We start from the raw sequence: 57,671 nt of genomic DNA, 5'->3' as shown, positions 1-57,671 counted from the left end.
TATGTCGACCGGTTGGCGGCGGAACATGGCGCGGACTGCACCGTATTGCGGCACGGCTCCGCCGCGCTGGTCCAGCTTGCCGAAGCGAAGCTGCGCGGCGAAACGCTCGACCCGGCGATCGCCCGCGATGCGCTGGCCGGCCTGATCGACCAGCCGGGTGGCGACCGGATGGACATGGTCGTCCTGGCCTGCACCCATTTTCCGCTGGTGGAGCAGGAGCTTGCCGCCGCCGCGCCGCATGCCATCGGCTTCGTCCATGGCGGCGAAGGCATTGCCCGGCGCATCCTCCATCTGACGCAGGGCCAGCTCTGGCCCGATGCGCCAGCACCCGGCGCCGCCGTCTTCACTCGCGTTGACGAGAAGGTGGAAGCGCTTCACCCTGCGCTCGCGACCTATGGGCTGGATCGGATCGAAACGCTTTGAATGGCATGGGCCATTTGTCCAATGGCCAATCCTTTCTATCAGTCTGATAGGTATTTCTCCCTAAAGTTGCGAGCGGTTATCGCTGGTAATGACGGGGCCGCGCAGGTAAATGCCGCCTTGGGCAAGAGGATGGCGCAGCGAAGAAAATCAGCGCGCGAGGAAACGGGAAGACAGGCGTAGTGAACTACAAACATATCTTTTCGCAGGCGATCGACCGGCTCCACAGCGAAGGTCGCTATCGTGTTTTCATCGACATCCTGCGCAACAAGGGTGCGTTCCCCAACGCGCGCTGTTTCCACGGCCATAACGGGCCCAAGCCGATCACCGTCTGGTGCTCCAACGACTATCTCGCCATGGGCCAGCATCCCAAGGTCGTCGCCGCCATGGAGGAAGCGCTCCATGATGTCGGCGCCGGATCGGGCGGCACCCGCAACATTGGCGGCAACACTCATTATCATGTCGATCTGGAAGGCGAACTGGCCGACCTGCACGGCAAGGAAGGCGCTTTGCTCTTCACCTCGGGCTATGTCTCGAACGAAGCGACGCTCTCGACCCTCGCCAAGCTGCTGCCGGGCTGCATCATCTTTTCCGACGAGCTGAACCATGCTTCGATGATCGCGGGCATCCGCAATTCGGGCTGCGAAAAGCGCGTCTTCCGCCATAATGACGTCGACCATCTGCGCGAACTGCTGGCCGCCGAAGACCCCGAAGCGCCCAAACTGATCGCGTTCGAAAGCGTCTATTCGATGGACGGCGACATCGCGCCGATCGCGGACATCTGCGATCTGGCGGACGAGTTCAACGCCCTCACCTATCTGGACGAAGTCCATGCGGTGGGCATGTACGGCGCGCGCGGCGGCGGGATTTCCGAACGGGACGATGTCGCCGGTCGCCTGACCATCATCGAAGGCACGCTGGGCAAGGCATTCGGCGTGATGGGCGGCTATATCGCGGCCGATCAGATGATCATCGACGTGATCCGCAGCTATGCGCCCGGCTTCATCTTCACCACGTCGCTGTCACCCGTGCTGGTCGCCGGCGTGCTGGCGAGCGTGCGCCACCTCAAGGGATCGAGCGAGGAACGCGAAGGCCAGCAGGCGTCGGCCGCGCTCCTGAAGCACCTGATGGCCGAAGCCGGCCTGCCGGTCATGCCGTCGGTCACGCATATCGTGCCGCTGATGGTCGGCGATCCTGTCAAGGCCAAGCGGATCAGCGATATCCTGCTCGCCGAATATGGCGCCTATGTGCAGCCGATCAATTATCCCACCGTCCCGCGTGGCACCGAGCGGCTGCGCTTCACCCCCGGCCCGGCGCATACCGAAGCGATGATGCGCGATCTGGTGTCGGCGCTGGTGGAAATCTGGGACCGGCTGGAACTGGAACTGCTGGAGCGGCAGGCGGCCTGAACGGGCCAACTGGCCCTTCCGCCTGACCGTCAGGATGGTTAGGGCGTCGGCATGAGCAAGATCCTTGTTGGCGCCCTGCAAATCGGGTCCGATTATGCGGGCAAGGCGGCTACGTTAGATAATATACTCGCTTTCGAGGATCGCATCGCATCCTCCGGCGCTACGTTGATCGTCATGCCGGAAGCCTTGCTGGGCGGCTATCCCAAGGGCGAGGATTTCGGCACGCGGCTGGGCTATCGTCTTCCCGCGGGGCGCGATGCCTTCGCCCGCTATCATGACAATGCGGTCGATCTGGACGGTCCGGAACTGGCGGAACTTGCGGCGCTCTCCACTCGCACCGGCGCGACATTGGTGCTGGGCGTCATCGAACGTGCCGGGGCATCTCTCTTTTGCACGGCGCTGTTCATCGAGCCGGAACGCGGCATCGTCGCCAAGCATCGCAAGCTGATGCCGACCGGGACCGAGCGGTTGATCTGGGCGCAGGGTGACGGATCGACCATGCCGGTGGTCGACAGCCAGGCCGGCAGGCTGGGCGCCGCCATCTGCTGGGAAAATCACATGCCGCTGTTCCGAGCCGCCATGTATGCCAAGGGCGTGGACATCTGGTGTGCGCCCACGGTGGACGAACGCGACGTCTGGCGCAGTTCGATGCGCCATATCGCCCATGAAGGCCGCTGCTTCGTGATCAGCGCCTGTCAGGTCCAGCCTTCGCCCGCCGATCTGGGGACGACGGTGCCCGACTGGGAGGATGCCCGCCCCCTGATCGGCGGCGGCAGCATGATCGTGGGGCCGCTCGGCGATGTGCTCGCCGGACCGCTGGAGCGAGAGACGGGCTTGCTGACGGCGGAGATCGATACGAGCGACATCATCCGGGCGCGCTACGATCTGGACGTCGTCGGCCATTATGCCCGCCCGGACATTTTCAGCCTGCATGTCGACGAACGGCCGCGTCCGGGCACGGTGTTTAGCGGGGATTGAGGGGCCTAACGATCGGAAGGCGGCTTGCCCGATGCAGGGAAGAACCCACATCCGTTCGTCCTGAGCCTGTCGAAGGACGCGCGACAACGCCAGCCTCATCCCCCTTGCCTGCTACGCGCGAGCAATTTCAACCGCTCCCAATCACCATCGATCAGGGCCTGTTTCTTGGCCCGGCTCCACCCCTTGATCCGGCGCTCGGCGGCCAGCGCCTCTTCCCGCGTGACGAAATTATCCGTCCAGACCAAGACCACCGGCCTGCGCACGGCTGTATATCCACCGATCAAGCCTTGCTGATGCTGGGCGATACGGATTTCCAGATCCTCCGCATGACCCGCGTAGAAAGACCCATCGCTGCACCGGAGGAGATATGCATGGAAAGCCATATCCCGTTTTACCATCAGCGCGCGTCCTTCGACAGGCTCAGGACGAACGGAGGTGGGTTATTTGCACGCGACGGATCGGCCGTTATATTCGTTCCGCCCTAAGCCAAGCCGGCGGATCCGACTTGGCAAGGGGATAAGCCAGGGCCTTGAAAGAGGCAGAAGCGTTTTCGCCGCTGTCCTGGCACCAGCCATAGATCATCAAACCCGGATCAACCCGCCCCGCACCGCATAGCCGCGATAGAGCGTGCGGCTATGCGGGAAGCCGCCCATATCCTGCGCCAGCCGTTCGATCGCTCCGCTCAGTTCGCGCCGAGGCGACACGTGGAACTGGCCCAGCCAGCCGAACAGCGCGCGTTTCCACAGCGTCGGCAATTGCTCCTGCTGGCCGAAGTCGACAATCTCCAGCCGGCCGCCCGGCGCGACGCAGCGGGCCGCCTGATGCAACGCCATTTCCCATTCCGGGATCATCGACAACGCATAGCTGATGAACACCCGTTCGAACTTCTCCCGCCCGAACAGCGCCGCCGCGTCGAAGCCGCAGGCGTCCCCCTGCGCCAGCGTCACCCGATCGCCCATGCCTGCTTTCGTCACGCAGGCGCGCGCCGTCTCCAGCATCGCCTCGCTGATGTCGACGCCATAGAGGCGTGCCTTTGGCCAGGCCTTGCCCACTGCGATCAGGTTGCGCCCGGTGCCGCAGCCAATCTCCAGCACCGCGCCGCCCTTCGGCACGTCCAGATCCGCGATCAGCCCGTCGCGCCCCAGCAGATAATATTTGCGGGTGAGGTCATAGATATGGCGCTGATAGCGATAGACGCCATCCATCATCTGGCGATGGCTCATCAGGCGCCCTTCAGCACATAGAGATGGACGCCGCCATAAATGGCCGATCGGTCGCGCGCGGTATAATCCAGCGATGCCTCGGCCTGATAGTTCCAGCGATCCAGCACGGCATCGGCCACCCGCCCCGGCAGGATGCTCGGCTCCCCGGCGGTACGGAACAGCACCCGCGCGCCGGGCTTTGCCGTCCGCGTGATCTGCGCCCAGAGTGCGTTCAACTGATCGTCATCCATCCAGTCCTGCGCATCCAGCAGGATATAGCGGTCGCAGGACGCCATCTTCTGGCTGGCGAGGAAGTCGGTGAAATTGATGTGCCGCACATCCACCCGCTCGGCCCGCGCGCGCACAGCCTGATGGTTCGCCGCTTGCAGATAGGGCGGCAAAGGTCCCTCGGCCTCTCCGTTTTTGGCTGCATAACCACGCCCGAACGCCTGCATCGCGAAATAATTGTCCTTAAGGTCGAAGTCGCAGGCCAGTTTCTTCAGCCGCGCCTTCAGCACATTATCCATGCGGTCGTCCCCAGCCAGCGCCTCGAACTGGGCGGGCGGAATGCCTAGGCCAAAGAGCGAGGCCGGCTGGCTGGTCAGCCAGCGGACGAAGCCCTTGTCGAAGATCGGCGCCAGTTCCCGCTCGAAGATTTCGCGCTGTTCCTCGCGGCTCTGCGCATCCAGCATCCGCTTGGGGTTGATGCCATGCAGTCGCGCCAGCAGATGCGCCGCGCCGATGAAGCGGCCGAGCAGGCCATGCTTATAGATGCCCCGCGCGAAACCGCCGATCCGGCGGCGGCCGATCAGGTCGCGCCCTTCCCAGTAACGCCGCGTCGCCTCGTCCAGATGCGGGGCGACATGGTTGCGATAGGCGGCGATATTCGCCTTGTCGTCGGCGCGGGCGAAGAAGCGGTGGAAAGCCGCATGATCGGGCAAGGTTTGCGCCGCCGTGCGCTTCAGCTTGTTGAGCGCGATATGCGCGGTGTTGAGGTCGACCGCCGTGATCTTCGCCGGATCGGCGGTCAGATAGGACAGGACATTGCAACCGCCCGACGCGATCGTCACCACATGGCAATCCGGCGTGATCGCCAGCGCCTCCATATCCACCGCCGGGTCTTCCCATATCTGGGCATAGACCAGCCCCCGGAACGCGAAGGTAAAGGCGCGCTCCAGCAGGCCTTGTTTGGACAGATGGCGATGACGATGCACCGCATTGGTGATTTTCATATGGGCTGCTGCGGTCATGGGCGCACTCCTCGCTGCCGGGTCGTTGGCGCGCCGATAGGGCAATGGCATGTCACCGCCATGACCGGGCGATGACGGGGCGATGACTCCCCTTGCGGAACCGCGACCGCCTCTCCCATCTTCTGCACCTATGGCCCATTGGATCGAACCGCACCCCACCGGCATCTATGTCCGCCCCGCCGATGCGTGGATCGACCCGTCGCTGCCGCAGGAGCGCGCGCTGGTGACGCATGGCCATGCCGATCATGCGCGTGGCGGCCATGGCCATGTGTGGGCCACGCGGGAGACGCTGGCGATCATGGGCCTGCGCTATGGCACGGCCAGCGGTACGGCGGTCGGCTATGGGGAGGAAATCAGGCTGGGCGGGGTCACGATCCGCTATGTCCCCGCCGGCCATGTTTTGGGATCGGCGCAGATCGTTCTGGAGCATGCTGACGAGCGGGTCGTCGTGACGGGCGATTACAAGCGTCGGTCCGATCCGACCTGCCTGCCGTTCGAACCGGTGCCGTGCGATATCTTCGTGACGGAGGCGACGTTCGGCCTGCCGGTCTTCCGCCACCCCGATACCCGCAGCGAAATGGATCGCCTTCTGACCGCGCTGCACGCCAATCCCGATCGCTGTATTTTGGTGGGCGCCTATGCGCTGGGCAAGGCGCAGCGGGTGATCTGCGAATTGCGGGCGCGGGGGCATCAGGCGCCCATCTATATCCATGGCGCGCTGGAACGCATGTGCGCCCTCTATCAGGATTTCGGCATCGACATGGGCGAGTTGCGCCCCGCGACCGGTGTGGCGGCAAAGGAGATGCGGGGCCATATCGTCGTCTCGCCGCCCTCTGCGCTCAACGACCGCTGGAGCCGCCGTCTGCCCGATCCGATCACCGCGATGGCGTCCGGCTGGATGCGGGTGCGGCAACGCGCGCGGCAGAAGAATGTGGAACTGCCGCTGGTGATATCCGACCATGCCGACTGGGACGAACTGACCGACACCATCCGGGAGGTCGCGCCCAACGAAACATGGATCACCCATGGGCGGGAGGAGGCCCTGCTCCACTGGTGCATGACCCACCAGATCCGCGCCCGCGCGCTGGCGCTGGTGGGGCGTGAAGAGGAGGATGAGGGGTGATGCACTTTATTGTCCACGCACTCCGTGCTCCTGCGAAGGCAGGAGCCCAGGGCGACAAACGCAGCGTCCGGAACTCTGGGCTCCTGCCTTCGCAGGAGCACGGTGGGGGCGGATCATGAGGCAATTCTCCCAACTGCTCGACGGCCTGGTCTACACTCGCTCGCGCAACGGCAAGCTGGCGCTGATCGCTGCCTATATGCGCGAAGCGCCCGATCCGGATCGCGGCTGGGCGCTCGCAGCCTTGACCGGCAATCTCGACCTCAAGGCCGTCAAAGCCTCCGCCATCGGCGAGATGATCCGCGCTCGCACCGATCCTATCCTCTATGAAATGAGCCGCGACTATGTCGGCGACCTTGCCGAAACCGTCGCGCTGCTCTGGCCCAAGCCCGAAGAACAGCCCGCCGAACTGGACGACGGCTCGCTCAGCCTCTCCGCCGTTATCGACCGGCTTCACAATGTCAGCCGCGCCGCCGCGCCTGATGCACTGGCGCAGATGATGGACCATCTCGACGCCTCGGGCCGCTTTGCCCTGCTGAAGCTCGCCACCGGCGGCCTGCGCGTCGGCATTTCCGCCCGGCTCGCCAAGACCGGCTTCGCGCAGGCCTTCGGCCTCGATGTCGACGACGTGGAGCAGGTCTGGCACGCGCTCGCCCCGCCTTACGCTGCCCTGTTCGACTGGGCGGAGGGCCGCAGCGCCCGCCCCGATCCCGAAGGCACACCCTATTTCCGCCCCTTCATGCTCGCCCATCCGCTGGAGTCGGACAGCGTCGACCTCACCGATTATGCCGCAGAATGGAAATGGGACGGCATCCGCATCCAGATCGTCGGCACGGGCAAGGAAACCCGCCTCTACAGCCGCGCGGGCGATGACATATCGGGCAGCTTCCCCGAAATCGCGCAGGCCTTCACCGGCCATGCCGTTCTGGACGGCGAACTGCTGGTGAAGGGCGATGCGCAAGGGGGAGAGGCCGCCAGCTTCAACGCCCTGCAACAGCGTCTCGGCCGCAAGGCCGTCAGCGCGAAGATGATGGCCGACTATCCCGCCTTCGTCCGCCTCTACGATCTGCTGATCGAGGGCGACGAAGACCTGCGCGCCCTCCCTTGGGAGCAGCGCCGCATCCGGCTGGAAGCCTATATGACACAGCTATCACCCGATCGCTTCGACCTGTCAGCCCTGATCGACGCCCCCGATTTCGAGACACTGGCCGACATCCGCGCCGGCGCCCGCGACGCCGCGATCGAGGGGGTGATGCTGAAGCGCCGCGACAGCCCCTATGTCGCCGGGCGCAAGGCCGCGCTCTGGTATAAATGGAAACGCGATCCGCTGACCGCCGATTGCATCATGATGTACGCTCAGCGCGGCCATGGCAAACGCTCCTCCTTCTATTCGGACTATACGTTTGGCTGCTGGACGGAGGATGGCGAACTGCTGCCGGTGGGCAAGGCCTATAGCGGCTTTACCGACGAAGAGTTAAAATGGCTCGACCGCTTCGTCCGCCAGAACACGGTCGCCCGTTTCGGCCCGGTGCGCGAGGTCGAAAAGACGCTGGTGCTGGAAGTCGCCTTCGACAGCATCCACGACAGCAAGCGCCACAAATCCGCCCTCGCCATGCGCTTCCCAAGGATCGCCCGCATTCGCAAGGACAAGCCCGCGGCGGAAGCCGACACGGTCGAGGGATTGAAGCGGCTGGTGAGTTGATCCATAAGGATCAAAAGGAGAACGAACATGGCCTATGAAGGAAGCTGCCATTGCGGCGCGGTGACATTCAGCGTCGCCGCCGACGCGCCGACTGAAGGCATGGCCTGCAACTGCTCCCATTGCAGCCGCAAGGGCTTCGTCCTGACCTTCGTCCCCGTGGACCAGTTCGCGCTGGACAGCGGCGCGGATCAACTCACCGACTATCTCTTCTACAAGCACAATATCACGCATCAATTCTGCAAGACCTGCGGGACGGAGCCTTTCGCGCTCGGCAAGTCGCCGCAGGGCGAGATGCGCGCGATCAACCTGCGCTGCGTGCCCTCGGTCGATATCGATACGCTGGCCATCACGAAGGTCGACGGGGCCAGCTTCTGAGCCTGATCGTTGGAAGCAGAAGCGCATTGCGCTTCTGCTGAAAGCGTGAATCAGGCTCAGCAACAGAGACAACTCTGACTTTGCGCTGTCACGAGACGTCCCTATATGGGCGCTTTCGCGCGTCTGGCGCGACCATAGATATGGAGCAGTTGAATTGAGCAAGGTTCTGGTCATCGGCGCAGGCGGCGTCGGTTCCGTCGCGGTCCACAAGATGGCGATGAATCCCGATATTTTCAGCCATATCACGCTGGCCAGCCGTCGAATCGTGAGCTGCGAAAAGGTTGCCGAATCGGTCAAGGCGCTGGTCGGCGTGGACATCGACGTGGCGCAGGTCGACGCCGACAATGTCGAGGAGACAATCGCGCTCATCCAGAAGGTGCAGCCCAAGCTGGTCGTGAACCTCGCTTTGCCCTATCAGGATCTGGCGATCATGGACGCCTGCCTCGCGACCAAAACCGACTATCTCGACACCGCGAACTACGAACCGCGCGACACGCCCAAGTTCGAATATAGCTGGCAGTGGGCCTATCAGGAACGCTTCAAGGAAGCCGGCATCATGGCACTGCTGGGCTCGGGCTTCGACCCCGGCGTGACCAGCGTGTTCGCCTCCTATATCAAGAAGCATCTGCTCGACACGATCGACACGCTCGACATTCTCGATTGCAATGGTGGCGACCATGGCCAGCATTTCGCCACCAACTTCAACCCGGAAATCAACATCCGCGAAGTGACCGCTCCGTCGCGTCACTGGGCCGATGGCGAATGGGTCGAAGGACCGGCCCTCAGCCACAAACAGAGCTTCGACTTCGATCAGGTTGGCCCCAAGAATATGTACCTCATGTATCATGAGGAACTGGAATCGCTCGCGAAATTCTATCCCGAAATCAAACGCATCCGCTTCTGGATGACGTTCGGCGACGCATATCTGAAGCATCTCGAAGTGCTCCAGAATGTCGGCATGACCCGGATTGACCCAGTCATCTATAATGGCCAGGAAATCATCCCGCTTCAGTTCCTGAAGGCCGTACTGCCCGAACCGTCGAGCCTGGGTTCGACCACCAAGGGCAAGACCAATATCGGCGACATTGCCACTGGCCAGAAGGATGGCCAGCAAAAGACCGTCTATGTCTACCAGATCTGCGACCATGAGGAAGCCTATGCCGAAACCGGCAATCAGGCGGTCAGCTACACCACCGGCGTCCCGGCGATGATCGGTGCGGCGATGATGCTGACCGGCGCGTGGAAAGGGGAAGGCGTGTTCAACATCGAGCAGTTCGATCCCGATCCCTTCATGGACATGCTCAATAAGCATGGCCTGCCCTGGCAGGTGAAGGAACTGGACGCGCCGCTGGCGTTCTAAAATCAATGTGCTCCTGCGAAAGCAGGAGCCCAGGGTTCCGGGCGCTGCGTTTGGCGCCCTAGGCTCCTGCGTCCGCAGGAGCACGGAGTATATTTTCATGGAAACCCGCGCCGGCGATCCCGCCGCTTTCGCTCATTTCGATCTGTACCGCGTCCCTTCACCCGCCTTCGTGGTGGATGAGGCTGCGGTGCGGCGGAACCTCGCCGTCCTGCGCGACATTGGCGACCGCGCCGGGATCAAGGTGCTGGGGGCGCTCAAGGCTTTCTCGATGTGGTCGCTCGGCCCCGTGCTGGGCGAATATCTGGACGGCGTCTGCGCCTCCGGCATCTATGAAGCGCGCCTTGGCCGGGAGGAATATCAGGGCGAAGTGGCGACCTATTGCGCCGCTTACAAGCCTGCCGATCTGGCTGAAATCCTCAAGATTTCCGATCATGTCATCTTCAACAGCCCCGGCCAGATCGCCCGCATGAAGCCAGTGATCGACGCCGCCCGCGCCGACGGCCGCCTGTTCGACATCGGCCTGCGCCTCAATCCCCTCCACCCGGAGGGTGAGGTGCCCAAATATGATCCGTCGCAGCCGCATAGCCGCCTCGGCTTCCCGGTGAACCAGCTTCGCCCCGAACATCTGGACGGCGTCGACGGCCTGCATGTCCATAATCTGTGCGAACAGGATTTCCTGCCGCTCGAACGCACCTGGGCGGCGATCGAACCCTTTGTCATACCCCATGTCGGCGGCCTCAAATGGCTGAATTTCGGCGGCGGCCATCATGTCACCCGCGCCGATTACCAGATTGACGACCTCATCGCCTTCCTTCAGCGGATCAAGGCGCAGACCGATCTTGAACTCTATATCGAACCGGGCGAGGCGATGGCGCTCGATGCGGGCATCCTGATCGGCGAAATCCTCGACGTGATCGACAATGGCATGCCCGTCGCCATCACCGACATCAGCGCCACCTGCCACATGCCCGACGTGATCGAGGCGCCCTATCGCCCGGCGATGCTGCATGAGCCGGAGGAAGGCCCCGTCACGCGCCTTGGCGGTCCCTCCTGCCTCGCGGGCGACATCATCGGCGATTATCGCATCCCCGGCGGGGCGGAACCCGGCGCGCGTATCGCCTTCCTGGATCAGGCCCATTATTCGATGGTGAAGACCAACACTTTCAACGGCGTGCCCCTGCCCGCCATCTGGCTCTGGAATTCCGAATCTGACCAACTCACGGAAATCCGATCCTTTTCATATGACGATTTTAAGACTCGGCTATCCTGAGTTTGATCGCGCAGGCGCATGATTGCCTGCGTTAATCGGGCGGAAAGCATCTTCCGCCCGGCCGAAATCTCGTTTCTTTTCAACACCCCACCCAGGCTCACGCACGTTTCGTAGCAGGGTGCGCAACAAATTTCAGATGCGTGCTTTACAGGGGGGACCCCTCCGCATATATCGACCGTCCGCTGCCCCATGGGACTTCCACCGCAAGGCAGCTTTTTCGCCCTGAACTACACTGGAGGTCCCTTGAATTGCACAAGCATCCTAGCGCGCTGGGGGTAGCGACCACCCTCACACCGGCAGCACCGGTAACGCTGATTCGCCCCGAAGCCGCCGCTCGGGCCGCCCGCTTCTTTACGGAGAAGTTTCCGGGTCGCTCGCTCTATGCGGTCAAGGCGAACCCATCTCCTGATCTGATCCGCACGCTGTACGCATCGGGCATCACGCATTTCGACGTGGCCTCGATCGCGGAAGTGCGCCTGGTCGCCGAGACGCTGGCTGGTGAAGATGATGTCAAGCTGTGCTTCATGCACCCGGTCAAGGCCGAGGAAGCGATTGCGCTGGCTTATCATGATTATGGCGTGCGCACCTTCTCGCTCGACACGATCGAGGAGCTGGAAAAGATCATGCGCGCCACAGGCGATGCGACCGATCTGGAGCTGTGCGTGCGTCTGCGCGTGTCGTCCGAACATTCGGAACTCAGCCTCGCGTCGAAATTCGGCGCGGAACTGGGCGAAACCCGCGAACTGCTGATGGCTACTCGTCAGGCCGCCGATGCGCTGGGCATCTGCTTCCATGTCGGCAGCCAGGCGATGAGCCCGCAGGCCTATAGCGATGCGATCGAGCGCGTGCGCGCCGCCATCGTGGACGCGGCCGTCACGGTCGACATCATCGATGTCGGCGGCGGCTTCCCGTCCATCTATCCGGGCATGGAGCCGGTCGCGCTCGAAAATTATTTCGAAGCGATCCATCGTGGTTTCGAAAGCCTGCCGGTCAGCTATTCGTCGGAACTGTGGTGCGAACCCGGCCGTGCGCTGTCGGCGGAATATAGTTCAATCATCGTGCGCGTCGAACGCCGCCGCGGGACCGAACTTTATATCAACGACGGCGCTTATGGCGCATTGTTCGATGCCGCGCATATCGGCTGGCGCTTCCCCGTGGCTTTGCTGCGTGAGGATGAGAGCGAGGAGGAGATGACGGCTTTCTCCTTTTATGGCCCGACCTGCGACGATATGGACCATATGGTCGGCCCCTTCATGCTCCCTGACGACGTGAAGGTCGGCGACTATATCGAAATCGGCATGCTCGGCGCATATGGCGCGGCGATGCGCACCGGCTTCAACGGCTTCACGTCGGAATCGACGATCGAAGTGTCGGATGAGCCGATGGCCAGCCTCTACGCCGAAACCGTCGCGCCGCGCCGTCGCGCAACTGTCATCAAGCTGGGCTAACCGCCCCGCAGGAGAGAATGCTATCCCTCGCCGCTCCCCCTTGGCGGCGAGGGATTTTCTTTTGGCAGAATTTTCATTCCGTTCGGGCTGAGCGAAATCGAAGCCCTTCACCGAGCGGAGCGAAGTCCCCCCATGGTCGGGCAAGCCCTTCGACTTCGCTCAGGGCGAACGGATGATAGGTTATTTCCGGAAGATACCCACCAACTCGACATGGGTGGTCCAGCGGAATTGCCCCACGGGCTTCACGCTTTCCAGCACATAGCCCGCCGCCACCAGATGCGCCGCGTCGCGCGCGAAGCTGGCGGGATTGCAGGACACATAAGCGACCAGCGGCACCGCCGATGCGGCGATCTGCAATATCTGTTCCTTGGCGCCGGCGCGGGGCGGGTCCAGCACGATCGCAGCAAAGCGGTTCAGTTCCTCCGGGTTCAGTGGCCGGCGAAACAGATCACGATGATCCGCCGCCAGCCGCCGCTGTGCGCGTGCTGCACCCAGCTTGAGCGACAGGATGACGTCACGCGCGCCCTCCGCCGCATAGATCGGCCGCTTCGCGCCCAGCGCCAGCGCAAAGGTGCCCAGCCCGCAGAACAGGTCCGCGATCGCGCCCGTTTCCGGCAGCGCATCGCACACCGCGCCGACCAGCGCCGCCTCGCCATCGGGCGTCGCCTGAAGGAAGGAAAAGGGCGGAAAGCCCACCGCCGCGCCGCCGAAGCTGATCGTCGCCGCCTCCGGCTCCCAGCGCGTCTGCGGGCCATCGCCCTCATCGATCGTCAGCCGCGCCAGCCCGTGCGTCCGCGCAAAATCGCCGAGGCCCTCGTCGGCCGCCAGCCCGGCGACCTTCACGCCCTCCAGCAACAGGTCGACACCCTGATCGATCAGCGACATGCGCACATGCGCCGCCCGCTTGTCCGGCAGGATCAGGCCCAGCAGATCGCGCAGCGGCGCCAGCAGCGCGAATAGCCGGGGATCGAGCACCGAACACATTTGCAGGTCGATCAGCTTGTGACTGCCCTCCTCCGCAAAACCGATGGTGATCTTCCTGCCCGCCCGCGCCGCACGCAACGATGCGCGCCGCCGCGTCATCGGCGGAGAGATATGGGGCGGCAGCACAGCGCCCGGTATGATGCCCTGCCCCGCCAGCGCGCCGGTGACGCGCGCGGTCACGAAATCGGCATAGCTTTCCTCGTCCAGATGCTGGAGCTGGCACCCGCCACAGGCCGGGAAATGGCTACAGGGCGGCACGGCATGGTGGACACCGAAAGCGACACTTCCATCCGGCCTGATCCAGTCGCCCGGCGCGGTCAGGGGGAAGTGGCGGCCGTCGGCCGTGACGCCGTCGCCCTTGGCGGCAACGCGGATGATGCTGTCTATGTCGCTGTCTGTCACAATCGCGCGGCGATAGCCGCTGGCAGCATGCGAAGCAAATCATCCGCGACAAAAGCCGGCCCGGCCCGCCGCGCCGCCTCTCCGTGCAGCCACACCGCCTCGCAAGCCGCGCGGAACGGATCGCCCGTCACCGCCAACCGCCCGGCAGCGAGGCCCGCCAGCACATCGCCCGTGCCTGCGGTGGACAGCCAGGGCGATGCGCCACTCGCCACCGCCGCCCGTCCATCCGGCGCAGCGATCACGCTGTCCGCACCCTTGTAGATAATGACGGAACCGCTTCGTGCTGCCGCCGCCAGCGCGCGATCGATCTTGTTGCCGACATCGTCGCCGAACATATGGTCGAACTCACCTTCATGCGGCGTCACGATCGCGGGTGAGGGCAAGTCCCCGAACCCCATTTCCGCGAACAGCCATAAGGCATCCGCATCGGCCACAAAGGGGATATTCGCGCTGGCTGCCGCAGCAAGCCTTTCCCAGGCGAAGGAGTCCCGGCCAAGTCCGGGTCCGACCAGGATCGCCTTGGCACGATTAAAGTCCAGCGATGCGCTTTGCACGATTGCATGGCTCAGTGCAGAGACCGGTATATCAGCGATCAGCCTGACATAGCCCGCCCCCGACCGCGCGGCCGCCTCTGCCGACAGGCAAGCCGCACCCGCCATCTCCCCGGCCACCACCGCGACCAATCCGCGCGTATATTTATGCGCTTCCGCCCCCGGCGCCTCCAGCACCGGCGCACCCAGTCGATGCACCGCACTCGGCACCGCTATCCCGATATCCGCCAGCACCAGCCGCCCCAAATGCCCCGCCGCCGGCTGCAACAGATGGGCGGGCTTCCATGCCCCAAGCGCTATACACGTCCCGAAATGCGGCATAGCGGACAGCAAAGCCCCGCTATCCGTCTCCACCCCGCTCGGCAGGTCGACCGCATGACTGTACGCCGCCTCCGCTGCCAGATGGCACAGCCGTTCAGCCACCGCGCCATCCAGCCCGCGCGTCAGGCCGGTGCCGAACAGCGCATCGACCAGTTGGGTCGCGGGCGCCGCCGTCATCATATCCTCGACCGGACCGCCCCATGCCGCCCGCGCCCGCAGGCCCGATGGCGTGCGGCTCTCGCCCAGCGTCGCCACCCGCACCGGCACGCCGCGCTCCTGCAATATCCGCGCGATGACGAAACCGTCGCCGCCATTATTGCCCGGCCCGCACAGGATCAGCGTGTCGCGCTTATGCCCGGCGCGCCAGATAATCTCCGCCGCCGCCGCGCCCGCCGTCTCCATCAGGCCATAGTCATCGACGCCTGCATCGAAGGCCGCCTGTTCCGCCGCGCGCATCTGCGCTGCCGTCAGGATCGGCCCGCCGGTCGTCATTGCGATCCGGCGATCTGCGCGGGCAGGCGGTAGCGGTCGTCGCCAGTCGCGACCTCGATCTGCTCCCTACCCGTGATCTTCAGCTTGGCCGGTTCCGCCCCGTCCGCCGCCTCCAGCCCGCGACCGTCGGCCAGCACGCGAAAGCGCCGGAAACCGCCATCAGGGTGGCGGACAGTCAACAAATCGCCCTGCCGCTCGATCAGGCAATCATGCGCCCATTCTTCGGACTCGCCGGTGATGCAATCCGCCTTGCCATCATCGACCGGGGCCTGCCCGCCTGCCGCCTGATTGCCCGGTTTCGATCCCTGATCGCCGCATCCGGCCAGAAGCGCCAGCAGCAGCAACGGCGCCAGCCGCCTCATGCCAGTCGGCTCCGGCATTCCAGCACGATCGGCCCGACTATATCGGCGAAACGCTTCTGCCCGGCCGCATCGCCCACCAGATCCTGCCGCATCTCGATCCCCAGATAGGGAATGCCATTGGCTTCGGCATGGCGGTTCATCGTCGCGTTGAGCAATTGCCCCGAATAGGGCAACTGGTCGCCGACCTTCAGCCCCGCCGCCTCCAGCATCGGAATGGCGATCCGCGCCGCGCGATCATCCTGATTATAGAGGATGCCGATATCCCATGGCCGCTGCTGCCCCGGATCGCTCGCCAGACGCGGCGTGAAGCTGTGCACCGACAGGATGAAGGGTGACGTCATGCCGTCCAGCAGCGCCGCGACCTGATGATGATAGGGATGGTGGAAACGCAGCATCCGGTCGGCCAGATCGGCATCGCGATTGCCGGGGATGACATGGCCGTCGCTCATCACCGGCAACAGGCCCGCCGCATCCTCCTCCCGATTAAGGTCGATCACCAGCCTCGACACACCGCCCAATATCGCCGTGCAGCCCAGTTGCGCCGCCAGCAGTCCGCTCACTTCCGCTACGCCGAGATCGATGGCGATATGCTCGCGCATCAGCGCGGGATCGATGCCCAGATCGATGTCGGCCGGCACATGGGCGGAGGCATGATCGGCGATGATCAGCAGATTGAGATCGCCGCCATCGATCCGGGTGAAAGCCTCGCTCATATGCTCCTGATCCTCGTTTCCATCACCCACCAGTCCGGATGCGCCGCCGCGATGGCTGCCGCCGCCCGCGCCATCGCTGCCGCATCGGCGAACAGGGCAAAGCAGGTCGCGCCCGACCCCGACATGCGCGCGAGCAACCGCCCCTCCGCGCCGTCCAGCGCGGTCAGCACCTTGGCAATCACGGGCTCAGCCAATATTGCCGGATTTTCCAGATCATTACGACCCATATCTATAAGCGTGTCGAGGCTCCCCGCATCCAGCGACCCACGATCCTGCCGGTCCCATCCGGCAAAGACGCGCGCCGTAGACACGGCCACGCCCGGATTGACCAGCAGCATCGGCAGCCCCTCCAGCCCATCCACCGCATGCCGCGCCAGATGCTCGCCCCGCCCGGTGACAAGCTGCGTCACGCTCGCGACACAGGCCGGCACGTCCGATCCCAGATCGAGCGCCAGCGCGGCCAGTTCCTCCGGTTCGATCCGTACGTCCCACAGCCGCACCAGCAGCCGCAGCGTCGCCGCCGCATCCGCCGATCCGCCGCCGATGCCCGACGCGACAGGCAGGTTCTTGGTCAGCCGGATCACGGCGCCCCGCTGCTGCCCCAGATAGGATTGCAGCGCCCGCGCCGCCCGCATCACCAGATTACCGGGACTAGCCTCCAGCCCCGCGCCAAACGGCCCGTTGATCAGCAGGTCGATCGCGCCATCATCACTCGCCTCACCCTCCAACCGGTCGCCATGCTCGGCGAACACGAACAGGCTTTCCAGCGCATGATAGCCATCGTCCCGCCGCGCCCGCACATGCAGCGCGACATTGACCTTGGCATAAGCGGTTTCGGCCAGCAGGGCCGCATCGACAACGGGATCAGGGTGCGGCATATTCGGGCTTCAGCCCTTCCTTGCTCTTGGCCGCCAGTCGCGCGGCAACATCGCCCTCGGCATAGACGGAGGCCGCCGCCCAGGCATAGCGCGCCTCATAGCGCCGCCCGGCGGTCCATAGGGCGTCGCCCAGATGCTCGTTGATCGTGCTGTCGGACGGGGCGCCCGCCGCCGCACGCTCCAGCACCGGCACCGCCGCCGACACATCGCCGGTCACATATTGCGCCCAGCCCAGCGAATCCGTGATCGACGCATCCTGCGGCTTGAGCGCGCTCGCCTTCTTGATCAGCGCCAGCGCTGTATCGACATTCTGCCGCCGCTCTATCTGCGCATAGCCCAGATAATTGAGGATCAGCGGCTCATTGGGCGCCATCGCCGCCGCCTGTTCCAGCACGGCGCGCGCCTCGTCCCAGCGCTTGCCCTGATCCAGCGCCGTCCCTTCGAACAGCAGCAATGTCCAGGGCGCCTCACCGGGGGCATAACCGGCCTGCGCCACGCGAAATGCCGCCGCCGCGCCAGCATAATCGCCACCATCCGCCAGCAACCGGCCCAGCCGGACCTGCCGCTCCGTCTCGGCACCCGGCGCCGCCGCCTGAGCGCGGGCCAGCGTCAGGGCGGTGTCCCTGTCGCCATTGGCCGCCAGCGCATCGATCAGTTCGGCCTGCGACAGTTGCGCATGCCAGCTTTTGGGTGGCACCTTCCCCGCTTCCACGACAGCACCCGCCGTATAACCCTGCGCCGTCAGCAGCCGGGCCGCCACGATATGCGTCTCCGCCCCGGTAGGATCGGCAAAGGTCGCCATCCGCGCCAGCCGCAGCGCCAGCGTGCCGCCGGCCGTGTCCGACCCGACATCGACCGCCAGCCGCGACAATAGCCGGGCGAAGCCCTGCGCCGGCGTTACCGCCGCACCGATCGCCTTCAGCCCCTTGCCCTTCTCGATCGCCACCCGCGCCTGCGCGAAATTCGCGCTGCCGACCGGCAGCAGCATCAGCGCCTCGGCCTTCGCGCCCTGCGCCGCCAATTGCGCGGCGAAGGTCAGGCGCAGCGCGCCGCCATCGCTGCTACGCACCGACAAAGCGCGCCGGATCGCTGGCGCCGCTATGGTCAGGTCACGCCGCGCCAGCGCCTGCAAGGCGATATGTTCGTCGGTATAGCGCAGCCCCAGCGAGGCGAAGCGATCCTTGCTGTCGATCACCGGCGGCGCATAATCGCCTTCCCCGATCGCAATCCAGCTCCGGATGATCGGCGCGATGAAGGCGAAATTGCCCTCCTCCGCCATCCGGTCGGTCAGCGTCCGGGCGCCGGCCCAATCCTTGCGGGTCATCGCCTCGCCGATCATCAGCAGCGTGCCGTCGCGCGACAACATACCCGCCTGATCCAGCAATGCGGCCGACCGCAGCGCCAGCGCCCGGTCCCCGCTCTCCACGCCCTGCACATAGGATCGCCGGGCAATCTCGATCCGCGCCGGGTCCTGATCCAGCGCGTCGCGATAGCTGTTCACCGCCAGTCCCAGCGCCCCGTCACCATCGGCCAGCCGTGCCCGTGCATAGGCATGCAAGGGTCCAGGCTGATCGACCGATGCCCCGGCCGCGACCGGCGCGGCCAGCAGGGCGACAAGGATCAGGCGCTTACATGTTCGGATAATTCGGTCCTCCGCCGCCTTCGGGTACGACCCAGTTGATATTCTGGGTCGGGTCCTTGATGTCGCACGTCTTGCAATGGACGCAATTCTGCGCGTTGATCTGGAATTTGGGATCGCCCTCTTCCTGACCGACCACTTCATAGACGCCTGCGGGACAATAACGCTGCGCCGGCTCGTCATAAAGGGGCAGATTATAGGAAATCGGGACCGACGGGTCTTTCAGTTGCAGGTGGACCGGTTGGTCTTCCTCATGATTGGTGTTGCTCAGGAACACCGATGTCAGCCGGTCGAAGCTGATGACATTGTCGGGCTTGGGATAGGCGATCTTCTCGCACTGGTCCTTGCGCCAAATCTTCTCATTGTCGGGCTTGTGCTTCATCGTGAAGGGCAGGCCGATCTTGAGCGTGCGCATCCACATGTCGATGCCCGCCAGCAGCGTGCCGATCGTATTGCCGAATTTGGACAGCAGCGGTTCGGCATTCTTGACCAGTTGCAGCTCGGTCGCGATCCAGCTCGACCGCAGCGTCGTTTCATACGTGTCCAGCACGTCGCTCGTCCGATCGGCCTGCACCGCGGCGAAGGCCGCCTCGGCCGCCAGCATGCCCGACTTCATCGCCGTATGCGTGCCCTTGATCCGCGGCACGTTGACGAAGCCCGCCGAACAGCCGATCAGCGCGCCGCCGGGGAAAGCCAGCTTGGGGATTGACTGCCAGCCGCCCTCGTTGATCGCGCGCGCGCCATAGGACACGCGGCGGCCGCCCTCCAGAAACTTGCGGATTTCCGGATGCTGCTTCCAGCGCTGGAACTCCTCGAACGGATAAAGGTGCGGATTGCGATAGCCCAGCCCCACGACAAAGCCCAAAGCCACCTGACCATCGGCCTGATGATAAAGGAAACCGCCGCCATAAGCGTCGGTTAGCGGCCATCCCTGCGAGTGGATGACAAGGCCCGGCTGATGCTTGGCGGGATCGATATCCCACAATTCCTTCATGCCCAGTCCATAGACCTGCGGCTCGCTGTCCGCGTCCAGCGCGAACTGGCGCTTCAATATCTTGGTCAGGTGGCCGCGCGCGCCCTCGGCAAAGAAGGTGTAGCGGGCATGCAGCTCCAGCCCCGGCTGATAATCGCCCTTATGCTCGCCGTCGCGGGCGATGCCCATGTCGCCGGTGGCCACGCCCTTCACGCTGCCATCTTCGTTATACAGGATTTCTGCCGCCGCGAAGCCGGGGAAGATTTCCACGCCCAACCCCTCGGCCTGCTCACCCAGCCAGCGGCACAAATTGCCCAGCGACCCGGTATAGGTGCCCTTATTGTGCATCCAGCCCGGTGTCATGATGTGCGGCATGGCGATCTTGCCGGTCTTGGTCAGCACCCAATGCTGATTGTCCGTGACCGGAACGGCGGCAAGCGAACAGCCCAATTCACGCCATTCCGGCAGCAATTCGTCCAGAGCCTTGGGATCGATCACCGCGCCTGAAAGGATATGGGCACCAATCTCGGAGCCCTTTTCCAGCACACACACCGCCAGTTCCTGTCCCGCTTCATTTGCCAGTTGCTTCAACCGGATAGCAGCAGACAATCCCGCCGGTCCCCCACCGACGATGACGATGTCATAGGGCATCGAATCCCGTTCGCTCATTCTTCCCTCCAATTTTGCGACCGGCGGGCTGCACCCCGTCTCATCCAATCGCCGCATTAGTACAACAGTTTACCATTTAGGGCGATGAAGCAGCTTGACCCCCTCGTCAACCTCTGGCCCAAGGAAATGCGATGCGGGGATTAATGCAGGACAATGTGGCGCTGGCCGCCGACGCCTATCTGGCGTGGTGGCAGCTTGCCGGCGTGGATAGCGCCGTAACGGAAGCACCGGTTGACTGGCTGCGCCCAGCGCCTGCGGTGGTTTCCGGGGCATCCGCCCAATCTGCTCAAGCCTCAGCGCCAGCATTGGTTCCGACCAAACCAAAAGACCTTTCTGCCTTCCGCCTGTGGCTGGAAAGTGATTCGGCCCACCCCGAACGGCGCTGGCCGGCGCGGGCGATTTACCCGTCTAGTGCTGTAGAAGCGCCGTTGATGGTCATCACCGACATGCCCGACCCGGCCGATGTCGATGCCGGCACGTTGCTCGCCGATCGCGCCGGCGCACTGTTCGATGCGATGCTCCGCGCGATCGGCCTCGATCGGGCGCAAGTCTATGTCGCGTCGCTCTTTTTTGCGCGGCCTCCGGGCGGCATGGTGGAGGCGAGCGACCTCATCAGCGCCGCCGGCCGGATGCGCACCCATGTCCAGCTTGCCCGGCCGCGCCGCCTGCTCCTGCTCGGCGACCGGACGATCCGTGCGCTGATGCCGACGGACGGTGCAACCCCGGCAAATAGTTTACGCGATTTTAATCATGAAGGCGGCATTGTGCCCGCCATCGCCACATTTCATCCGCGCCTGCTGCTCGGTCAGCCGGCGGCCAAGGCGGAATGCTGGCGTGCCCTTCAAAGCCTGATCGAGGAAGCCCGTCCGTGATTCGCGCCGCGACCAAAATTTCCCGCCCAATGTTTATGGCTACGGCCCTTATTAGCATGGGCCTGGCCGCGACCGCTCCGGCGCTGGCCGATACCGCCCCGGTCCTTCCGACCCTCTCGACGGCCGATGCTTCCCCGCTTCAGATCAGCGACGGCGACAAGGCCCGCTATCGCGCCATCTTCACCGCCATTTCCGCCCAACAGTGGAATGATGCCAAGGCGATGATCGCCGCGCTCGACACGCAGGATGCGGTGCGGTCGCTGGCGCTGTCCGAACTCTATCTGGCCAAGGGGTCGCCACGCGTCGAACTGTTCGACCTGCTCGACCTGATCAACAAGGCCGCCTGGCTGCCCAAGGCCGACCAGCTTTCCCGCCTCGCCCAGCGGCGCGGCGCCACCATCCTGCCGACCCTGCCGCAGATCCAGAAAATGGTCTGGCTTGGTTCTGCCCCCCGCCGCCAATATGTCGCTGCCGTGAAGACCGATGTCGCGGCGCAGGCGCTGGCCGGCCAGATCCAGACTTATGTCAAGAATGACGATCCTATCGGCGCCGAAGGCCTGCTGGGCACCGGCGAAGCGGGCCTGACGCCCGAAGGCCTGACCGAAGTGCGCCAGCGTGTCGCCTGGGCCTATTATATCGAAAATGACGATGTGAACGCCCGCCGCATGGCTGCGCGCGCGCTCGAAACCCGCGCCGGCGGCGACTGGACGGTGCAGGCTTATTGGACCACCGGGCTGGCGGCATGGCGTCAGAATGATTGCCGCGCCGCCGCCCCCGCCTTCGCCAATGTCGCCGCGATGGCGGGCGACGCCGATATGCGATCGGCCGGCGCCTATTGGGCCTCGCGCGCCTATATGGTCTGCGGTGAGGCGGAGAAGGTCGAAAATTACCTGAAGCAGGCGGCCCGCTCCGACGAAACCTTCTACGGTCTGCTGGCCAGGGAATCGCTGGGCATGACCTTCGCCGGCGGCCCCGTCGGCAGCCGTTTCGGCGCATTGGAATGGCAGAAGCTGCGGGCCAGCCCCAATGCCCGCGCGGCCATCGCCCTGTCCGCAATCGGCGAAAATGGCCGGGCCGACGAACTGCTCCGTTATCAGGCGAAGATCGGCGGCACCGATCAGTATGACGCGCTGCTGCGCCTCGCCAGCGCGCTGAACCTGCCCGCAACCCAGCTCTATCTCGCCCATAATGGCCCCGCCGGCACCCAGCCGGGCAGCTTCGCCCGCTTCCCCGCGCCCGACTGGCGCCCCGATGGCGGCTGGCGCGTCGATCCCTCGCTGATCTACGCCCACACGCTTCAGGAATCCGGCTTCCGCTCCGATGTCGTCAGCAGCGCCGGCGCGCGCGGCCTGATGCAGGTGCGCCCCGGCACGGCCGGCGATGTCGGCCTGTCCAACGCGGCGCAGCTTTTCGTGCCATCGACCAATATGGAATATGGCCAGCGCTATCTGGAATCGCTGCGCGACATGAGCGCGACCGGCGGCCTGCTGCCCAAGGTGATGGCCGCCTATAATGCCGGGCCGCTGCCGGTCGAACGCTGGAACACGCAGGTCCATGACAAGGGCGATCCGCTGCTCTTCATGGAATCGCTGCCCTATTATGAAACCCGCGCCTATGTGAACATCGTCATGCGCAACTATTGGATGTACCAGTTGCAGGCGAAGGGCAGCGCCGATTGCCTGACCGGCATGGCGCAGGGCCTGTGGCCGACCTTCCCCAATGCCAAGGGTGCGAAGATGGTCCGCCTGAGCAAGGCCGATGGTCGCAACTCCATGGGTGGCGGTTCCGACTGATGCCGATCGATGAGAGCCGGGCCTTCTTGCCCGTTCGCATCGCCGTTCTCACCGTATCCGATACGCGCGGCCTTGCCGAAGATCGCTCCGGCGACACGCTGGTCGAACGGCTGGAAAGCGCCGGCCATATCCTCGCCGCCCGCTATATCGAGCGGGACGACAGGAGCGCGATCATCGCCCGCCTGCACGCCTGGATAGACGATCCGCAAATCGACGTGATCCTGACGACCGGCGGCACCGGCGTCACCGGCCGCGACGTCACGCCCGAAGCACTGGCACAGGTGCAGGACAAGGAAATCCCCGGTTTCGGCGAACTGTTCCGCTGGCTCAGCTATCAGAGCATCGGCACGTCCACCATTCAGTCCCGCGCCACCGCCTGCGTAGCGCGCGGCACCTATATCTTCGCGCTGCCCGGCTCGACCGGCGCGGTGAAGGATGCCTGGGACGGCATCCTCGTCACCCAACTCGACAGCCGCTTCCGCCCCTGCAATTTCGTGGAACTGATGCCGCGGCTGATGGAACGGTAGGGCAAGCCTGAGCTATCGTTCGGCGGGACCTGCCGCACTTCAACTGGTGGAAAACGCCACTTTGGCGTTGCTGGCTGTCAAAACAGCAACCATCATGCACATCATCTTCGAATAAAAGCGGGCGGCGGCTGTGGAGTTTATTTTCGAGATCATATTCCAATTTCTCGGAGAGATGCTCCTTCAGCTGACTTTCGAATGCCTCGCCGAGTTGGGAATGCACAGCCTTGGTGACACGTTCAGGAAGCCCAGAAATCCGCTGCTATCCACCATCGGCTTCATCCTTTGGGGTGCCATTGCCGGCGGGATCAGCCTCTTGATCCTCCCGCATTCCGCCATCGCCAACCCCAATTATCGGGTGGCAAATCTCATCCTGACCCCGACGATCGCTGGCTTGATCATGATGCTGATTGGACGGAAGAGGAGCAAGAAAGGGGCAACCATCGTCGCGCTGGACCGGTTCGGCTATGCCTTCCTGTTCGCCTTTTCGATGGCAGTGGTGCGCTTTATCTGGGCGAAATGAACAGGATCTAGGCGATCCGGCCTATTGCAGAGCAACCGGAAACCCCTTGCAATTATGTTCACTGTATGTTCTCTTGCGCCAATGCCCCATCGCAGCGGTCGCGGCGCGACGCAGAACCTGACCAGTAAACGCTTCAACCTCAACCAGAGCGAGGCCGATGGCGACTGGCTCGATGCGATGGAGCAGATTGATGGTCCGGCACCCAGGCTGCGCACCACCGTCCTGACGCTCACACCCAGGACGATCATTTCCCGCAACGCCTCCCCGGACATCGGCTTTTCGCAATCCATCAATGCCTATGCGGGTTGCGAACATGGCTGCATCTATTGCTTTGCCCGGCCCAGCCATGCCTATCATGACCTGTCGCCCGGTCTGGATTTCGAAACCAAACTGTTCGCCAAGCCCGACGCGGCGAAGCTGCTCCGGGCCGAACTGTCGAAGCGCAACCATGTCGTCGCGCCGATCGCGATGGGGACCAATACCGATCCCTATCAGCCGATCGAAAAGGACTGGCGCATCACCCGGTCGATCCTGGAACTGCTGGTCGAAACCCGCCATCCGACCTTCATCACCACCAAGTCGGATCGCATCCTGCGCGATATCGACCTGCTCGCCGATCTGGCGCGCGACCGGCTGGTGGCGGTGATGCTTTCGGTGACGTCGCTCGATCCGAAGGTCGCCCGCACGCTGGAGCCGCGCGCGCCGCACCCGCTGCGGCGGCTGGAGGCGATCCGCAAGCTGGCCGACGCCGGTATCCCCGTCACCGCCAGCATATCGCCCGTCATCCCGGCGATTACCGATCATGAGATTGAGGCGCTGGTCGCCCGCGCCGCGCAGGCCGGCGCGCGGGAGGTCAGCTATATCCCCGTCCGCCTGCCGCATGAGGTGGCGCCCCTGTTCCGCGCCTGGCTCGACACCCATTATCCCGATCGCGCGGGCAAGGTGATGGCCATCATCCGCGACATGCGCGGCGGGCGTGACAATGATCCCGACTTCGGCACGCGCATGCGCGGACAGGGCGTCTGGGCAGACCTCATCCGCACCCGCTTCAGCAAGGCCCGCAAACGCGCCGGGCTGGGCGCGGAAAGACTGGTTCTGCGCACCGACCTGTTCCGCCCGCCCGAAGGCGCGCAGATGCGGTTGTTTTAGGTTGGTTAGAGAGCGGACATTACGGTTTTTGTTGCCCCTCCCGTGAACGGGAGGGGCGGCGAGACTTAATGAGCGCAGCGAATTTAGTCGCAGCGGTGGGCAATTGCAACCTTGCGCATGCCCACCCCCTAACCCCCTCCCGCAAGCGGTAGGGGGAACAAGGTTGTTATTGGTCGCCCTGTGCCAGACGAGCATATTCTCTGCGCCTCTGCGCGAAATCTTCTTCATATTGATTCACGCGGAGAGCGCGCGCATCTGCTCCGCGTCTTCGCGCCTCCGCGTGAACAATTTATGCTGCCTGCTCGGTCACACTTGCAGGTGATATTAGAACATAGGTGCGGCCAAATGCGTCAACGGCTCAGACGATCGTCCTCATAATGGCTGAAACGCTTGCCCCGACGTCGATAGTGCCGCGCCTGCCATCGAGATAACAGAAACACACCAATCACCGGCACCAGAAGCAACGGCCAGAAACGGAGCGACACGTCCCATAATTCAAAAGCTGTGATCGTCGCCGAGCCTATCAACGCCATCCAACCCCATTCGTAGCGCCACTGATGCAGATCGTTATCGGACCGAAAAGCCGGCGCTTCTACCCGCCCGGCGTCATTCGATACCGCGCGGGATCGTCTGCGATAGGCCCAGCCCCTGCGCGGCTCGTCCGTCACCCCACCAACCGCATCGCCGTGCGCCGGGTCCGCGTCTTATAGCCATCGGCCTTCACGTCCATCCGCTCGAACTGGTGGATGCTCAGCCCCTTGATGGTCGCGATCGCGTCCACCTGATCCGCGCCCAGACTATAATTGTCGCCCAGGAAGACCCGCGCCGCCTGCCCGTCGCCCAGCGGCGCACGCAGGAAGACTTCGCTGCGTCCGGCCTCCGCGCCTGCCAGCAAGGCCGCCAGCGCCTTGACCGCCTCGACCGTCTCCACATCGACCACCAGTACCATGCGCGATGCGCTGGCGATCGTCCGGAAGGCTTCCACCCCGCGCACGGTCACGCGCGGCGTTTCCTCGCCCGGCAAGCGGTCCAGTTCCACCACCAGCAACGCGCAATCGCCATCTGCCGCCAGCAGTTCGATCGCCTTGCACGCCTCCTCGTCAAAGCAGCTCGCCTGAAACTGCCCGCTCTGGTCGGAGAAGGTGGCGTTGGCATAGCGCGCCCCGCGCTTCGTCTCGCGCCAGCGCACATCTTCAACCATGGCGGCCATGATCGTCATCGCCCGCCCTTCGGCATTGGGCGCGGGCATGGGCGACTGGCAGACCAGGCCATAGCTTTTCGCGCCGCGCGCGTCGGCCAGATGCTTGTAGCGATCGACCGGATGGGCCGAGAAATAGAAGCCGAACGCCTCCTTTTCCTGCGCCATGCGGTCCGCCACGGTCCAGGCCTGATGCGGGGGGATGCGCACATCGGCATGGGTCGTCTCGACATCGCCGAACAGGCCGCCCTGCCCGCTTTCGCGCGCCGCCGCATTGCTCGACGCGACCGACAGGATCGTTTCCGCCGCCGCATGCACGCCCGCACGATCGGCATGAATGCCGTCGAACGCCCCCGCCGCCGCGAGGCTTTCCAACTGTCGCCGGTTCAGCATCCGCGGCTCGATCCGGTCGGCGAAATCATCCAGCGACTTGAACGGCCCGCCCTTGTCGCGCTCCTCGACAAGCTGTTCCATCGCCTTTTCGCCGACGCCCTTCAACCCGCCCAGCGCATAGCGCACGGCAAAGCCCAGCCGCGCGTCCTCGCCCTGATAGGGCACCGCCTCGACGGTAAAGTCCGCCTCGCTGCGGTTGAGGTCGGTCGGCAGGCAGGTCATGCCCATGCGCCGCATATCGTCGACGAACACGGTCAGCTTTTCGGTCAGGTGAATATCGAAGGCCATCGACCCGGAATAAAATTCCGCCGGATAATGCGCCTTCAGCCAGGCCGTTTGATAGGCGAGCAGCGCATAGGCCGCCGCGTGCGATTTATTGAAACCATAGCCCGCGAACTTGTCGATCAAGTCGAACAGCTCATTCGCCTTGGACGGCTTGATGTCGCTTTTCGCGCAGCCTTCCACGAAGCGGGACCGCTGCGCGTCCATCTCCGCCTTCACCTTCTTGCCCATGGCGCGGCGCAGAAGGTCGGCGTCGCCGAGGCTATAGCCCGCCAGGATCTGCGCCGCCTGCATCACCTGTTCCTGATAGACGAAGATGCCATAGGTTTCTTCGAGGATCGGTTTCAGGAGAATATGCGGATATTCAATCTCTTCCTGCCCGTTCTTACGACGCCCGAACATCGGGATATTGTCCATCGGGCCGGGGCGGTAGAGCGACACCAGCGCGATGATGTCGCCGAAATTGGTCGGGCGCACGGCGGCCAGCGTCTTGCGCATGCCTTCCGATTCCAGCTGGAACACGCCCACCGTGTCGCCGCGCTGGAGCAGTTCATAGACAGCCGGATCGTCCCAGGCGAGCGTATCGAGATCGACCGTCACGCCGCGCCCGGCCAGCAACTGCACCGCCTTCTGCAAGACGGACAGGGTTTTCAGCCCCAGAAAGTCGAACTTCACCAGCCCCGCACCCTCGACATATTTCATGTCGAACTGCGTCACCGGCATATCGGATCGCGGATCGCGATAGAGCGGCACCAGCTGCTGCAACGGCCGGTCGCCGATCACCACGCCCGCCGCATGGGTGGAGCTGTGGCGCGGAAAGCCCTCCAGCTTCATCGCATAGTCGATCAGGCGCTTGACCTGATTGTCATTGTCATATTCCGCGCGAAACTCGGCCACCCCGTTTAACGACCGTTCCAGTGTCCACGGATCGGTCGGGTGGTTCGGCACCAGCTTGGCCAACCGGTCGACCTGCCCATAGCTCATCTGGAGCACGCGGCCGGTGTCCTTGAGCACCGCCCGCGCCTTCAGCTTACCGAAGGTGATGATCTGTGCGACATGGTCCGCGCCATATTTCTGCTGGACGTAGCGGATCACCTCGCCGCGCCGCGTTTCGCAAAAGTCGATGTCGAAGTCGGGCATCGACACACGTTCCGGGTTCAGGAAGCGTTCGAACAGCAGGCCCAATTGCAACGGATCGAGGTCCGTGATGGTCAGCGCCCACGCCACCAGCGAACCCGCGCCCGATCCACGGCCCGGCCCCACTGGAATATCATGATCCTTGGCCCATTTGATGAAGTCGGCCACGATCAGGAAGTAGCCGGGGAACCCCATCTGGATGATGATGTCCGTCTCGAACTTCAGCCGGTCGAAATAGGGCTGACGCGCCTCCGCCCCGATGATCCCGGCCTTTTCCAGCCGCATTTCCAGCCCCGCCGTCGCCTGATCGCGCAGCATCGCCGCCTCACCCTCGATATCGCCGGCGAGGCTGGGCAGGATCGGCTTGCGCTTGGGCGCCATCACCGCGCAGCGCTGCGCGACGACCAGCGTATTGGCCAGCGCTTCGGGCAGATCCTCGAACAGCCGCTTCATTTCGGCGGCCGGCTTCATCCAGGCGTCGGGCGAACTGGTCCGCCGGTCGGGCGTCTCGACATAGGCGCTGTCGGCGATGCACAGCATCACATCATGCGCCGCGTGGAAATCCGGCTCCGCAAAGCAGGTCGGGTTGGTCGCCACCAGCGGCAGCCCCCGCTCATAAGCCATGTCGAGCAGTTGCGGCTCCGCCTTGCCCTCCACCGCGTCCAGCCGCCGGCAGATTTCGATATAGAGCCGGTCTGGAAACAGCGCCTCCAGCCGCTCGACATAGGCGACCGCCGCGTCCGGCTGGTCCTCGGCAAAGAGCCGCGCCAGCGCACCCTCGCCACCCGCCGTCAGTGCGATGACGCCATCGGTCCGCCCCTCCAGCGCCTCGATCGTGACATGCGGCACTTCCTCGACCGGCCGGTCCAGATGCGCCATGGAAACGAGCGCGCAGATATTGTCATAGCCCGCCGCATCCTGCGCATAAAGGGCGATCCAGTCATGCACCGGCGGCGCATTGGCGGGGCGACCGGGCCGCAACAGGCCCAGCATCGCGCCCACGACCGGCTGCACGCCTTCATCCTTGCACCCGTCGGAAAAGGCCATGGAGCCATAAAGCCCGTTGCGGTCGGTGATCGCCACCGCCGGGAAGCCCAAAGCCTTCGCCTGTTTCGCGATCTTCTTGGGGTCGATCGCCCCTTCCAGCATGGTGAAGGAGGAAAAGACACGAAGCGGAACGAAAGCGGTATGAGGCATCATGACAATCTAGGGACGCCTCGCGATTCGGCCCAGCCCCAGTCCCAAGAAATCTGTGGGTAAGGTGTCGAAAACGGGATCGACGGCATTTTAAGCAATTGCCAACCAGTTTCGGCCTAAGGTCTGCTGTCATGCGTCTATCCACCATCACCAACTGGGCCTATGGCGCCACCGTCATCCTGACCCTCGTCTCGGGCGCGACCATGTTGATGGCGTCGGGCGCGGAGGAGACGGAACGCGCCGCCGTGGCCCAGCGCGCCAGCTTCGACCAACTGACCGCCAGCCTTGAGGAAGACGTCTATCGCCTCACCGAACAGGCGCGTGGCTATGTCATCAGCGGCGATCCCAGCCACCTGATCGTCTATCGTCGTGAACGCGAAGCACTCCGCTCGGTCGAGCAGCGCATCACCCATCTGCGCGACGCCGGCGCCAATGAAAGCGAACTGGCCGCCTTGCGTCAGGGGCTGCACTGGGCCGACGCGCTGACCGACGAGCAGGACGCCGCCATCCGCGCCGCGCAGGCGGGCGACGACAAGACTGGCCGCACCATCCTGTTTGGCGACGAATATGGTCGGGAACTGGATCGGGTCGCGGCGCAGGTCGGCCAATTCCAATATATGCTCGACCAGCGGACCGAACAGGCCGTTATCCGCGCCACCGACACCGCCCGCCAGTGGCGCAGCGTGTCGGAAGTGATGCTGGGCATCACCGCGCTCCTGTTCCTGTGCGTCCTCTATTTCGTCCTCAAACAGCGTATCCTGCATCCGGTGGTGCGCCTTAGCGACGTCGTCACCCGTCTCGCCGCGCAGGATTTCGAGGCTATTCCGCCCGAATTCCATCAAGTCGACGAAATCGGCGACATGGCACAGGCGATCCGCATCTTCCGCGAAAACGGGCTGGAACGGCAAAGGCTGGAACAGGAGCGGGATGCCGACCGCATGATGCGCGACCTGCTCTCGCGCCTGACCCAGCGGCTTCAGGGCTGCGACAGCAGCGCCGATCTGGTCGACGTCGTGCGTCGTTTCGCCCCGGAAATCGCCCCCGATTTCCCCGGCCGCCTCTACATCCACGACATACGCCGCAACGCCATGGTGCAGGCCTGCGACTGGCTATCCCCCGCTTATTCCCGCATCGAATTTCCGCCGTCAGCCTGCTGGGCGCTGCGGCGCGGCCAGACCCATCGCCCGGCCGGCGAGATGGTCGACATCCCCTGCGAGCATCTGGGCGCCTCCTCGGCTATCAGCACCATCTGCATCCCGCTCGCGGCGCAGGGGGAGAGCATCGGCATGCTCTATTATGAGGAGCCGACCGGCGTCCGCGCCGATCATCTGGAGCGCACAGGCAAATATCTGGAAATGCTGGCCGAAAATATCGGACTGGCGCTCGCCAATCTGCGCCTGCGCGACGTGCTGCGCGACATGGCGATGGCCGACGCGCTGACCGGCCTGCCCAATCGCCGCCAGTTCGACGCGATGCTCCAGACGCTGGTGGGCGAAGCCGAACGCAATCTGACGCCGCTCGCCTGCCTGATGGTCGACATCGATCATTTCAAGCGGTTCAACGACAATTATGGCCATGATGCCGGGGACGCCGTGCTGCGCGGGGTCGGCAATGTACTGGCCGATGCGCTGCGCGAAAATGGCCATGCCTTCCGTCTGGGCGGCGAGGAATTTGTGGTGCTCATGCCCGGCTTCAACCTGGATCAGGCGCTGGGCCGCGCGGCGCAGATCCAGCGCCGCATTCAGGATTTGCGGATCGAACATCGCGGCAAGGAACTGGGCACCATCACCGCCAGCTTTGGCCTGGCCGCCTATCCCGATCATGGCCGCGCCGACCGCCTGCTCCAGACGGCCGACGCCGCCCTGCTGCGCGCCAAGACCGAAGGCCGCGACCGCATCCTGGTCGCGACGGTGCGGGATGGCGCTTCGGCGGTCGCTTAGAGCACAGCATTCTAAAACTGCACCGTTCAGGCTGAGCGAAGTCGAAGCCCTCAACCGAGCGAAGCGAGGGACTTCGCCTTCGGCTCAGTCGGGCCCTTCGACTTTGCTCAGGGCGAACGGATCATATGTAAAGCGGAAGCTCTAAGCCGCCTCCAGCACCCCTTCATGCAGCCGGACCACCCGGTCCATCTTCTGCGCCAGCCGCTCATTATGGGTCGCGACCAGTGCCGCCGATCCTTCATGCCGCACCAGCCGCAGAAACTCGGCCAGCACGATATCGGCCGTGCGCTCGTCCAGATTGCCGGTCGGCTCATCCGCCAGCACCAGCGCAGGCCGGTTGGCCAGCGCGCGGGCGACCGCCACGCGCTGCTGCTCGCCGCCCGACAACTGGCTCGGCCGATGGTCCAGCCGATGCCCCAGCCCCAGCGAGGTCAGCAGCGATTCCGCTCGCGTCCGCGCCGTTGCCATGTCAATGTCGCGGATCACCTGCGGCAGCACGACATTCTCGGTCGCATTGAAATCGGGCAGCAGATGGTGAAACTGGTAGACGAAGCCCAGCGCATCGCGGCGCAACCGCGTCCGCCCGTCATTGTCCAGCTTCGCCGCTTCCTCGCCGCTGATGCGGATCGATCCGTCGAACCCGCCCTCCAGCAGGCCGACCGCCTGCAACAAAGTCGACTTGCCCGACCCCGACGGCCCCAGCAAAGCCACGATCTCACCCGGCCCCACGCGCAGGTCCACGCCGCGCAGCACGTCGATCGTGACCTCACCCTGGGTGAAGCTGCGGGACAGGCCGCTGACCTTCAAAATATCATTCATAACGCAGCACCTGAACCGGATCGGTATTGGCGGCCTTGAAGGCCGGATAGAGGGTGGCGAGGAAGCTGAACAGCAGCGCCATCACACAGATCACGGTGATTTCCACCGGATCGGGTTTGGACGGCAATTCGCTGAGGAACCGCACGGATGGATCCCACAAATTCTGCCCCGTCACGAACTGTATGACGTTCACGATGTTCTGCCGGAAAGCGAGGAAGGCGAAGCCCAGCACCAGTCCGGCCCCGATGCCCAGCGTGCCGATGGTCACGCCCACGGTCATGAATATCTTCACCAGCCCGCCGCGACTCGCCCCCATCGTCCGCAGGATCGCGATGTCGCGCGTCTTGGCGCGCACCAGCATGATCAGCGACGACAGGATGTTGAACACCGCCACCAGCACGATGATGGACAGGACGACGAACATCGCCACCCGCTCCACCGCCAGCGCCTCGAACAGCGAGCTATTCATCTGTCGCCAGTCGGTGATGACCGCCCGGCCCGCGACCTTGCCGGCCAGCGGCGCCAAAATCTGCCCGACCTTGTCGGCATTGACCGTCTCGACCTCGATCATGCTGACCATGTCGCCCATCAGCAGCAGGGTCTGCGCATCCTCGATCGGCATGACGACGAGCGCCTTGTCATAATCATAGATGCCGACTTCGAAGATGCAGGCGACCTGATAGCCGACTTCGCGCGGAACCGTACCGAACGGCGTCGCCCGGCCCGCCGGGTTATAGACGGTGAAGGTATCGCCCACCTGCAAGCCCATATTTTCAGCCAGCCGCGACCCGATCGCCACCTTGCCGCCATTGGGGGTCAGCGCGTTCAGGCTGCCCCCGATGATCTTGGCCTTCATCGTCTGGTTGTTGCGAATGTCGGCCACGGTCATGCCGCGGATCAGCGCGGGTTCGAACCGGCCCTGAAAAATCGCGCCCAGCGGCTGCTCGATCATCGGCGTGGCGCTGGTGACGCCGGCGGTCGCCTTCGTCTGCTTCAGCACCGACTGCCAGTCGGGCAGACGCCCGCCATAGCCCTGCACCACGGCATGGCCGTTCAGGCCGACAATCTTGTCGAACAGCTCCGCGCGGAAGCCGTTCATGACGCTCATGACGATGATGAGCGCGGCGACACCCAGCATGACCGCGACCAGACTGATGCCGGCGACGAGGAAGATAAAGCCCTCCCCCTTGCCCGGCAGCAGGTAGCGCTTGGCGATCATGCGTTCGTAACAGGATAGAATCATGTGGCGCGAACGGCCCTTCGATAAGGATGTTGGAGAGGGTCTAGAGCATTCTGACGGTGGCTGGAACAGTCGGCGACTCGCAATGGGCGGAAAACAGGGCAAGGCGATGGGCCTGCATGAACGCTGTCATTGCCGGATTGTTGCATCACCGCCACAGGGACCGACCGAAAATCACACCGGCCGGATTTTGCCCGTGACACCGGCCCGCGCCGGTCATAGCAAGGCTTCGGAAGCACAGGTAAAAGGCCGTGGTTCAGGGATACTGCTTCCCACTTCGAGCTTAGGGGGCTGAGAAGTGGTTGAGGCAGGCCAAGGGGGAGACGAGCAATCGTCCATTAAGCACCCGGATCGTGAAAACACGGTCCGGGTGCTTTTTTGTCAGCCTGTCCTACCCCGCGCTTTTCTTGCACTCTTCCTTCCATCGGGCCGCTCTCTATTTGGTTGAGCCGACTTTCCGATAGGATCGGCCGCACGCAACTTCCTGTCAAAATCCGCGGGAAATATGCGAAGTTAAGCGTGCGATTTCCAACATCGCCATGGCTCTTGAAAGCCGCAAAGCCGCAACCATATCAACGCTGTCCGGTCGCCACTTGGGGCCGGGCAGACTATCGCCGGATGCCAATTACCGGGTCCGGCAGGTTCATTTTGCTCTTTTGGAGATTATGACAATGCGTGGTTTCGACCTGACCCCCTATCGCCGCTCGACCGTGGGTTTCGATCGTCTGTTCGACCTGATCGAAAATAATGCCCGTCTGGCGCAGGGTGATAATTACCCGCCCTTCAATATCGAACGCCTTTCCGAAGACCGCTATCGCGTGACCCTGGCCGTCGCCGGCTTCCGCCCGGAAGAAATCGACATCACCGCCCAGCAGAATCTGCTTCAGGTAATCGGCCGCAAGGATGATAATTCTACGGATCGCTCCAAATTCCTGCATGTCGGCATCGCCAACCGCAGCTTTGAGCGCCGCTTCGAACTCGCCGATTTCGTGCGCGTGGAAAAGGCAGATCTGGCCGACGGCCTGCTGAGCATCGAACTGCTGCGCGAAGTCCCCGAAGCGATGAAGCCCAAGAAGATCGCGGTCAATGGCGGCCATCTGGTCGACATCAACGAAGGCCGCGACGCCGCCTGATTTCGCTCAAAGCCAAGATGCACGAAGGGCGCGACCGCAAGGCCGCGCCCTTTTTGATGCCTGAAAATCCTAGCACCTATCGAATATCAATTCCGTCATGCTGAACTTGTTTCAGCATCCATCAGGCCGCAATCGCCGACTTTGTGGTGGCTCGATCCTCTGACTATCGCGCCTTTCAAGGCTTCAGTGCGAAGCGAGAAATAGATGCTGAAACAAGTTCAGCATGACGATGAAGGAGTGCCAGCCCTAATATGATGGCTGCCTCGGCCGGAGGAATTATATCTCGACCTGGCTACCCAGTTCGACCACCCGGTTCGTCGGCAGGCGGAAAAACTCCATCGCGCTTTCCGCGTTGCGCAGCATCCAGGCGAAGATCTTCTCGCGCCACAGCGGCATCCCCGGCTTGGCCGACGGCAGCAAGGTTTGGCGCGCCAGGAAGAAGCTGGTGTCCATCATCTTGAACGCCTGCCCGCAACCGGTGACATTTTTGAGCGCGGCCGGCACGTCAGGCTCCTGCATGAAGCCATATTGCAGCACCAGACGGAAGAAGCCCCGGCCCAGATCCTCCAGCTTGCACCGCCCGTCATCCTCCACGACCGGCACATCCTTGATCTTCACCGTCAACAGGATGACCCGTTCGTGCAGCACCTTGTTATGCTTGAGGTTATGGAGCAGCGCGTGGGGCACGCCATCGGGCGTGGATGTCATGAATACGGCCGTTCCCGACACCCGCACCGCGCTGTTGGCGGCGGAGGCGACGAAGACCGGAATCGGCATCGCCGCTTCGCGCAACCGGTCCTGCACCAATCGGCGACCGCGCGACCAGGTGGTCAGCAGGGTGAAGACGATGAAGCCGATCAGCAGCGGGAACCATCCGCCATCCGGCACCTTGGTCAGGTTCGCCGCCAGATAGGCGCCGTCGACCAGGTAGAAAACCGCCAGCAGCGGCGCTGCATAATACCATTTCCAGTGCCACAGACGATAGAGCACCACCGTCAGCAGCACATTGTCGATGAACATCGCGCCCGTCACCGCAATGCCATAGGCGGCGGTCAGGTTGGACGATGTTTGGAACACCAGCACCAGCAGGATCACCATCACCATCAGCCCCCAGTTGATCAGGGGGATATAGATCTGGCCGGCCGTCGATGCGCTGGTGTGGGAAATGCGCAGGCGCGGCATGAAGCCCAACTGGATCGCCTGCTGCGTAACCGAGAAAGCGCCGGAAATCACCGCCTGCGATGCGATGATCGCGGCCAGCGTCGCCAGGACGATCAGCGGCAACTGGCCCCATTGCGGCGCGAGATTGTAGAAGGGACTGTGCAGCGCCGCCGCGCCTTCGCGGAACAGCAGCGCGCCCTGCCCCATATAGTTGAGCATCAGCGCCGGCAGCACGAAGAACAGCCAGGACACCCGGATCGGCTTGCGCCCGAAATGCCCCATATCGGCATAGAGCGCCTCGGCCCCCGTCACCGCCAGCACGACCGCGCCCAGCGCCAGGAAGGCGGGCAGCGGATCGGTGACGAAGAACATGAACGCCCAATAGGGGTTCAGCGCATAGAGGATGCCCGGCGTCTTGAGGATCGAGAGGACGCCCAGCGCCGCGATCGTCACGAAATAGGTGAGCATGATCGGGCCGAAGAAGGCCGCGACCTTGTTGGTGCCCAGCCCCTGTATCCAGAACAGGCCCAGCAGGATCACGATCGCCACCGGCAGGATCGCCGGGGCCAGCGCAGGATTATAGACCGTCAGGCCCTCGACCGCCGAAAGCACCGACACCGCCGGCGTGATCATCGAGTCGCCGTAGAAGAGCGCCGTCGCGAACACGCCCAGCAGCACGATGCCGCGCGACCAGCGCTGCGTCTTGGTCTGGCCGTTGATCAGCGCCAGCAGCGCCAGGCTGCCACCCTCCCCCTTGTTGTCGGCCCGCATGATGATGCTGACATATTTCAGCGTCACCACCAGCATCATCGACCAGAACATCAGGCTGATGACGCCCAATATATGGTCGGGATCGAGGTCGAGATGATGATGGCCCGCAAAGGTCTCGCGGAAGGCGTAGAGCGGGCTGGTGCCGATATCGCCAAAGACGATGCCGATGGCGCCGACGACTAGCTTTACCGTCGCCTGCTGCCGCCCATGGCCGTGGCCATGCTGCTCGTCATCGGCCGGGGCCGTATTGGGAAGAAGATCAGCCATGAAAGGAAAACCAAATGGTCATCGCACACCAGGCTGAAGGACGCCGCGCCATAGGATAGCGACCAAGAAAGAATCTTTCATCAAAGGATATGTCATACCCTGCATAGCGGCGCGCCCTATCACGCCTCCAGACGGGGCGCAATCATCCGCGCTGCGGCGCATCATTGCGGGACAGTATCGCCATTGGCAAGCATCGCGTCGATCCGCGCGATATAGGCTTCCAGTTCCGCCTTCACCTGACTGCCGGCCGGCGCACTGGCGGCCAGCGGCGCCCACATATCCCGCGCGCCCTGCAACTGGTTGTTCCGCGCCAGCGCCAGACCATAGAAATAGCGCGGCGCCGGTCCCGCCGGATCGATCGCCAGCGCCCGACGATAGGCAAATTCGGCACCGGGCGAGAGCACACCATCGGCATGATTGACCAGCGCATTGCCCAGCCCCAGCCACAAATTGGCGTCATCGGGCGTCGCGCGCAGGCCCGACAGCAGCACATTGGCCGCTTCCTTGGTCTTGCCCTGCCGCGCCAGGCCATCGGACAGCATCATCCATTGCGCCGCCGGGCCGAAGCGCTCGGCCAGACCGCGCCGCTTTTCCGCCTGCTTCTCGTCGAATGCCTCGCTTTTGCCCTGCGCTACATGGCGCGGTGCACCTGCCTGCCCCGGATGGCCCTGCCAGGCATAGCCCGCCAGCCCCAGCAACAGCGCCGCCGCGCTGATTTCCCGCGCCGACCGGGGAATGCGCCCGACCAGCAACAGGGCGACGAAGACCAGAGCCGCCAGACCAAAGGCGATGAACCATCCCGTCATCGGCTCTTCCTCCGCTTGATCCGGCCGCGCAGCAACAACAGCCCCAGTCCCAGAAACAGCAATGGCGCGCCCCAGAGCGGCCACAGGATCGGCGCGGCGGTCGGCTCATAGCTGACCCAGTCGCCATAGCGGGAGATCAGCCATGTGCGGATCGCCTCCGGCTGCTCCCCGGCCATAATCCGTTCCCGGATCTGCGATCGCATGTCACCGGCCATGCTGGCGCCCGAATCGGCGATCGACTGGCTCTGACAGGTGAGGCAGCGGATGGTTTCCATCAGCGCCTTGGCCTTGCGCTCCTGCGCGGCATCGGGGATTTGCCGGTCGGCCCAGGGCGCGGGCGGCAAGGCGGTCTGCGCCGCGGCCGGCACTGCGACCAGCGCCATCAGCAAGGCAAGCAGCAGCTTCATTGTGCATCCCTCAGCCGGTCGAGGATCATCGGCACGTCATCGGCGCGAATATCGCCTATATGCTGATAGGCGATCCGCCCCTTGCCATCGATGACGAAGGTTTCCGGCACGCCAGACGATCCGAGGTCCATCTGAATTTTGCTCTGAGCATCCAGACCGATCCGGGCATAAGGATTGCCATAGCGTTTCAGGAAGCCGTCGACATCAGGCCGGGCATCGCGAATGGCGATGGCGTCAATCTCCACCCCCGCCTGTTTCAACGCCATCAGTTGCGGCGCCTCGGCGGCGCAGGGCACACACCAACTGGCGAAGATATTGAGCAGGCGCGGCTTGCCGGTGGCGAGTTGCGCGCTGGCCAGCGCCGGCCGATCGCTCGCCCCCGCCGGCAGGGTGAAGGCCGGCAGCGGCTGCCCGACAAGGCGCGAATGGATGACGCGGTCATCCGGCTGGAACAGGCCACTGGCGAACAGGCCGATAAAGGCCAGGAACAGCATGAGCGGCAGCCAGATCCAGACTTTCCTCATGCCTCGACCTCCCTGCGCGCGCGCCATTTCAGCAGCCAGCCGCGCCGTTCCCGACCGACCAGCGCCAATGCACCGCCCAGCGCGATCATGATGCCGCCCAGCCAGATGAAGGTGACGAACGGCTTCCACCAGATGCGCATCTGCCAGCGGCCGCCCTCCACTTCCTCGCCCAGCACGACATAGAGCTGTCCGTTCCAGCGGGTCAGCAATGCCGCTTCGCTGGTGCTGGTCGGCGGCGAGGCGAAGAAGCGCGACTGCGGCCGGATCAGCACCGGCGCACCGCCACGATCGACCTGCATGTCGGCCTGAAGCGCGGTCCAGTTGTCCCCCGCGACCGGCATGATCTGCACGAAGCGCAGGGTCCATCCAGCCGTTTGGATCGTGTCACCGGGGCGGGCCGCCACCAGTTTCTCGACCGTGAAGGCCGAATCGCAGGCCATGCCGGCCAGGCTGACGGCGCAGCCCAGATGCGCGATCACCATGCCCCAGGTGAAGAGTGGCGTGCGCAGCAGCTTGCGCTTCCACAGCGGCGCGATGCTCGCCGCGCCGACCGCAATGGCGATGACGAGACCAAGGAAAGGCAGGACGCCGATCCGGCCCCAGGCGAGGATAGCCAGTACCCCCGCCGCCACGACCAGCAGCAGCGCAGGCACGATCAGCCGCTTGCCCACCGCGCTCGCGCTGTCCCGCCGCCAGCGGGTCAGCGGCCCGGCCGCCAGCACGACCATCAGCGCCAGCGCCAGCGGCCCGGCAATCCGGTCGAAATAGGGCGCGCCGACCGATACCTTATGGCCGAAGGCTTCGGTCATCAGCGGATAGAGGGTGCCGATCAGCACGATCCCCAAAATCACCGACAACAGCAGGTTATTGGCCACCAGCATGGTTTCGCGGCTGACCAGTTCGAACGGCGCGCCTTCGCGCACCGACCCGATCCGCCAGCCGAACAGCGCCAGCGCCCCGCCGATATAGATGGCCAGCAGCGCCAGAATGAAGCTGCCCCGGGACGGATCGACGGCGAAGGCGTGGACGCTGGTCAGGATGCCGGATCGGACAAGGAAGGTGCCGACCATCGACATGGAGAAAGCGATGACCGCCAGCATGATCGTCCAGGCGCGCAGCGCATCGCGCGTCGCCAGCACGGTCACGCTGTGCAGCAGCGCCGTCGCCGCCAGCCATGGCATCAATGACGCATTTTCGACCGGGTCCCAGAACCACCAGCCGCCCCAGCCCAGTTCATAATAGGCCCAATAGCTGCCTGCCGTGATGCCCAGCGTCAGCAGCACCCAGGCCGCCAGCACCCATGGCCGCATGGCCCGAGCGAAGGCGGCATCCACCTGCCGCGTCAGCAGCGCGCCGATGGCGAAGGAGAAGGCGACCGACAGTCCGACATAGCCCAGATAGAGCGTCGGCGGATGGAAGGCGAGGCCGGGGTCCTGCAATAGCGGGTTCAGCCCCTGCCCGTCCGGCGGCGGCGGATCGATCCGCGCGAAGGGATTGGAGGAAAAGAGCAGGAAGGCATAGAAACCCAGCGAAATCGCCGCCTGCCCGCCCAGCGTCGCCATATGCGCGTCGCGCTTGAGCGCCCGCTCGAACAGCGCGACGGCGGCGCCAGCGACGCCCATCACCGTCACCCACAGCAGCATCGACCCTTCATGATTGCCCCAGGTGCCAGCGAATTTATAAAGCCAGGGCTTCATCGAATGGCTGTTGGTCGCGACCAGCAGCACCGACATGTCCGATCGCAGGAACAGGGTGATCAGCAGGGCGAAGGCAATGGCGGTCAGGAGCCCCTGCGCCACGGCGGCGGGGCGCACGGCGGCCAGCAATTCCGGCTTGCCGCCCTTCAATCCCGCAAAGGCCAGCAGCAATTGCAACAGCGCCAGCGCCGCCGCGAGCCACAGCGCAGCCAGACCGGTTTCAGCGATCATTGGCGCATCCCCATAGCATCCTCGTCACCCTGAACTTGTTTCAGGGTCCATCCCTCCAGATACATCATAGCTCTAGGAGGCATGATGGATGCTGAAACAAGTTCAGCATGACGAAAGACATATTGAAGGCGCTCGTTCACCGCTCCGCCTTCATCTCATGGGTGCTCTCATTATAGCTCATCCCCTCCAACTCGCGGGGCATATAGCGTTCGTCATGCTTGGCGAGCAGATTGGTCGCGACGAACGTCCCCTTCGGGTCGAACGAACCTTCCGCCACGACTCCGCTACCTTCCTTGAACAGGTCGGGAGCAATTCCGCTGAAGGTGGCAGGCACGGTCGCCTTGCCATCGGTCACGTCGAACCGGATGGTGACGCCATCGGCCGCCCGCTTCAGGCTGCCCTTCACCACCATGCCGCCCAGACGGATATTCTTCCCCGGCTCTACCCCCTTGGTTTTCACGTCGCCGGGCGTGTAGAAATAGGCGGCCTCATCCTTGAGCGCCGAAACCGCCAGCAATCCGGCGCCGATAATCGCCACCAGCGCCGCCAGCGCCAGCATCAACCGTTGATGTTTGGCCTTCATGACCGGTCCGACAGCTTTTCGGCCGCGCGCTCAGCACGCCGCATCGCGCGCCAGCCTATGATGCTGACCAGCCCCGTCCCTATAGCCGTCACCGCATAAGCGGCGATCACGAAAGCCCATTGGTTCATCTCTACCCTCTTGCCCTATCCCCGGGCCAGACGCTGCATCCGCGCCTCGACTTTATTGTGTGCCAGTATCGCCCGCATCCGCATCAGCACAATCGCCCCGAACCACAGCGAAAAGCCCAGCAGGGTCAGCCCCAGCGGCCAGAGCAGCGATCCGTCGATGCTGGACCCGCGCAGGGTGATGCTCGGCCCCTGATGCAGGCTGTTCCACCAGACGACGGAGCGATTGATGATCGGAATATTGACCGCACCGACCAGCCCGAAAATGGCGGTTACATTGCTGACGCCGCCCTGCCCGTCGCGCGCGCTGGCATTGGCGAGCGCGATATAGCCCAGATAGAGGAACAGCAGGACCAGCATGGATGTCATGCGCCCGTCCCATTCCCACCAGGTGCCCCAGGTCGGCCGTCCCCAGATGGAGCCCGTCATCAGGCAGATAGCCGTGAACAAGGCACCCGGCGCGGCAATCGCCCGCCCCGCTATAGCGGCCAGCGGATGGCGCCAGACCAGTTGGATCAGCGCCGCGATCGCGATGCCGCTCCATCCGCCCATGCCCAGCCAGGCAGCGGGCACATGGATATAGAGGATGCGCACCGTATCCCCCTGAAGATAGTCGGCGGGCGTCACGAACAGGCCGCAGGCGCTGCCGATCAGGATCAGCAACAGACCCGGCCAGAACAGCCAGCCGGTCAGCGGACGCGCGATCTTCAGGAAGCGGGCGGGATTGGCAAAACGGTGCATCAGGGCTGCGTGTGTAGCGGCGCGCGATGCACTGCGCCAGTAGGGCATTTTGCCGATAGCCATGGGCCACAACCCCGCTTGACAATCGTCGCGTCGCCGTTCGATACGCTGCATTACCGGGCCGACGCGGACGCCCGGTAAGGCGGTGTCCGCCCAAGTCCGCTCCATTCGTCGCATTCGCGGCGCAAAGGGGCGTTGCCATGACCGATACCGCCGATGCCATAAGCGTCCTTCCGACCCAACCCTCCCAACTCAGCCTGACGGCGCTGTTCCTGAAATTCCTGCGTTTCGGTGCGCTCGCCTTTGGCGGGCCGGTGGCGCAGATCGCCATGATACGCCAGTCGCTGGTCGAGGAGGAAGGCTGGATAGAGCCCCGCCGCTTCAACCGCCTGCTGGCCATATTGCAGATTTTGCCCGGCCCGGAAGCGCATGAACTCTGCGTCCATATGGGCATGGTCGCGCGCGGCCGGATCGGCGGGCTGCTCGCGGGGCTGGGGTTCATGTTACCCGGCTTCCTGCTGATGCTCTTGGCGGGCTGGCTCTATATGGGCTGGATCGCGGGCAACCCATCAATGACCGGCCTGCTGTTGGGCGTGCAGATCGTCGTGCTGGCGATCATCCTGCGGGCGGTGGCGCGAATCGGGCAACATATCGTGGAAAGCCGCCTGCTCGGGGTCATCGCCGCTATTGCTTTCGCCGCCACTCTGCTGGGCGTTCCCTTCTGGCTGCTGCTCGCCGCTGGGGCGATCGCCCATATGATGCCCGATCGCCCCTGGCTGGCCATCGCCATCATGCTCGGCCTGACGGTCGCGGCAAAGCTGATCCTGCCCTATCTGCCCCTGCCCCATGCAGCGCCGATCGCCGCCAGCGGCGCGCCCGTCACTCTGGCCATGCTGTTCCTTGCCGGGCTGAAGGGCGGCCTCCTCACCTTCGGCGGCGCCTATACCGCTATACCTTATGTCCGGGCGGACACGGTAGGGCGCGGATGGATCAGTGACGCGACCTTTCTGGATGGCGTGGCGCTGGCGGGCCTGTTGCCCGCACCGCTCGTCATCTTCGCGACCTTCGTCGGCTATGTCGTGGGCGGGCCAGCCGGGGCGATCGCGATCACGGTCGGCATGTTCCTGCCAGCCTTCGCCTTCTCTCTGCTCTTCTTCGAACGGCTGGAGGCGGTGGTGGAGCATCCGGCCCTGCATCACGCGCTGGCCGGCGTGGCCGCCGCCGTCCTGGGCATCATCGCGGCGACCTTCGTCGATCTGGCCCGCGCAACCGGCGCCCATATAAACAATGGCTTGATCGCCCTGCCCCTCTTCGCCGTCGCGCTGCTCGTTGCCTGGCGGGTGAAGGGCGCTTGGGTCACGCCCGCCATCATGGGCGCAGGGGCTCTAATGGGCTGCCTTTTGCCGCTATAGCCGGACCCATTCTCCAGTAAATTCCAGGAAACACTGGGTTTCCGGGCCGTTCATCGCCTTTTTTATGACAGGGAGGCGACAAAGCGACCTTTAGGCACTATATGCGCGCCCATGGATGACCCTTACAGGGTTGTCAGGAACGGCTATGGAACCGCTCACACCCATGATTACGACCAATCCCTTCGACGACGACAAGTTGCGCGAGGAATGTGGCATTTTCGGCGTTTCCAATGGGGAAACGGCGTCTGCCATCGTCGCGCTCGGCCTTCACGCGCTGCAACATCGCGGTCAGGAAGCCGCCGGCATCACCAGCTGGGACGGGCATGATTTCCATACCCACCGGGCGATGGGCCATGTGGCGGGCAATTTCGACCGTGACGAGGTGATTCGTGGCCTTCCGGGCGAAAGCGCCTGCGGCCATGTCCGTTACTCGACGACCGGCGAAACGTCGCTGCGCAACGTTCAGCCGCTCTATGCGGAACTGAATTCGGGCGGTTTCGCCATTGCCCATAATGGCAACATCTCCAATGCGATGAAGGTGCGCCGCGAACTGATTCGTCGCGGCTCCATCTTCCAGTCGACGTCGGACACCGAAGTCATCATCCATCTGGTGGCGACCTCCAGCTACCGGACCCTGCTCGACAAATTCATTGACGCGCTCAAGCAGATCGAGGGCGCCTATTCCCTGATCGTCATGACGCCCGAAGGCATGATCGCCTGCCGCGATCCGCTGGGCATCCGCCCGCTCGTCATGGGCAAGCTGGGCGACGCCTATATTTTCGCATCGGAAACCGTGGCTTTCGACGTCGTCGGCGCGGACTATGTCCGCTCGATCGATCCGGGCGAGCTGGTCATCGTCACCAATGACGGTGAAATCCGCTCGCACCGTCCCTTCGGCGAGACGCATGCGCGCCCGTGCATCTTCGAACATGTCTATTTCAGCCGCCCCGATTCGATCATCGACAATTCCAGTGTCTATTCGGTCCGCAAGGCGATCGGCGCGCAACTGGCGATCGAAAATCCGGTCGATGCCGACTATGTCATCCCGGTGCCCGACAGCGGCGTGCCTGCGGCCATCGGCTATGCGCAGCAATCGGGCATTCCGTTCGAACTTGGCATCATCCGGTCGCACTATATCGGCCGCACCTTCATCCAGCCGGGTGACAAGGTCCGCCATCTGGGCGTGAAGCTGAAGCACAATGCCAACCGCGCGCTGATCGAGGGCAAGAAGATCGTGCTGATCGACGATTCGATCGTGCGCGGCACCACGTCGCTCAAGATCGTACAGATGATGCGCGAGGCTGGCGCGGCCGAAGTGCATATGCGCATCGCATCGCCGCCGACCAAGCATAGCTGCTTCTATGGCGTCGACACGCCCGAACGCACCAAGCTGCTGGCGCACAAGCTGGACGTGGGCGGCATGCAGGATTTCATCCACGCCGACAGCCTGTCCTTCATCTCGATCGACGGCCTGTACAAGGCGCTGGGCGAAGCGAAGCGTGCGGACATCCGTCCGCAATATTGCGACGCCTGCTTCACCGGTGACTATCCCACCAAGCTGACCGATCAGGACGACGCGGTGGTAACCAATCAGTTCGAACTGCTCGCCGAGCGCGTGGTCTGATCCTTCTTCGGGCGGCCCGATCGGGCCGCCCTTTTCAATTTCTGACGCAAACAGGCCCCGGCATGCGACCGGAGCGACGGGAGTGCCATGTCCGACCTTCCCCTTTCCGGCAAACTGGCTCTGGTCACGGGCGCAAGTCGCGGCATAGGCGCCGCCACGGCTCTGGCGCTCGGCGCTGCTGGCGCGCATGTCGTGCTGACCGCACGGACCAGCGGCGGACTGGAAGAGGTCGAGGATAGCATTCATCAGGCCGGCGGCCATGCCACCATCGCCCCGCTCGACCTGATCGACGGCGAAAGCATCGGCCGACTGGCGCAGGCAATCGGCGGACGCTGGCAGGCGCTGGACATATTGGTGCTGAACGCCGCCACGCTGGGATCGCTGGCGGCGGTGCAGGCCATTGACGCCAAGGAATTTTCCCGACTGCTGGCGCTCAACATCGCCGCGCCGCAGGCGCTGATCGCCGCGTTTGACGGCATGCTGCGCGCCAGCAGCGACGCCCGCATCGTCGCGCTGACCTCCTCGGTCGCAGCTCCGCGCGCCTATTGGGGTGCCTATGGCGCGTCGAAGGCGGCGCTGGAAACGCTGGTCGGCGCCTATGGCGAGGAAGTGAAGAATATCTCCGCCATCCGCACCCATATCGTCGATCCCGGCGCCACCCGCACCGCGATGCGCGCCCGCGCCTTCCCCGGCGAAGATCCAGCGAGCTTGAAAGGGCCGGAAGTAGTCGCCGACGCCATCTTGCAACTGGTCACGGCCGATACGCCGACCGGGCACAGGATGCGCGTGGAAGGCTGATCGTCAGGCGGGCCTGACCAGCGTCACCTGCGCCACGTCGATCCCGCCACCGCGAAAACCACCTTCGCAATACATCAGATAATAGCGCCACAAGGCCACGAAATGCTGGTCGAAACTGGCGGGCAACTGGCCTTCCTCGATTGCCCGGTCGAAGCGCTGGCGCCAGCGCCGCAACGTCTCCGCATAATGGAGGCCGAAGCGATGAACGTCCCGCCATTCCAGCCCCTGCGCCTGTGCCAGCGCGCGGAAGCGGCTTTCCGACATCAGCATGCCGCCGGGAAAGATATAGGTCTGGATGAAGTCGGCGCCCCGCGCATAGCTTTCGAACAGGGCATCATCGATCAGGATATACTGGATCGCCGCCTTGCCGCCGGGCTTCAACAGGCGATGAACCGCCGCCAGATAGGCCGGCCAATAGCGCTCCCCGACCGCCTCGACCATTTCGACACTGGCGATGGCATCATATTGCCCCTGCGCGTCGCGATAGTCGGTCAGCATGATGTCCGCGCCTGATCCCAGCCGGTCGCGGGCATAGTCGGCCTGCTCGGTCGAGAGGGTCAGGCCCGTATAACGGATCGCCTGCCGCTCCATCGCCTGTTCGGCCAGCCCGCCCCAGCCGCAGCCAATTTCCAGCAGCGCGTCGCCATCCTTCAGGTCCAGCCGGTTGAGGATCGCATCCACCTTGCGCCGCTGCGCCTGCTCCAGACTTTCGATCCTGCTCTCAGGGTCGAGGAACAAGCCACTGGAATAATGCATATATGGGTCCAGCCACAGGCTGTAGAAATCATTCCCCAGATCATAATGATAGGCGATGTTGTGACGCGACCCCGCCCGGTTGTTGCGCCGCGCCCAATGGGCGATCCGGCCGATCCAGCGGGCCGGACCACGCGGCCGCGCCGCCCGCCCCAGCGCCGCGGCATTGCGCATGAACAGCGCAAAGAGCGGCACCGGGTCCGGACTGGACCAGTCACCCGCCGCCCAGGCCCGATACCAGCCGGCCGATCCGCCACTCGCCAGCCGAAGGAGCGCGCGCCAGTCATGGACTTCCACGATGCAGGATGGCCCGTCGGCCCGGCCACCAAGCAGCCTTCTGGTCCCGTCCGGCAGGATCGCCTCCAGCGCCCCTTGCTCCAGCCCCTGATCGATCCGGTCGAGCATGCGATGAAAGACAGGCGCCACCCATCGGGCCAGCCGCCCCGGCGATCCGCTAAGCGGCGGTTGACGAACGGACAGGGCGCGTCGTCCGCGTCGGGGATCGGTGGCGTTCATGGGACCGATCCTGCAACAAGGTGAACGCCGCTGCAATCATCCCTTCATATGCCGATAGGCGGCCAGCGCGCGCTCCCGTCCTTCCCGATGACCAATGATCTTCGCGGGATAGCTTTTAGGCCGCGCATCATGTGCATCGGGATCATGAATTGTCGCGTCGGACAGGTCGGCCAGCTCCGGCACCCATTCGCGAATATAGTCGGCCGCCTCGAATTTTTCCGACTGGCTGAGCGGCGCCATGATCCGGGTGAAGAGATTGGCGTCCATACCGCTGCCCGCCACCCACTGCCAGTTGACGCTGTTATTGGCATAATCGGCATCGACCAGCGTATCCCAAAACCAGCGCGCGCCATGGCGCCAGTCGATCAGCAGATGCTTGATCAGGAAGCTGGCAGCGATCATGCGCACCCGGTTATGCATCCATCCGGTCGCCCAAAGCTGACGCATGCCTGCGTCCACGATGGGATAGCCAGTCCGGCCCGTCTTCCAGGCGGTGAAATCGGACCGGGCTTCCCGCAGATCGCGCCAGCGCAGCGCGTCGAATTCGCCGCGCGCATTGGCCGATCCATAGGTGGGCGACTGGCCTATCTGCACATGCGCATAATCCCGCCAGATCAATTCCTTGAGAAAGATATTTGCATCTTTCTGTGAAGATGTGACGCGGTGCCAGACATAAGCGGGCGATACTTCGCCAAAGTGCAGATGCGGCGACAGACGCGACGTGCCTTCAATCGACGGCAGGTTGCGCGCTTCGGGATAGTCGCCCACTTCATCAATGAAATCCGCGACGTTCCGCCGCGCGCCCTCTTCGCCCGGCGTCCAGTCCCGACCGAAACCCGTCGCCCAGTCCGGCGCGGTCGGTAGCAAGGTCCAGTCCTCCAGCGAATCGCTGGCGGGCCAGTGCGCCGGCGCATCGATCCGGTGCGGCGCGGGATGGGGATGCGCGGGCGGCATATGCTCCATCACAGCACGGGCGAAAGGCGTATAGATGCGATATTGCCCGCCAGCGCCTGTCCGTACTGCGCCGGGGGGCAGCAGCAGGCCGCCATCATGCAGGGTCAGGTCCAGCACCCGCCCGACCGCCTTTTCCGCATTGCGCCACCAGGGCTCATAATGGTGCAGCCCATGGACCCGCGATGCTCCCACTTCCTTCGCCAGCCCCTCCAGCACCTCGGCGCAATTGCCGCGCCGCAGGATCAGGCGGGAGCCCTTCGCCCGCAAACTGGCGTCCAGCGCGGACAGGCTATGATGCAACCACCAGCGCGACGCGCCGCCCATCGCCCACTGGCGCGGGGCCTCATCATCCAGCACATAGACGGGGATCACCGGTCCCTCGGCCGCGGCAGTAGCAAGCGCGGCCTGATCGGAAAGGCGAAGATCCTGGCGGAACCAGAGCAGGACGGGATTGGACATGCCATGCCAATGCGCCGCCCCTGTCCGGGTTCCAAGCGACCCTTGGGGCATATTGCCTTCATCGCCCCGCCGTCATCGCCTCGTCGCAAATCGGCGTGGCGGCGATTCGTCCAATGGACGTGGCGCGTCAGCCTGCCTATTCTGGCTGCACGCGCCCGCGTTCGGCGCCGAAGGCAGGCCAAGGGGTATGGCGTGCCGGGATCAGGATTATAGGGGACATAATGGCTTCGACGCCGAATGAACGGGAATTGGCATACCGGCCCTGTGTCGGGATCATGCTCGTGAACATGAATGGCCAGGTGTTCGTCGGCCAGCGACTCGATAATGTCGTGGAAGCCTGGCAAATGCCGCAGGGCGGCATTGACGAAGGCGAAGACGCGAAGACCGCCGCCCTGCGCGAATTGCGCGAGGAAACCGGCATCGGCCGCGAACATGTCGAGATCATCGCCAAGGCGAAGGATGAGCATTTCTACGATTTGCCGCCGGAACTGGTCGGCAAGCTGTGGGGCGGCAAATATCGTGGCCAGCGCCAGTTCTGGTTCCTGGCCCGCTTCATCGGCGACGATAGCGATATCGATATCCAGACCAAGGACCCGGAGTTCCGGGAATGGAAATGGGCAGCGCCTGAAACGCTGCCGGACATGATCGTGCCGTTCAAGCGCAAGCTCTATCGCGACATATTGCAGGAGTTCCGGACGCTTATCTGAACAGATAGACGTTTTGGGGGCTTAAAATTCGCGGTCGCGGCGGTATGACGGGGGCATGCGCGCCTGTCTGATCCCCCTTCCGCTGCTGATCGCCACCCTGCCCGTCGCGGCTAAGGCCGCCGACGGTGCGCTATTGCCGCCATCGGTCCGCGAAATGCTGGAAGCCTCAATCGCCAACGGCAATGAGACGGAAATCGCCACCGTCGCCAAGATCGCCAAGCAGACCAACCCCGCCTCCGCCGATGAAATCCAGCGCATGGTCAATAGCTGGAAGGAACGGACCAAGGCGACCCATGACACGGTGATTCGCGAGGCACGTTTCAGCGAATTGTGGACCGGCAGAATCGAAGCAGGCGGCTTCCGCTCCACCGGTTCCACTAGCGAAATCGGCATCAGCGCCGCCGCCACAGCGACCCGCACGGGCATTCAGTGGACGCACAAGCTGACCGCCAGCGCCGATTATCGCCGCGCCAACGGCGTCACATCGCGCGAACGCTATTTCGGCAGCTACGAACCCCGTTATGAATTCGACGCGCGTGGCTTCGCTTATGGCCTGGCGCAGTTCGAGCGCGACACGTCGATCGGCTATGACGAACGCTATACCGGATCGGTCGGTGTCGGTTACAAGCTGATCATGTCCAAGCCGGTCGATCTGTCGGCGGACATCGGTCCGTCCATCCGTCATGCCAAATATATTATCGGTGAGCGTGAGACGAAGCTGGGCGTTCGCGGATCCATGGCCCTGGCCTGGCGCGCCACCCCGACGCTGACGGTCAAGCAGACCGCGTCGGGCTATGCCGAAAGCGATGTCTACACGCTCAATTCGCTGACATCGGTGGAAACCAAGGTCAGCACCCGCTGGTCAGCCGCCTTCTCCTATAATATCCAGTATGAATCGGAAACAGTGCTAGCCGCGCGCGATTTCGACACGCTCAGCCGCCTGACCCTGACCTATGATTTCTAAGTCTATCTGACACATATCGATCGGCTTTGACCTCTGCCTGCGGATTGGGCAGCCTCCATCCGTCCGACAGGGGTGGAGGAATGATGCGCGGTTCGATGATGGCGATGCTGGGGGCGCTGCTGCTGACCTCCGTGGCGGGCGCGATGCGGCCGGACTGGCACTGGCCGACTCTGCCTGATGGCGTCACCGCGCCCACCTTGCCCGATGGCATGAGCATGACGGCCGCCAAGGTCGAACTGGGCCGCCGCCTCTTCTACGATCGCGCGCTGTCGCAAAACAGGAGCATGGCCTGCGCTGACTGTCATCAGCAGGCCCGTGGCTTTAGCGACGGCTTGCCGACCCATGTCGGCGTTACGGGGGAGATGGGCGTGCGCAACGTGCCGGGCCTGACCAACGTCGCCTGGCGCACTGGCCTCACCTGGACCGAAGCTGGCCTCTCGACCCTGGAAGCGCAGGCGATGGTCCCCATGACCGGCAGCAAGCCCGTCGAAATGGGCATGGCCGACAGTGACGGCGAACTGGCGCAGCGGCTGTCGGCCGATCCCTGCTATCGTCGACTGTTCGCCCGGGCCTTCCCCGGCACGACATCCCGGATCGACTATGCCATGGTGACGGCCGCGCTCGGCGCGTTCCAGCGGACCCTGATTTCCTTCGGCAGCGCGCATGACCGGGGCACCCAAACCCCACTGGCGCGTAAGGGCGCCGCGCAATTTGCCGCATCGGGCTGCGCCTCCTGCCACAGCGGCCCGGACCTTACCGACGGACAGGTTCATTATGTCGGCACCGCCGCGCCGGGCGAAATGGACGCCAGCCTCTATGGCGGCAAACCGCTGCCTCCCGGCTTCGAGCCACCGCCCGAACGCTTCCGCACCCCGTCGCTCCGCAATGTCGCGGTAACGGGACCATGGCTGCATGACGGCCAGAGCCTCAGCATCGAATCGGCGATCCGCCGCCATGCCGCCCCCCAACTGGTCGACATGGACATGCACGCCCTGCTCGCCTTCCTCGATTCGCTAACGGATCGCGATTTTCTGGAAAACAGCGCTTTCGGCCCGCCACCGGCCGCCTGCCCCACCGGCATTTGACCAAAAAAAAGACCGATCCAAAAAGGACCGGCCTGAAAGTTTTTAGGAGAGGATGCCTGAAAGGCCTGCTCTCTATGAAATGTTAGCGCCACCATCGCAAGTGCGAAATGATTTCCCATGGTTGCAAAAATTGCAACCGTGGGAAGGCAGCACAATCAGCGCGTCAGCTTCTTATAGGCCAGCGCGGTCGGACGATCCGCCGCATCGCCCAGGCGACGGCGCTTATCTTCTTCATAAGCCTCGAAATTGCCTTCGAACCATTCGACATGGCTGTTGCCTTCGAAGGCCAAAATATGGGTGGCCAAACGGTCAAGGAAGAAGCGGTCATGGCTGATGACCACGGCGCAACCGGCGAAATTCTCGATCGCTTCTTCCAGTGCGCCCAGCGTTTCGACGTCAAGATCGTTGGTCGGTTCGTCGAGCAGCAGCACGTTGCCGCCCTTTTTCAGCATCTTGGCGATGTGGACGCGGTTGCGTTCACCACCCGACAGCTTGCCGACATTCTTCTGCTGGTCCTGCCCCTTGAAGTTGAAGGCGCCGACATAGGCACGGGTCGACATGTCGTGACCGTTGACCTTCACATAGTCGAGGCCGTCCGACACTTCTTCCCAGACATTCTTCGAATCGTCGAGATGGTCGCGGCTCTGGTCCACGAAGCCCAGACGGACGGTCGAACCGATATCGACTTCACCACTGTCGGGCGTTTCCTGACCCGTGATGATCTTGAACAGGGTCGATTTACCCGCGCCGTTCGGCCCGATGACGCCCACGATGCCGCCCGGCGGCAGCAGGAAGGAGAGGTCCTCGAACAGCAGCTTGTCGCCGAACGACTTGGTGATGCCCTTGAATTCGATCACCTTGCCGCCCAGACGCTCCGGCACCTGAATGACGATCTGGGCCTTGCCGGGCGACCGGTTATTCTGGCCCGCGACCAGTTCTTCGAACTTCTTGATACGCGCCTTGGACTTGGTCTGGCGGCCCTTGGTGCCCTGACGGATCCATTCCAGCTCGTCATTGATCGCCTTCTGGCGGCCGGTCGCTTCGCGATCTTCCTGCTCCAGACGCTTGGCCTTCTTCTCCAGATAGGTGGAGTAATTGCCTTCGTAGGGAAAATATTTTCCGCGATCGAGCTCCAGAATCCAGCCCACGACATTGTCGAGGAAGTAGCGATCGTGGGTGATCATCAGCACCGAACCGGCATATTCCTTCAGGTGATTTTCCAGCCAGGTGACGCTTTCCGCGTCAAGATGGTTGGTCGGTTCGTCGAGCAGCAGAATGTCCGGCTTCTGGATCAGCAGGCGGGTCAGCGCGATACGGCGCTTTTCACCGCCAGACAGACTTTCCACCGACCAGTCCGACGGCGGGCAGCGCAGCGCTTCCATCGCCAGTTCAAGCTGGCTGTCGAGCGACCAGCCGTCGACTGCGTCGATCTGCTCCTGAAGCGTGCCCATTTCCTCCATCAGGGCGTCGAAATCGACATCCTCCGGCGGGTCGCCCATGATCATGCTGATCTCGTTGAAACGGTCCATCTTGTCGGCGATCTCACGCGCGCCGTCCTTGACATTTTCCAGCACCGTCTTGTTGAGGTCGAGCTGCGGCTCCTGCGGCAGATAGCCGACGGTCACATTCTCGCCCGGCCAGGCTTCGCCCGAAAAATCGGTATCGATGCCGGCCATGATCTTGATCAGCGTCGATTTACCCGCGCCGTTCGGGCCGACGATGCCGATCTTGGAACCACGATAAAATTGCAGATTGATATTGTTCAACACCGGCTTGGCTGCGCCGGGGAAGGTTTTCGTCATGCTCTTCATGACATAGGCATATTGTGAGGAGGCGGACATGGGTGCGGCTGCTCCGAAAATACAGGTAGGAAAAGACAGGTAGAAAAATCTGCGCCGAGTTAGCGGAGGCGGATGATATTGGCAAATGGGTGATGGCCCGTTACGCCTTCATTCATGCAGAAAATCCGATCGGGCCCGCTCGCCGCCCTCCTCCTTGGCAGCATCCTCGCTCCTTCCCTGGCTCATGCCGCCCCGGCGGACAGCAGCGCGATTCGCGAAGCGGCGCTGAAGGATGATGTCGCCTGGTCCTTCACCGAAGGGCTGACGACCGAAGTCGGCCCCCGTCCCGCCGGCACACCGCAGGAAGCGCGCGCCCGCGACTGGGCCGTGGCGAAGCTGAAGGCGCTGGGCTTTTCCAATGTCCGTGCCGAACCCTATAAGATGCCGGTATGGCAGCGCGTGCATGACGAAGCCCGCATCATCAGCCCCTTCCCGCAAAATCTGGTGATCGCCGCGCTCGGCAACAGCGGCTCGACTCCTGAGCAGGGGATCGAGGGCGAAATCGTCTATTTTCCCACCATCGCCGATCTTCAGGCCGCGCCGGACGGCAGCCTGAAGGGCAAGATCGCCTTTGTCAGCCATGAGATGAAGGCCGCACAGGACGGATCGGGCTATGGCTATTATGGCGCCGCCCGGCGGCAGGGACCAAGCGTCGCGGCGAAGAAGGGCGCGATCGCCATATTGGTGAAGTCGATCGGCACCGATCATCATCGCATCGCCCATACCGGCGTGCAGATGTGGGCCGATGGCGTCACCCCGATCCCGGCCGTGGCGCTCTCCGTGCCCGACGCCGACCAGCTTGCCCGTGTTGCGGCGCGCGGCAATCCGGTGCGGGTCCACCTGACCGCCGTGTCGAAGACGCTGAAGGATCAGTCTTCGGGCAATGTCATCGGCGAAATTCCCGGCAGCGATCCCAAGGCGGGCGTCATCGTCGCCGCCTGTCATCTGGACAGTTGGGATCAGGGCACCGGCGCGATCGACGATGCGTCGGGCTGCGGCATCATCGCCGCCGCCGCGCTTCAGGTTGCAAAGGCAGGCACGCCCCGCCGCACCATCCGCGTCCTCTTCGCAGGCGCGGAAGAGGTCGGCGGCGATGGCGGCCGCGCCTATTTCGCCGCTCATGGCAAGGAACCCCACGCCCTCGTCCTCGAATCGGACTTTGGCGCGGACAAAGTCTGGCGGGTCGATTTCACCCTGCCCGAAGCGGCGGCACCGCTGGCCGGGCGCATCGGCGCGGCCCTCGCCCCGCTGGGCGTCGTGCCAAGCCGGGACAAGGCGCATGGCGGATCGGATATCGAACCGCTTGTCGATGCAGGCGTTCCGGTGATCGATTTGCAGCAGGATGGCACCCGCTATTTCGACATCCACCACACGCCTGACGACACGCTGGACAAGATCGATCCGGCCCAGCTTCAACAAAATGTCGCAGCCTGGGCGGTGACACTGCTCCTCGCCGCAAATGCGCCAGAAAGTCTGGGCGCTAACTGAACTTTTATTGTAGACAACATCCCGTCGCGTGATTCCGTCGTTTCACCGGCGTAAAAAATCATTGATTTGTGCAACGCACACGTTAATGCGGGTCGCTCGCGTAGGGTCACATTTGTAACGTGCCAGACGCGGCAAAATGCTATGGGAGCCCTACACAATGAAGAAGATCGCTGTTGTTTTCGCTTCGGCCAGCCTGATGGCCCTCGCTGCTTGCGGTGAGAAGCCGGCCAACGAGACCGCGAACGCTTCGAACGCTGTCGTCGAAAACGTTGTCGACAATGCCGCTAACGCTGCTGACAACGCCGCGAACGCTGCCAACGAAGCTGCTAACGCCGCTAACGTTGCTGAGAACGCCGCGAACGCGAAGTAATCTTCGCTGTAGCGAGATATTCGAAGGGCGGGCCGCTCCCTGCGGCCCGCCCTTTTCGTATGTGCGCCAGATTCGTCCGCTCGAAAGGCGGAACATCCATGCCACTCCGCAGGTTTTTCCATCAGACCCGATAAGGAGAAGGATCATGGGCAAAGGCATATTATTGTGGCTGCTGGGCGTTCCGATCCCCATCATCCTGTTGTTGTGGCTTTTCTTTCACTAACAGCAGATCGCGATTGACGGCGCGCAACCTTCCCCGCTAAGGCCGCCCTTCGTCGGGGAGTAGCGCAGTCTGGTAGCGCGCCTGCTTTGGGAGCAGGATGTCGCAGGTTCGAATCCTGTCTCCCCGACCAACTTCCTCTAAGTTATTGATTTTACGTCTCAACCCTCGCGCGGTGGGATGATTGTACGCACGGTTGTACCCCTCGCTGTACCCTTTGAGGCGGCGGAATGGGATTCCCGAACGTGGCGCTGCGTGGCGGCACTTATTACTGGCGAAAAAAGATCACGGTTGCAGGCACATGCCTAACGCTGTCGTTACCGTTACGTACCGGAAATTTTAATTCCGCCCGCTCTATTGCTCTCCGCTTGGGAACGGCAGTCGAGACATTACGCATGGCATATGGTCAGTCGTCGGGCATGGGCCCCGACAAGCTCAAACGCGTTTTCAGCGACGCGATGCGCTGGCAATTGCAGCGGATACTTGAAGATCAGGCCGGAAGCCGTGCGCCCGCAGGCGAGCATGCCACCACAAACTCCATCCACGCTGAGGCGTGGAGCCTCCTCGCTCGAAACGGGCCAGACGCCAAATGGTCGCTCGATGATCTTGAGCAGCTCGTTGCCAGTGGCTGGAAATTCGTCGACGCGAAGGCGGTCGGCAACGCTGTGTTCGATTATCAGTCGGGCAGCGTGGTCCCGGGTTCACAGTTGCAGAGCTACGTTGAACGGTTCGGCATAAGCTCGACACAGGAAAACCTCGACCGAATGAAACGGACGGTCTGCGCGGCTCGGGCAGCAGCATGCCGGGAGGCAACCGGACGGTTGTCCGACGCCGATGACTTTACGGCTGACTGGATTCAGGATGCGTTGGCGGACACGACACCTTTCGCGTTCGAGCAGATGCCGGAGAGTGGACCTGAGAGGCATTCCGCGTCCGCGGCGGCGGAGAAGGAACCGCCAGCTCCGACATCCGAAAATCCGGTGACGACCAGAGCAAAGAAGCTGCTCCTCGAGGCAACCGAAGAATGCATCGCCCTGCACGAGAGCGAGAAAGCATGGGACACGGTAACCGTGGGTCAGGTCCGAACGGCCTTGCGGCTATTCGACCATGTTTGTGGGCGCGGTATTCACATCCAGGACCTCGAACAGTCGCATGTGCAGGCATTCGTGAAGCTATGCAGGGCACTGCCAGGAAGGTGGGGCCGCACCGCAGAAGAGAAGGCTGGCGGGATCGCGGCAAGCCTTGATCGAGCGACCCGCATGAACGATGACGACGTCTGCTTGAGCCAGGCCACGATCAACAAGCACTTGACGTGGATCACCGCAGTTCTGGATTTCGCCGCTGGTGACAATGAGGCGGATGGGCATCGCCCTGCTCAGCCTCTCTCGTTCAAGTCGGCACGGAAGGGTATCGCGCGAAAGGCTCGGCTGCAACGCAAGAGGGATCGCGACAAGCGTGCCAGTTGGAGCAAGCAGGAGATTGCGCATCTCCTGTCTGCGCCTGTCTGGACAGGCACAGCCGGGATTGACCGTCGGCTGGAGCCCGGAACAGACATCATCCATGACGCATGGTATTGGCTCCCGATCATGCTGGTGCTGTACGGCGGCCGTAGCTCAGAACTCGCCGGACTTGCGCTCACCGAAGTCCACGAGCAGGCTGAAATCCCACATTTCGTAATAGATTTCACGGAGGACCGGAAGCTGAAAACTGTACAGTCGATCCGAAAGCTTCCGGTCCATCCGGAGCTGATCCGCCTGGGCTTCATCGACTACGTCACGCAGATTCGAGCAGCCGGTTGCAAGATGCTGTTTCCGGAAATGTCGTCGCCAAACTCCTCCAGCTTTGCCAGCACCTTTTACAAAAGCATCTTCAGCAAATGGCGCGCCTGGGCGTTTCCGGCGGGCACCGCATGGCGACACAAGCAGCGAGGCGCGTGGAAGGACAAGGATGTCCATTCTTTCAGAGGCACCGCCACGTCGCTGTTGAAAGGTCACGTAGAAGACAGCGTCAGGTGCGACATCTTCGGGCATGAAGGGGAGACAGAGACCTCCCGCACGTATGACGAAGAGGCCGCCTTGGGCATCAAGCTGGAAGCCTTGCGCCACCTCACCCCTCTTACCACGCACATTCGGCCGAGCCTGCCGATCCGTATCCGACCTGCTGATCGGCTCCGGCACGGCGTTCGCGCGCCGTCGCAGGTACGTGCATGATTCCTCCGCCGACAACGGCGTGCCCTATTGCTGTGCGTTTGAGAGCGCGGTCTCCAAGCAGGCCATCGATCATTTTGTCAGGGTGGGTGCGACTTGAAACCGTCGCGACGACACCCTGACAAAACGCCCCTGCCACCTAGAGCAGGATGACGTTTGGCTGATTCAAGCGGGATTCCCTTTGGGGTGATTTTCTGATTCAAGATGCTTGCTGGGCATGGAGGCCAGCGAGCATGGCGAAA

50 protein-coding genes and 1 tRNA gene (1 of these 51 running past the window's edge) are annotated in these 57,671 nt (G+C 63.6%); 26 read left to right on the top strand and 25 right to left on the bottom strand.

Features of this window, described 5'->3' with window-relative positions:
• The 3 genes from murI to BMX92_RS02670 form a co-directional block, all read left to right on the top strand.
• Positions 1–423 carry the 3' portion of a glutamate racemase gene (murI, locus tag BMX92_RS02680; protein ID WP_093011492.1) on the top strand. Its footprint begins 381 nt before the window's first position, so 423 of the gene's 804 nt are visible here — the last part of the coding sequence; the start codon falls outside the window, past its left edge; its stop codon occupies positions 421–423.
• Positions 424–602: 179 nt separating this feature from the next.
• Entirely contained in the window at positions 603–1,829 is a 1,227-nt protein-coding gene (gene hemA, locus BMX92_RS02675) for a 5-aminolevulinate synthase (protein ID WP_093011489.1), read from the top strand.
• 51 nt (positions 1,830–1,880) lie between these two features.
• Positions 1,881–2,807, top strand: coding sequence for a carbon-nitrogen hydrolase family protein (locus BMX92_RS02670; RefSeq protein ID WP_093011486.1), 927 nt, complete (start codon positions 1,881–1,883; stop codon positions 2,805–2,807).
• A gap of 95 nt (positions 2,808–2,902) precedes the next feature.
• Here the strand turns inward: BMX92_RS02670 and BMX92_RS02665 are convergent, their stop codons facing one another.
• From BMX92_RS02665 to BMX92_RS02655, 3 genes are all read right to left on the bottom strand, one after another.
• Positions 2,903–3,205, bottom strand: a complete 303-nt coding sequence (locus tag BMX92_RS02665; protein WP_256213250.1) for a GIY-YIG nuclease family protein — start codon at positions 3,203–3,205, stop codon at positions 2,903–2,905.
• Between the two features lie 183 nt (positions 3,206–3,388).
• Entirely contained in the window at positions 3,389–4,030 is a 642-nt protein-coding gene (locus tag BMX92_RS02660) for a class I SAM-dependent methyltransferase (RefSeq protein WP_371262270.1), read from the bottom strand.
• Positions 4,030–5,259 carry a DUF3419 family protein gene (locus BMX92_RS02655; protein ID WP_093011477.1) on the bottom strand — a complete coding sequence of 410 codons (1,230 nt, stop codon included), beginning with the start codon at positions 5,257–5,259 and terminating at the stop codon, positions 4,030–4,032. Before BMX92_RS02655 ends, BMX92_RS02660 begins: the two co-directional genes overlap by 1 nt.
• Positions 5,260–5,389: 130 nt before the next feature.
• Here BMX92_RS02655 and BMX92_RS02650 point away from each other — a divergent pair, with 130 nt between their 5' ends.
• The 6 genes from BMX92_RS02650 (at position 5,390) to BMX92_RS02625 (ending at position 12,534) form a co-directional block, all read left to right on the top strand.
• The gene (locus BMX92_RS02650; protein WP_093011474.1) at positions 5,390–6,382 is read left to right on the top strand and encodes a ligase-associated DNA damage response exonuclease; all 993 of its coding nucleotides are present in this window, start codon (positions 5,390–5,392) and stop codon (positions 6,380–6,382) included.
• A gap of 115 nt (positions 6,383–6,497) precedes the next feature.
• Complete coding sequence (locus BMX92_RS02645; RefSeq protein ID WP_093011471.1) at positions 6,498–8,081, top strand: cisplatin damage response ATP-dependent DNA ligase; 1,584 nt, start codon at positions 6,498–6,500, stop codon at positions 8,079–8,081.
• Positions 8,082–8,108: 27 nt separating this feature from the next.
• A complete protein-coding gene (locus BMX92_RS02640; RefSeq protein ID WP_093011468.1) occupies positions 8,109–8,456 on the top strand; it encodes a GFA family protein in 348 nt (115 codons plus the stop codon).
• A gap of 154 nt (positions 8,457–8,610) precedes the next feature.
• On the top strand, positions 8,611–9,816 hold the full coding sequence (locus BMX92_RS02635) for a saccharopine dehydrogenase family protein (RefSeq protein ID WP_093011465.1): 1,206 nt from the start codon (positions 8,611–8,613) through the stop codon (positions 9,814–9,816).
• 97 nt (positions 9,817–9,913) lie between these two features.
• Positions 9,914–11,086 carry a carboxynorspermidine decarboxylase gene (locus BMX92_RS02630; RefSeq protein ID WP_093011462.1) on the top strand — a complete coding sequence of 391 codons (1,173 nt, stop codon included), beginning with the start codon at positions 9,914–9,916 and terminating at the stop codon, positions 11,084–11,086.
• Between the two features lie 248 nt (positions 11,087–11,334).
• The gene (locus BMX92_RS02625) at positions 11,335–12,534 is read left to right on the top strand and encodes a type III PLP-dependent enzyme (RefSeq protein ID WP_093011459.1); all 1,200 of its coding nucleotides are present in this window, start codon (positions 11,335–11,337) and stop codon (positions 12,532–12,534) included.
• 180 nt (positions 12,535–12,714) lie between these two features.
• Here BMX92_RS02625 and BMX92_RS02620 read toward each other — a convergent pair whose 3' ends face one another.
• Genes BMX92_RS02620 through BMX92_RS02590 form a run of 7 tightly spaced genes read right to left on the bottom strand, consistent with a single transcriptional unit; the run spans position 12,715 to position 20,518 of the window.
• Positions 12,715–13,920, bottom strand: coding sequence for a class I SAM-dependent RNA methyltransferase (locus tag BMX92_RS02620; protein ID WP_093011456.1), 1,206 nt, complete (start codon positions 13,918–13,920; stop codon positions 12,715–12,717).
• Positions 13,917–15,284, bottom strand: a complete 1,368-nt coding sequence (locus BMX92_RS02615) for an NAD(P)H-hydrate dehydratase (protein ID WP_093011453.1) — start codon at positions 15,282–15,284, stop codon at positions 13,917–13,919. The genes BMX92_RS02620 and BMX92_RS02615 overlap by 4 nt, the downstream gene beginning before the upstream one ends.
• Complete coding sequence (locus tag BMX92_RS02610) at positions 15,281–15,646, bottom strand: hypothetical protein (protein WP_093011449.1); 366 nt, start codon at positions 15,644–15,646, stop codon at positions 15,281–15,283. The genes BMX92_RS02615 and BMX92_RS02610 overlap by 4 nt, the downstream gene beginning before the upstream one ends.
• The gene (locus BMX92_RS02605) at positions 15,643–16,359 is read right to left on the bottom strand and encodes an N-formylglutamate amidohydrolase (protein ID WP_093011446.1); all 717 of its coding nucleotides are present in this window, start codon (positions 16,357–16,359) and stop codon (positions 15,643–15,645) included. The genes BMX92_RS02610 and BMX92_RS02605 overlap by 4 nt, the downstream gene beginning before the upstream one ends.
• Complete coding sequence (locus BMX92_RS02600; RefSeq protein WP_093011443.1) at positions 16,356–17,237, bottom strand: 4-(cytidine 5'-diphospho)-2-C-methyl-D-erythritol kinase; 882 nt, start codon at positions 17,235–17,237, stop codon at positions 16,356–16,358. Before BMX92_RS02600 ends, BMX92_RS02605 begins: the two co-directional genes overlap by 4 nt.
• Entirely contained in the window at positions 17,224–18,846 is a 1,623-nt protein-coding gene (locus BMX92_RS02595) for a hypothetical protein (protein ID WP_093012530.1), read from the bottom strand. The genes BMX92_RS02600 and BMX92_RS02595 overlap by 14 nt, the downstream gene beginning before the upstream one ends.
• Before the next feature lie 19 nt (positions 18,847–18,865).
• A complete protein-coding gene (locus BMX92_RS02590; protein ID WP_093011440.1) occupies positions 18,866–20,518 on the bottom strand; it encodes an electron transfer flavoprotein-ubiquinone oxidoreductase in 1,653 nt (550 codons plus the stop codon).
• Positions 20,519–20,649: 131 nt separating this feature from the next.
• Between BMX92_RS02590 and BMX92_RS02585 the strand changes: the two genes are divergently transcribed.
• From BMX92_RS02585 to BMX92_RS02565, 5 genes are all read left to right on the top strand, one after another.
• A complete protein-coding gene (locus BMX92_RS02585; protein WP_256213249.1) occupies positions 20,650–21,390 on the top strand; it encodes a uracil-DNA glycosylase family protein in 741 nt (246 codons plus the stop codon).
• Complete coding sequence (locus tag BMX92_RS02580) at positions 21,387–23,183, top strand: lytic transglycosylase domain-containing protein (protein ID WP_093011434.1); 1,797 nt, start codon at positions 21,387–21,389, stop codon at positions 23,181–23,183. The genes BMX92_RS02585 and BMX92_RS02580 overlap by 4 nt, the downstream gene beginning before the upstream one ends.
• A complete protein-coding gene (gene moaB / locus BMX92_RS02575) occupies positions 23,183–23,710 on the top strand; it encodes a molybdenum cofactor biosynthesis protein B (protein ID WP_093011431.1) in 528 nt (175 codons plus the stop codon). Before BMX92_RS02580 ends, moaB begins: the two co-directional genes overlap by 1 nt.
• Positions 23,711–23,840: 130 nt before the next feature.
• A complete protein-coding gene (locus tag BMX92_RS02570; protein WP_093011428.1) occupies positions 23,841–24,230 on the top strand; it encodes a hypothetical protein in 390 nt (129 codons plus the stop codon).
• Between the two features lie 81 nt (positions 24,231–24,311).
• Entirely contained in the window at positions 24,312–25,379 is a 1,068-nt protein-coding gene (locus tag BMX92_RS02565; protein WP_093011425.1) for a PA0069 family radical SAM protein, read from the top strand.
• A gap of 350 nt (positions 25,380–25,729) precedes the next feature.
• Here BMX92_RS02565 and BMX92_RS02560 read toward each other — a convergent pair whose 3' ends face one another.
• Both BMX92_RS02560 and dnaE read right to left on the bottom strand, forming a co-directional pair.
• Positions 25,730–26,047 (bottom strand): hypothetical protein, encoded by a 318-nt coding sequence (locus BMX92_RS02560; protein WP_093011423.1) that lies wholly within the window; start codon positions 26,045–26,047, stop codon positions 25,730–25,732.
• Positions 26,044–29,586 carry a DNA polymerase III subunit alpha gene (dnaE, locus tag BMX92_RS02555; RefSeq protein ID WP_093012527.1) on the bottom strand — a complete coding sequence of 1,181 codons (3,543 nt, stop codon included), beginning with the start codon at positions 29,584–29,586 and terminating at the stop codon, positions 26,044–26,046. Before dnaE ends, BMX92_RS02560 begins: the two co-directional genes overlap by 4 nt.
• A 131-nt stretch (positions 29,587–29,717) precedes the next feature.
• On the opposite strand from dnaE, the gene BMX92_RS02550 reads away from it, so the two are divergent.
• Positions 29,718–31,526, top strand: coding sequence for a diguanylate cyclase (locus BMX92_RS02550; protein ID WP_093011420.1), 1,809 nt, complete (start codon positions 29,718–29,720; stop codon positions 31,524–31,526).
• Positions 31,527–31,667: 141 nt separating this feature from the next.
• Here the strand turns inward: BMX92_RS02550 and BMX92_RS02545 are convergent, their stop codons facing one another.
• Positions 31,668–32,345 carry an ABC transporter ATP-binding protein gene (locus BMX92_RS02545; RefSeq protein ID WP_093011417.1) on the bottom strand — a complete coding sequence of 226 codons (678 nt, stop codon included), beginning with the start codon at positions 32,343–32,345 and terminating at the stop codon, positions 31,668–31,670.
• On the bottom strand, positions 32,338–33,588 hold the full coding sequence (locus BMX92_RS02540; RefSeq protein WP_093011414.1) for a lipoprotein-releasing ABC transporter permease subunit: 1,251 nt from the start codon (positions 33,586–33,588) through the stop codon (positions 32,338–32,340). The genes BMX92_RS02545 and BMX92_RS02540 overlap by 8 nt, the downstream gene beginning before the upstream one ends.
• A gap of 668 nt (positions 33,589–34,256) precedes the next feature.
• Between BMX92_RS02540 and BMX92_RS02535 the strand changes: the two genes are divergently transcribed.
• Entirely contained in the window at positions 34,257–34,718 is a 462-nt protein-coding gene (locus BMX92_RS02535; protein WP_093011411.1) for an Hsp20 family protein, read from the top strand.
• A gap of 276 nt (positions 34,719–34,994) precedes the next feature.
• Here the strand turns inward: BMX92_RS02535 and BMX92_RS02530 are convergent, their stop codons facing one another.
• The 8 genes from BMX92_RS02530 to ccmC form a co-directional block, all read right to left on the bottom strand.
• Complete coding sequence (locus tag BMX92_RS02530) at positions 34,995–36,917, bottom strand: potassium transporter Kup (RefSeq protein ID WP_093011408.1); 1,923 nt, start codon at positions 36,915–36,917, stop codon at positions 34,995–34,997.
• A gap of 161 nt (positions 36,918–37,078) precedes the next feature.
• On the bottom strand, positions 37,079–37,723 hold the full coding sequence (locus BMX92_RS02525; RefSeq protein ID WP_093011405.1) for a tetratricopeptide repeat protein: 645 nt from the start codon (positions 37,721–37,723) through the stop codon (positions 37,079–37,081).
• The gene (locus BMX92_RS02520; protein WP_093011402.1) at positions 37,720–38,130 is read right to left on the bottom strand and encodes a cytochrome c-type biogenesis protein; all 411 of its coding nucleotides are present in this window, start codon (positions 38,128–38,130) and stop codon (positions 37,720–37,722) included. Before BMX92_RS02520 ends, BMX92_RS02525 begins: the two co-directional genes overlap by 4 nt.
• Entirely contained in the window at positions 38,127–38,654 is a 528-nt protein-coding gene (locus tag BMX92_RS02515) for a redoxin family protein (protein WP_177184911.1), read from the bottom strand. The genes BMX92_RS02520 and BMX92_RS02515 overlap by 4 nt, the downstream gene beginning before the upstream one ends.
• Positions 38,651–40,582, bottom strand: coding sequence for a heme lyase CcmF/NrfE family subunit (locus BMX92_RS02510; RefSeq protein WP_093011396.1), 1,932 nt, complete (start codon positions 40,580–40,582; stop codon positions 38,651–38,653). The genes BMX92_RS02515 and BMX92_RS02510 overlap by 4 nt, the downstream gene beginning before the upstream one ends.
• A 136-nt stretch (positions 40,583–40,718) precedes the next feature.
• The gene (ccmE, locus tag BMX92_RS02505; RefSeq protein ID WP_093011393.1) at positions 40,719–41,165 is read right to left on the bottom strand and encodes a cytochrome c maturation protein CcmE; all 447 of its coding nucleotides are present in this window, start codon (positions 41,163–41,165) and stop codon (positions 40,719–40,721) included.
• Entirely contained in the window at positions 41,162–41,293 is a 132-nt protein-coding gene (locus BMX92_RS27870; protein ID WP_256213248.1) for a hypothetical protein, read from the bottom strand. The genes ccmE and BMX92_RS27870 overlap by 4 nt, the downstream gene beginning before the upstream one ends.
• A gap of 15 nt (positions 41,294–41,308) precedes the next feature.
• Complete coding sequence (gene ccmC, locus BMX92_RS02500; protein ID WP_093011390.1) at positions 41,309–42,031, bottom strand: heme ABC transporter permease CcmC; 723 nt, start codon at positions 42,029–42,031, stop codon at positions 41,309–41,311.
• A 200-nt stretch (positions 42,032–42,231) separates the two neighbouring features.
• On the opposite strand from ccmC, the gene chrA reads away from it, so the two are divergent.
• From chrA to BMX92_RS02485, 3 genes are all read left to right on the top strand, one after another.
• Entirely contained in the window at positions 42,232–43,443 is a 1,212-nt protein-coding gene (gene chrA, locus BMX92_RS02495) for a chromate efflux transporter (protein WP_093011387.1), read from the top strand.
• 163 nt (positions 43,444–43,606) lie between these two features.
• Positions 43,607–45,067: an amidophosphoribosyltransferase gene (gene purF, locus BMX92_RS02490; protein WP_371262268.1), complete on the top strand. Its 1,461-nt coding sequence runs from the start codon at positions 43,607–43,609 to the stop codon at positions 45,065–45,067.
• 87 nt (positions 45,068–45,154) lie between these two features.
• Positions 45,155–45,865: an SDR family NAD(P)-dependent oxidoreductase gene (locus BMX92_RS02485; RefSeq protein WP_093011380.1), complete on the top strand. Its 711-nt coding sequence runs from the start codon at positions 45,155–45,157 to the stop codon at positions 45,863–45,865.
• Between the two features lie 3 nt (positions 45,866–45,868).
• Here the strand turns inward: BMX92_RS02485 and BMX92_RS02480 are convergent, their stop codons facing one another.
• Together BMX92_RS02480 and BMX92_RS02475 are read right to left on the bottom strand one after the other, a co-directional pair.
• Complete coding sequence (locus BMX92_RS02480; protein ID WP_093011378.1) at positions 45,869–47,134, bottom strand: SAM-dependent methyltransferase; 1,266 nt, start codon at positions 47,132–47,134, stop codon at positions 45,869–45,871.
• 36 nt (positions 47,135–47,170) lie between these two features.
• Positions 47,171–48,547, bottom strand: coding sequence for a cryptochrome/photolyase family protein (locus tag BMX92_RS02475; RefSeq protein ID WP_093011375.1), 1,377 nt, complete (start codon positions 48,545–48,547; stop codon positions 47,171–47,173).
• 221 nt (positions 48,548–48,768) lie between these two features.
• On the opposite strand from BMX92_RS02475, the gene BMX92_RS02470 reads away from it, so the two are divergent.
• From BMX92_RS02470 to BMX92_RS02460, 3 genes are all read left to right on the top strand, one after another.
• A complete protein-coding gene (locus tag BMX92_RS02470) occupies positions 48,769–49,254 on the top strand; it encodes an RNA pyrophosphohydrolase (protein ID WP_093011372.1) in 486 nt (161 codons plus the stop codon).
• Between the two features lie 55 nt (positions 49,255–49,309).
• Positions 49,310–50,218, top strand: a complete 909-nt coding sequence (locus tag BMX92_RS02465; RefSeq protein ID WP_093011369.1) for a DUF481 domain-containing protein — start codon at positions 49,310–49,312, stop codon at positions 50,216–50,218.
• Positions 50,219–50,298: 80 nt separating this feature from the next.
• Positions 50,299–51,303, top strand: a complete 1,005-nt coding sequence (locus BMX92_RS02460; protein ID WP_371262266.1) for a cytochrome-c peroxidase — start codon at positions 50,299–50,301, stop codon at positions 51,301–51,303.
• Positions 51,304–51,458: 155 nt separating this feature from the next.
• Here BMX92_RS02460 and ettA read toward each other — a convergent pair whose 3' ends face one another.
• On the bottom strand, positions 51,459–53,144 hold the full coding sequence (gene ettA / locus BMX92_RS02455) for an energy-dependent translational throttle protein EttA (protein ID WP_093011366.1): 1,686 nt from the start codon (positions 53,142–53,144) through the stop codon (positions 51,459–51,461).
• A 114-nt stretch (positions 53,145–53,258) separates the two neighbouring features.
• Here ettA and BMX92_RS02450 point away from each other — a divergent pair, with 114 nt between their 5' ends.
• The 4 genes from BMX92_RS02450 to BMX92_RS02435 all read left to right on the top strand — a co-directional run bounded on the left by BMX92_RS02450 (position 53,259) and on the right by BMX92_RS02435 (position 57,432).
• Complete coding sequence (locus BMX92_RS02450) at positions 53,259–54,632, top strand: M20/M25/M40 family metallo-hydrolase (protein WP_093011363.1); 1,374 nt, start codon at positions 53,259–53,261, stop codon at positions 54,630–54,632.
• A 157-nt stretch (positions 54,633–54,789) separates the two neighbouring features.
• A complete protein-coding gene (locus BMX92_RS02445) occupies positions 54,790–55,002 on the top strand; it encodes a hypothetical protein (RefSeq protein ID WP_093012521.1) in 213 nt (70 codons plus the stop codon).
• Between the two features lie 276 nt (positions 55,003–55,278).
• Positions 55,279–55,355, top strand: a tRNA-Pro gene (locus tag BMX92_RS02440).
• A gap of 97 nt (positions 55,356–55,452) precedes the next feature.
• On the top strand, positions 55,453–57,432 hold the full coding sequence (locus tag BMX92_RS02435) for a hypothetical protein (protein WP_143066713.1): 1,980 nt from the start codon (positions 55,453–55,455) through the stop codon (positions 57,430–57,432).
• Positions 57,433–57,671 lie beyond the last annotated feature (239 nt).

Origin of the sequence: Sphingobium sp. YR768, from assembly GCF_900111125.1 — a bacterium.
Lineage (GTDB): Bacteria > Pseudomonadota > Alphaproteobacteria > Sphingomonadales > Sphingomonadaceae > Sphingobium.
This window is presented reverse-complemented; position numbering and strand designations above follow the sequence as displayed.

What these genes read in the sequence shown, in the direction of transcription:
- BMX92_RS02670 (WP_093011486.1), top strand. Translation starts at nt 1,881, where the DNA reads ATGAGCAAGATCCTTGTTGGCGCCCTGCAAATCGGGTCCGATTATGCG.
- BMX92_RS02665 (WP_256213250.1), bottom strand. Translation starts at nt 3,205, where the DNA reads ATGGTAAAACGGGATATGGCTTTCCATGCATATCTCCTCCGGTGCAGC.
- BMX92_RS02660 (WP_371262270.1), bottom strand. Translation starts at nt 4,030, where the DNA reads ATGAGCCATCGCCAGATGATGGATGGCGTCTATCGCTATCAGCGCCAT.
- BMX92_RS02655 (WP_093011477.1), bottom strand. Translation starts at nt 5,259, where the DNA reads ATGACCGCAGCAGCCCATATGAAAATCACCAATGCGGTGCATCGTCAT.
- BMX92_RS02650 (WP_093011474.1), top strand. Translation starts at nt 5,390, where the DNA reads ATGGCCCATTGGATCGAACCGCACCCCACCGGCATCTATGTCCGCCCC.
- BMX92_RS02645 (WP_093011471.1), top strand. Translation starts at nt 6,498, where the DNA reads ATGAGGCAATTCTCCCAACTGCTCGACGGCCTGGTCTACACTCGCTCG.
- BMX92_RS02640 (WP_093011468.1), top strand. Translation starts at nt 8,109, where the DNA reads ATGGCCTATGAAGGAAGCTGCCATTGCGGCGCGGTGACATTCAGCGTC.
- BMX92_RS02630 (WP_093011462.1), top strand. Translation starts at nt 9,914, where the DNA reads ATGGAAACCCGCGCCGGCGATCCCGCCGCTTTCGCTCATTTCGATCTG.
- BMX92_RS02615 (WP_093011453.1), bottom strand. Translation starts at nt 15,284, where the DNA reads ATGACGACCGGCGGGCCGATCCTGACGGCAGCGCAGATGCGCGCGGCG.
- BMX92_RS02610 (WP_093011449.1), bottom strand. Translation starts at nt 15,646, where the DNA reads ATGAGGCGGCTGGCGCCGTTGCTGCTGCTGGCGCTTCTGGCCGGATGC.
- BMX92_RS02605 (WP_093011446.1), bottom strand. Translation starts at nt 16,359, where the DNA reads ATGAGCGAGGCTTTCACCCGGATCGATGGCGGCGATCTCAATCTGCTG.
- BMX92_RS02600 (WP_093011443.1), bottom strand. Translation starts at nt 17,237, where the DNA reads ATGCCGCACCCTGATCCCGTTGTCGATGCGGCCCTGCTGGCCGAAACC.
- BMX92_RS02590 (WP_093011440.1), bottom strand. Translation starts at nt 20,518, where the DNA reads ATGAGCGAACGGGATTCGATGCCCTATGACATCGTCATCGTCGGTGGG.
- BMX92_RS02585 (WP_256213249.1), top strand. Translation starts at nt 20,650, where the DNA reads ATGCGGGGATTAATGCAGGACAATGTGGCGCTGGCCGCCGACGCCTAT.
- moaB (WP_093011431.1), top strand. Translation starts at nt 23,183, where the DNA reads ATGCCGATCGATGAGAGCCGGGCCTTCTTGCCCGTTCGCATCGCCGTT.
- BMX92_RS02565 (WP_093011425.1), top strand. Translation starts at nt 24,312, where the DNA reads ATGCCCCATCGCAGCGGTCGCGGCGCGACGCAGAACCTGACCAGTAAA.
- dnaE (WP_093012527.1), bottom strand. Translation starts at nt 29,586, where the DNA reads ATGCCTCATACCGCTTTCGTTCCGCTTCGTGTCTTTTCCTCCTTCACC.
- BMX92_RS02550 (WP_093011420.1), top strand. Translation starts at nt 29,718, where the DNA reads ATGCGTCTATCCACCATCACCAACTGGGCCTATGGCGCCACCGTCATC.
- BMX92_RS02545 (WP_093011417.1), bottom strand. Translation starts at nt 32,345, where the DNA reads ATGAATGATATTTTGAAGGTCAGCGGCCTGTCCCGCAGCTTCACCCAG.
- BMX92_RS02540 (WP_093011414.1), bottom strand. Translation starts at nt 33,588, where the DNA reads ATGATTCTATCCTGTTACGAACGCATGATCGCCAAGCGCTACCTGCTG.
- BMX92_RS02535 (WP_093011411.1), top strand. Translation starts at nt 34,257, where the DNA reads ATGCGTGGTTTCGACCTGACCCCCTATCGCCGCTCGACCGTGGGTTTC.
- BMX92_RS02530 (WP_093011408.1), bottom strand. Translation starts at nt 36,917, where the DNA reads ATGGCTGATCTTCTTCCCAATACGGCCCCGGCCGATGACGAGCAGCAT.
- BMX92_RS02525 (WP_093011405.1), bottom strand. Translation starts at nt 37,723, where the DNA reads ATGACGGGATGGTTCATCGCCTTTGGTCTGGCGGCTCTGGTCTTCGTC.
- BMX92_RS02520 (WP_093011402.1), bottom strand. Translation starts at nt 38,130, where the DNA reads ATGAAGCTGCTGCTTGCCTTGCTGATGGCGCTGGTCGCAGTGCCGGCC.
- BMX92_RS02515 (WP_177184911.1), bottom strand. Translation starts at nt 38,654, where the DNA reads ATGAGGAAAGTCTGGATCTGGCTGCCGCTCATGCTGTTCCTGGCCTTT.
- BMX92_RS02510 (WP_093011396.1), bottom strand. Translation starts at nt 40,582, where the DNA reads ATGATCGCTGAAACCGGTCTGGCTGCGCTGTGGCTCGCGGCGGCGCTG.
- ccmE (WP_093011393.1), bottom strand. Translation starts at nt 41,165, where the DNA reads ATGAAGGCCAAACATCAACGGTTGATGCTGGCGCTGGCGGCGCTGGTG.
- BMX92_RS27870 (WP_256213248.1), bottom strand. Translation starts at nt 41,293, where the DNA reads ATGAACCAATGGGCTTTCGTGATCGCCGCTTATGCGGTGACGGCTATA.
- ccmC (WP_093011390.1), bottom strand. Translation starts at nt 42,031, where the DNA reads ATGCACCGTTTTGCCAATCCCGCCCGCTTCCTGAAGATCGCGCGTCCG.
- chrA (WP_093011387.1), top strand. Translation starts at nt 42,232, where the DNA reads ATGACCGATACCGCCGATGCCATAAGCGTCCTTCCGACCCAACCCTCC.
- purF (WP_371262268.1), top strand. Translation starts at nt 43,607, where the DNA reads ATGATTACGACCAATCCCTTCGACGACGACAAGTTGCGCGAGGAATGT.
- BMX92_RS02485 (WP_093011380.1), top strand. Translation starts at nt 45,155, where the DNA reads ATGTCCGACCTTCCCCTTTCCGGCAAACTGGCTCTGGTCACGGGCGCA.
- BMX92_RS02480 (WP_093011378.1), bottom strand. Translation starts at nt 47,134, where the DNA reads ATGAACGCCACCGATCCCCGACGCGGACGACGCGCCCTGTCCGTTCGT.
- BMX92_RS02475 (WP_093011375.1), bottom strand. Translation starts at nt 48,547, where the DNA reads ATGTCCAATCCCGTCCTGCTCTGGTTCCGCCAGGATCTTCGCCTTTCC.
- BMX92_RS02470 (WP_093011372.1), top strand. Translation starts at nt 48,769, where the DNA reads ATGGCTTCGACGCCGAATGAACGGGAATTGGCATACCGGCCCTGTGTC.
- BMX92_RS02465 (WP_093011369.1), top strand. Translation starts at nt 49,310, where the DNA reads ATGCGCGCCTGTCTGATCCCCCTTCCGCTGCTGATCGCCACCCTGCCC.
- BMX92_RS02460 (WP_371262266.1), top strand. Translation starts at nt 50,299, where the DNA reads ATGATGCGCGGTTCGATGATGGCGATGCTGGGGGCGCTGCTGCTGACC.
- ettA (WP_093011366.1), bottom strand. Translation starts at nt 53,144, where the DNA reads ATGTCCGCCTCCTCACAATATGCCTATGTCATGAAGAGCATGACGAAA.
- BMX92_RS02450 (WP_093011363.1), top strand. Translation starts at nt 53,259, where the DNA reads ATGCAGAAAATCCGATCGGGCCCGCTCGCCGCCCTCCTCCTTGGCAGC.
- BMX92_RS02445 (WP_093012521.1), top strand. Translation starts at nt 54,790, where the DNA reads ATGAAGAAGATCGCTGTTGTTTTCGCTTCGGCCAGCCTGATGGCCCTC.
- BMX92_RS02435 (WP_143066713.1), top strand. Translation starts at nt 55,453, where the DNA reads ATGGGATTCCCGAACGTGGCGCTGCGTGGCGGCACTTATTACTGGCGA.